The organism is Meiothermus sp. QL-1, assembly GCF_003351145.1.
Classification (GTDB): domain Bacteria; phylum Deinococcota; class Deinococci; order Deinococcales; family Thermaceae; genus Meiothermus.
Map to the genome: position 1 here is coordinate 111068 of NZ_QQSV01000004.1, position 53728 is coordinate 164795.

Consider the following 53728-nt stretch of genomic DNA (forward strand, 5'->3'; position numbering starts at 1 on the left):
CCCTGCCCCCTATAAGGGGGTCCCGCACCAGGCGCTTGAGGGCCTCCAAGGGGGCGTGCTGCCGCAAAAGCTCCCGGATACGCTGGAGCCGCTCGTACAGCTCGGGATAGCGCTGAAGCCCTGCTAAGGGCTCCCGCGCCCTGAGCAGCTCCTCTACCTCGGCCAGGGCCAGCGGCCTCAGGCCCACCTGGCCGAAGGGGCTGCGCAAAAAGGCCGCCAGGGAGACCAGTCCTTCCGGATTCAGGGCCAGCCTGAGCGCGTGGTAGAGGTCGCGGACCTCCAGGCGCTCGTAGTAGCCCCGCCCTTGCAGCAGCACGTAGGGGATCTGGGCTTTTTGAAAGGCGGCCTCGAGGTAGGGCACGCTGGCGTAGGACCGCACCAGCACGGCCATCTGGCTGTAGCCCACCCGGGCGGAGAGCTCCTTCAGCCGCCCGGCCAGGACCCAGGCCTCGTAGACCCGGGCTTCGTCCAGGCTGGGGGCCCCCTCGACCCAGTGAATCTCGAGCCGCCCTTGCTCTTCCCGCACCCCCTCCACCGGAGGGGCCTCCTCAGGGCTGAACCCCTGCCCCCTCTCGGCCAGGTGCTGGGTCAGGCGGTTCAGAAAACGCACCAAAAGCTGGCTGTGCCGGTAGGTCCGGTTCAGAGGGGCCATCCGCTCCCCCTCCCGCAGAGCCCGGCGAAACTCCTCCACGTCGGCGTCACGGAAGGCGTAGATGGACTGCTTGGGGTCGCCCACCGCCTCGACCACAAGCCCAGCCCGCTCCAGCGCCTCGAAGAAAGCCCCCTGCAGGGGGTTTACGTCCTGGTACTCGTCCACCAGAAGCACCTCCAACCGCTCCAGGACCCTCGACAGGGCCTGGGGATGGCGGGTGAGTTCCAGGGCCTTGCGCTCCAGCTCGGCCGGTGGGAGCAGGCCGGCCCCCAGGCGGGCTCGGTAGGCGCTGTAGACCGCCTGGTACACCTGCTGAAGAACCCGGTTGGCCTCCCCCTCCGCCGGCAGGAAGGCCTGGCCCAGGGAACGCCTGGAAAAAAGGTACAGCAGAGGCTCGGCCAGCTCCTCCGAGACCAGGGGGTGCAGGGGGTGGACAGGGTCTTTTGCCAGGTAGACCAGGGTGCGCCACTCCTCCTCGAACATGGCCCTGGCCTCCCACTCCTCCAGCACGGTGAAGTCGGGGTCCAGGCCGAGCAGGGGGGCCGCGAGCCGCAAGCAGTGGTCCATGAGGCCGTGGATGGTGAAGATGGGGGCCCCGGAAAGCTCCCGCCGCGCCTCCTCAAAGGCCGCCAGACTGCCTTCCGGCGCCCTGAAGTCCAGGTAAGCCCCCTGGCGGAGCACCACCTCCAGGGCCTCCTCCACCCGCAGCCTGAGCTCGCCCGCAGCCTTGCGGGTGAAGGTGGCGCCCGCAATGCGGCGCAGGGGGGTGCCCGAGGCGATGAGCTCCAGGTAGCGCAGGACCAGGCTGGCCGTCTTGCCGGTGCCGGCGGAAGCGACGCGGACCTTCACCACGCAAAGCTTACCGGTTCATACCCGCCAGGCACAACGCAGGCCTGGGTGGGGTACTATGGGGTACGGTGAGGTACGTCTACATCAACGGAAACTTCGTCGAGTACAGCCAGGCCACCCTGCACATCTCCGACCTGGGCCTGCGACGCGGCTATGCGGTTTTTGAGTTCTTCCGCGTGCTAAGAGGGGTGGCGGTCTTCCTGGAAGACCACCTCGAGCGCTTCGCCCGCTCGGCAGCGCTGCTCGAGCTGGAGCCTCCCTGCGGGCGCGAGAGGCTCGAGGACCTGATCCGGGAGCTCATCCAGCTCAACGCGCTGGAGCAGGGCGGCATCCAGATGCTCCTCACAGGCGGCTACTCGGAGGACGCCTTCACCCCAGGCAGGCCCAACCTGATCATCACCCCCACCCCTGTCAGCCCCCCGCCGGCCCACCTGTACCAGCAAGGCGGCAAGGTCATCCTGCAGCAGAACCAACGCGAGCTGCCCGAGGCCAAGACCACCGACTACCTGATGGCGGTGCGGCTTGCCCGGCGGGTGCGGGCCGAAGGGGCCACCGAGGTGGTCTACCACGACGGGAAACGGGTCTCGGAGGGGGGGCGCAGCAGCCTGTGCCTCATCAAAGACGGCGTGCTGGTCACCGCCCGGGAAGGGGTGCTGCCCGGCATCACCCGCAAGCACCTGCTGGAGGTGGCCCGCCCCCTTCTGCCCATCGAGGAGCGGCCCATCACCCTGGACGAGCTCTTCGCCGCCGACGAGGTGCTCCTCACCGGGGCCACCCGGCAGGTCATGCCCATCACCCAGATCGAGGACCGCCCCGTGGGCAGCGGCCGGGTAGGGCCGTGGGCGCAAAAGCTGATGGCTGCCTTCCAGGCCCACCTGGAGGCCTATCTGGAGCGGCGAAGCAGGCCCGGCCCTGCATAGGCCGCCTGGCCCTCCCGGCAAATATCCTTGGCCTTGCAGTCGCGGCAGATAAAGCCGGGATTGGGCTCCACCACTCCGGCGGCATAGCGCTGGTGGGTCTCCTGGACGGTGCGGTGGAGGTTTCGCAGGCTTTTGTCCACCCGCTCGATGGAGTCCAGAAGCCAAGCCTCCCCCAGCACCGGCCAGGCCCACAGGTGGGCCTGTTGGATGCGCCCTTTGTACTTCTCAAGGAGATGCCCGGCCATCCAGCGCTCGCTCCAGCGCTCCCGCATCCGCCGCTGGGCCTCCTCCTTGGAGGTATCGGGGGCCAGGAAGCAGTAGATGTGCGCCTCCTTCCCCTGCCGCCGCACCCCATCCAGCCGGACCTCCAGCCCGTCCACCGCCAGGCTGAAGCCCAGCTCCAGGCTCCCCAAAAGCCCGGCGTGCTGCTCCATCCAGTCCCTGGCCTGGGGAAACTGCTGGGAGAGGGCCTCGAGCCGGGCCGGCAGCAGTTTGCCGCGGATGCGACGGAGCTCGCGCCGCAGAATCTGCCACCAGGGAGGCTCTTCGGGCAGGAAGAGGCCGGCCCAGTAGCGCATGGGGCACTCCTGGTAGCGCCGCAGGTCCTCCACCGTGGGGCTGGGCAGGCTAACCGTTCCCCACGCCGCCTGGTAGGGCTGGACCCCGGCGACCTCGAGGGGGCTGGCAGGGGGAAGGGCTGGCAGGGGGGAGGGGGCCGGACCCACCAGGGCAGGCTCGGGGACCAGAGGGCCCTCCTGGCTGGCCTCGGGGTAGGTGACCACCACCTCCTCCGCACGGGTCCTGAGCTCCTCCAGCAAAACCGGGTCGCGCCCCAGCATCCGCCTCGGAAGCCCGCTCGCCTGCAAAGCCTCCTCCAGGCCCACCCGCAGCTCCTCGGGCACGAAGTAGTCCTCCATCTCCCCCGCGCTGTAAGCGCCCTCCACGGCATGGGTCAGGTAGAGCTTCTTCCAGCGCTGGCCCGAGGCCAAAGTCGGCGTGAGCAGGGCCACCCCCCCATTGGGCCGGTGCGGCTCGTAGCTCTCGGAGAGAAGCGCCGCCCACCAGCGGCGGAAGTGCGCCCCCTGGGCAATCCGGTGGGCCTCCTGGGCCCGCTCTAAAAGGCGCGCCCGGCGGGGGCTATTCCGCACCTCGGGCAGCGCGTCCAGAAGCTCCTCGGCCCACTCCAGCTCCGAGCGCCCGCCCCCTCCCTCACCCGGGGAGCGCAGCCGGGCCATCCACGCCGTCCACACCCCCTCCAGGCCCAGCTCCCTGGCCAGCCTGCTCACGGCCTCGAGCCCCACCAGCCCCCGCTCCAAAGCTACCCGCCCCAAAGGGGCCAGCTCCGGCAGGGCCATGAGGCGGCCCGGGGTGGGAAAGTCGGGCAGCTCCAGCATCTCCAGCAGAAGCCGCCCCTCCGGGGTGTCCGCGGCGGTGGGGGCCCGCTGGTCTACAAGCGGCAGCCCGTACTCATCGGCCAGGGTAAGCCAGGCGGGAATCCTGTTCTCCGGGGCCACCACGGCCACCTCCAGCGGCGAGAGGCCCTGGGCCAGGTCGCGCTTAATGGCCCGCAGCACCCACCGGGCCTCGCTCACCGGGTTGGGCGCGCGGTGGGCCTGGAGGCGCACGCTTCCCGCCGACCGCACCTCCTGGGGGGTGAGCCCGGGCGGGGCCTCGCGCAGGCTCAGGTAGACCGGGACGTGGCGGGAGAGGGCCTGGAAGAACCTGAGCTCCAGAACCCCGAGCTCCCGGAAGCCGTCCACGATCACCGCATCGGCCTCGAGGCGGGGGTGGCTGCTTTCCAGAAGCCTGGTCGCCTCCTGGCGAAAGTCGTCGTAGTCAAAGCGGCCCCAGGTGGCCTTGAGCGTTTCGTAGTGGGCGTAGACCTCCCGCAGGCGCCTGGCCTCGGGGCTGGCCCCGGGAATCCCCGAAGGCCCCACCCCGTTGCGCTTGGCCTCGGCGATGGCCCGGGCGAAGAGCCGGGCCTCCCCCGGGCTTGGGGGAGCCCCCCCCACCAGGCCCAAAGCCTCCCCCACCAGAGCCACCCGGCCCGGCCCGGTCAGGATGGGCCGGATGGCCAGGGTGGCGGCCAGGAGGCGGTAGTAGAGCTGCTGCGAGCTCAGGACCTCGAGCCCAAGCACCGCCCCGCCCTTGGTGACCTGGCGGTAGACGTAGGCCTTCTGAAAGGGCAGGCAGACCCACCAGACCCGCTTGCGCTTTCGGAGCCAGTCGTGGGCCACCTCCAGAAGCCGGGTGGTCTTACCCGAGGCTGGAGGGCCCACGATAAGGTGCACAGCCCCAGTCTACGAAAAACCGCCGGGGCGGGGTTCTACCCACCCCTTACTTGGGCTCGTCCGGAACCACCCCCACCACCCCGGGGGCCACCCACTGCATCTCGTTGAGCTCCTTCACCGTCATACGGCGCCCCGCCGGCACCCGCAGTATGCCGTTGCGGTCGCGGATGGGACCGGTGAAGGGGTCCCACTTGGGGTTCGGGCTCTGGATGTCCTTGTAAAGCTCCATCACCCGGTCGTACACGCTCACCCGCCGGCCGTTCACCACCATGGTGGCCTGCTTCAGTGCCGGCTCGAACCTGGGGTTGATGGGCATGCCCACCTGGGCGCCCAGCATCACCGCCCGCTCCCGCGCCAGCCACCAGTAGTCCACGTTTTGCAGGTTCCTGGGGGTGTAGGTGCCGTTCTGGACTTTTTTCAGGATGTCGATGTAGATCACGCTCCAGTCCACCAACTGGCCCGAGACCACGTAGTCGGGGGCATACTTGTACATCGAGTTGTAGTGGCTGAAGCTCGGCACCCGGCGCCGGGCTGCGGTCTGAATCACCGTGGCGGTGTCCTCGGTGAAGGCCAGGATATCGTTGCCCTCGGCCATCAAGGCCTCAGCGGCCTCGCGGGCCTTGACGGGGTCGTACCAGGCGTTAATCCACTTGACATTGACCGTGGCCCTGGGGTTTACCGCCCGCACCCCCAGGGCGAAGGCCGAGATGTGCCGCTTGAGCTCGGGAATGGGGAAGGCAGCCACGTAGCCCACCTTTCCGCTTTTGGTCAGGGCCCCGGCCATCAGGCCGTTGAGATAGTAGATCTGGTAGAAGTCGGCCATGTAGGTGAGCATGTTGGGGGCCCGCTTAAAGCCGGAGGCATGGGCAAAGATGATGTTCGGGTACTTTTTGGCGGCCTCGAGGGTCTGGTCCATGAAGTCGAAGGAGGTGGTGAAGATCACGTTGCAACCCCCTGCCACCAACCGGTCTACGGTGGCCAGGGTGTCGGCGGGCTTGACCGACTCCACGTACTGGGTGGTGAGCCCCGGGATGGCCTTCTCTGCCGCCCGGCGGCCCTCATCGTGGGCATAGGTCCAGCCCACATCGCCGATGGGGCCCACGTAGATGAAGCAGGCCTTGAGGTTCCTCGGCTGGGCCAGGCCAAACCCCAGCACCGCCAAAAGCGCCAACCACCAAACCTTCCGCATGACGCTCCTCCTTCTCCCCATGCCCTTGGGGTGGGGGCCTACCGTTCGCCCCGCCGATAGGGTTTGCCCAACGCTTCAGGGGCATTGCCCTGCTGCCCACGCAGCCCCGACAACGCCAGCACAAGTATAACCAGCAGGTAGGGCAGGCTGGCAAACACCTCGGTGGGAATGCCCATCTGGCCCTGAAGCCGGAACTGTAGATAGTAGAGGAGCCCGAAAAAAACCGCACCAAAGATGGCTCTCAAGGGGCTCCAGCCCACGAAAATCACCAGCGCCACCGCAATCCACCCCAGCCCGGCGGTCATCCCGTCGGTCCAGGAGGGGCGGTAGACCAGCGACAGGTAGGCCCCGGCCAACCCAGCCAGGGCCCCTCCCGCCACCACCGCAGCGTAGCGCAGGGCCCGCACGTTCACCCCGAGCAGGTCGGCCGCCGCGGGGTTCTCCCCCACCGAACGCAGCGCAAGACCCAGCCGGGTAGCCCCCAAAACGAAGGCCAGCCCCAGGGCCAGCCCCAAAGCCCCCAGGGTGAAGGGCCACTCGGGGGGCTGGTTGAAAAGGGGAAGTCCCTCGTAGCGCTTGCCCAGAAGGCCGGCCATCCCTAACCCCAGCATGGCCAGGGCCAGGCCCGAGACGAACTGGTTGGCCCCCAGGGTGATGGTCACAAAGCCGTGCAGAAGGGCCGCCAGGGCCCCGGCCAGCATGGCCGCGGACACCGCCAACCAGAGGTTTCCATCCCCCCCCGAGCCGTAGGCCACGGCAAACCCGGCCAAAGCCCCCAGGGCCATCATCCCCTCCACCCCCAGGTTCACCACCCCAGCCCGCTCGTTCAAAAGGGCCCCCAAGCAGGCGATGAGCAGCGGGGTGCCGAAGGAGAGGGCCCGGGCCAAAGCGCTGAAAAGCTCCTCCAAGGCTACCCTCCCCTCCCCCAGCGCAGGCGGTAGCGCAGGAAAAACTCCGAGCCAATCAAGCAAAGAAGCATAACCCCCCCGAAGACATCCACGATGCGAAAGGGCATGTTAAGGCTCACCTTGAGCACGTCCCCACCCGCCAGAATAAGGCCCAGCAGAGGGGCGGTGAGGAGCACCAGGACCGGGTGGCCCCGGGCCAGCCAGGCCACGATGATGGCGGTAAAGCCGTAGCCGGAGGAGAGCCGGGTGGGCTCGATCAGGCGGTGGTGAATGCCGGCCAGCTCCCCCACCCCGGCCAGCCCGGCCACCCCCCCGGTGATGAGGGCCACGGCGAAGAGCACGCGGCCTTGGGCGAGCCCTAGGTAACGGGCGGCCTCGGGGTTCTCCCCCACCACCCGCATGCGGAAGCCCAGAGTGGTGCGGAAAAGCAGGAGCTGCAGCCCCAAGGCCAGCACCACCCCCAGCAGCAAGGTGGGCCAGTGCACGCTGGAACCCGCCAGCACGGGGAGCTGCTGGTAGTCGGCCAGGCGGTCGGAGTAAATGTAGCCCCGCACATCCTTGCCGCGCCAGGGACCGTTGATGAGAAAAACGACCAGCGACTGGGCCACGTAGTTGAGCATCAGGGTGGTGAGAATCTCATTCACACCAAAACGGAGGCGGAGCCAGGCGGCCACCGCGCACCAAAGCGCACCCCCCAGCGCCCCCGCCAGGGCCATGGCAGGCAGGCTGAGCGGAGCCGGCAAGGGCAGGAAGAGGGCCACCCCCGCGGCCAGCACCGCCCCCAATAGAAGCTGGCCCTCGGCCCCGATGTTGAAGAACTGGGTGCGGAAGGCCAGGGTCAGGCCCACCCCGATGAGGAGCAGGGGGATGGAGCGGCGCAGGACCTCCTGCCAGCCCTTGGCCTCGAGGAGGGTCCCCTGGAGCATGGTGTGGTAGGCCTCGAGCGGGTTCACCCCGTAGGCCAGGAAAACCCCCCCCACCAGGAGGAAGGCCAGGGCCAGCGCCCCCAGGGTCACCCCCAGGACCCGCAGAGGGGAGGGCGCGGGCAGGGGCTCGAGCCTCACCCCTCACCCCCAACCATCCAAAGGCCTAGCTGGGCCCGGGTGACCTGCCCCACCGGAAAAGGGCCAAAAAGCTGGCCCCGGTGCAGCACCCCGATGCGGTCCGAAAGAGCGAGGAGCTCTTCCAGGTCCTCGGAGACCAGCAGCACCGCTGCGCCCGAGCGGGTCTGCGCCAGAAGGGCCTCGTGCACCTGCTCGGTGGCCCCCACGTCCAGGCCGTAGGTAGGGTGCACCGCCAGCACCAGCCGAGCCCGGCCGGAAAGCTCGCGGGCCAGCACCACCTTTTGCAGGTTGCCCCCCGAGAGCAGCCGGGCTGGGGTGTGCACGCTGGGGGTGGCAATGGCGTAGGCCCTCACCCTGGCCTCGGCCCAGGCCGCCTGGGCGGCCCGGTCCAGCCAGAAGCCCCGGGCCAGGGGGGGGCGGTCGAAAGCGCGCAGGGCCAGGTTCTCAGCCACGCTCATGGTGGGCACGCTGCCCATGCGCAGCCGGTCCTCGGGAATGTGGGCTACCCCCAGGGCAAAAAGCCGGGCCGGGTCGGGCTGAAGGGGTTTGCCCTCCAAAAGGACCCGTCCCTCCTCCGCCCGGCGCAGCCCGGCCAGCACCTCCACCAGCTCGCTCTGGCCGTTGCCCGCGATGCCGGCAATGCCCAGCACCTCACCCGCCCGCAACTCGAAGCTCACCCCTTGCAAAGCGGGCAGCCCCCGTTCGGAGCGGGCCTTCAGCCCCTCCACCCGCAAGCACACCGCCCCCAGCTCCTGCGGCTCCCGCCGCCTTTCAAAGGACACAGGGCGCCCCACCATCAGCTCGGCCAGCCGGGCCTTGCTGGCCTCGGCGGCGGGCAGGCTGCCCACCACCCGGCCCTTGCGCAAAACCACGCAGCGGTCGGCCACCGAGAGCACCTCCTCGAGCTTGTGCGAGATGAAGATGAGGGACTTCCCCGCTGCTTTGAGCTCGCGCATCACCCGGAACAGGGCCTCGGCCTCCTGTGGGGTAAGGACGCTGGTGGGCTCATCCAGGATGAGCACCCTGGCCCCCCGGAGCAGGGCCCGCACGATCTCCACCCGTTGCTTCTCCCCCGGGGAGAGCTGGTAGACGTAGGCCCTGGGGTCCACCGGCAGCCCGTAGCCCTGGGCAATCCGCTCGATGAGGGGCAGGATGCGCCGGGCCGGAAAGAAGGGGGCCCCGATGCCCAGGGCCAGGTTCTCGGCCACGGTGTGCCGCCCCACCAGCACGGGGTGCTGCGGCACCAGGCCAATGCCGTGGCGCAGGGCGTCCACCGGCGAGGCGATGCGCACCGGGCGCCCTTCGAGGAAAATCTCCCCCTCATCGGGGCGGTAAAGGCCGTAGAGGATGGAGACCAGGGTGGACTTCCCCGCCCCGTTCTCCCCCAGCAAGGCCAGTATCTCTCCAGGGTGAAGCTCCAGGCTCACCCGGTCGTTGGCCAGTACTCCGGGGAAGCGCTTGGTGATGTTGTGGAGTCGAAGAAGGGGCTCGCCCATTGGGGCAATCATAGCGGGAAGGGGCCTTGGGGGTGTAGAGTAAGGGCGGTCCGCGGTCACAGGTTTGCTTCGAACCTCTGACCCCCGACCAAGGGGGGATTATGGAACGGCTTGTTTGGATAGGCCTGCTGGGCCTGCTGGGCCTGGTGCTGGCCCAGGCGGTAGAACGGCGGCTCAACCTGGTGGTAAACGGACAGGCCCAGAACAGCAGGGCCATTGTGGTGGGCGGGCAGACCTACGTGCCTTTGAGCGCTTTGCGGGCCTTGGGGGTTAGCGCCGCGGTCTCGGGCAATACCCTGAGCCTGGGCTCGCCGGCGGGCGGGACCGAGCAGCGGGCCAGCCTCGAGGGCTGCCTGAACGAGTGGCTCTTCAACGGCATCTGGCGGGCGCGGGCCACCAAGGTCGAGCCAACCGAGGTGAACGGCCTCAGGGTGTGGGCGGTGGCCCTGGAGGTCCGCAACGCCACCACCAGGACGCTGGAAGCCTGGAACGCTGGCTTCAAAGACCCCTCGAGCCTCGCCCTGGCCTTTGCCGACGGCACCACCGTGCGCAGCGAATCGGGCGCACTGGGGCGCGATTACAACGAAAGAATCTACAACGCCGTCGTTCCCCAGGGCGCTGCCGTCGCGGCCCGGCTCAGTTTCCCCTACGGCCGCACCGATGCCCCCACCAAGCTCCTCATCGAGATGGATACCACCCGCATCGGCCCCAAGTACGGCCTGGCCTTTGCCACCCCCAACCCCAGCTTCCGCTTCAAGCTGGACTGCTCGAGGTGAGGCCCGGTTCCCGTCCATCAACCACTAGCCAAACGGGCCTCCGCAGCCCCCACCAGCAAAGGCAACAACTGGGCCGCGGTGGCGATGGCGATGGCCTCTGGGGCCTTGCTTTGGGTGATGGGCAGGCCGATGGGGCAGGTGACGCGGAGCAGGTCGGCCTGGGATAGGCCCTGCTGCAGGAGCTTCTGCTGGAAGTTGCGCCACTTGACCGCCGAGCCAATCAGGCCCACGAAGCCCAGGTCGCCCCGGCGCAAAGCGGCTTCGAGCACGAACAAATCCTCGGCGTGGTCGTGGGTCATGATGACCAGGTGCGCCCCCGCCGGCAGGTCGCCCACCACGGCATCCAGAATGGGGGCCTCGAACACCCGAAGACGGGCCTGGTCCTGGTAAAGAACCCCCAGCCGCTCTTCCGCCAGCATGCCGGGCCTCGAGTCCACCAGCCACAACTCGATGGGCAGCAGCGCGAGCACCCTGGCCAAGGCCAGCCCCACGTGCCCCACCCCGAAGATGGCCACGGTGGGGCGGACAGGAACGACCAGCTCGAGCAGAATCTGCACCTCGCCCCCGCAGCACTGCACCCCGTACCCGGCGGGGGCCTGTTCGGTGAGGCGCAGGGTGTGGACCTGCGGGGCCCGGCCCTGGCTCTCCAGCATCCTCCGGGCCAGCGCGACGGCGGTGGCCTCGAGGTTCCCCCCGCCGATGCTGCCAAAAGCCTCTTCCGCCGTGACGAGCATCTTGGCCCCAGCCTCGCGCGGGGCGTGCCCCCGCACCGAGAGCAGCGTGACCAGCACCAGGGGCACCTTCTGCTCGGTCAGGCGGGCCAGGTGCTCAAACCACTGCATCAACCCCCCGCAAAGCCCGCTCCCGCACCTTCTCGATGGCCCAGTAGACCGCCTCGGGCGTGGCGGGCGAGGCCAGCTCCACCACGCCCCCCTTTCCAAAAGCCGCCACCGCATCGCGCAAAGCCTCGCGCACCGAGATGGCCAGCATCAGGGGGGGCTCCCCCACCGCTTTAGAGCCGTAGACCACCCCTGTCTCGGTGGCCCGGGGCAGAAGCCGCACGTGGAAGACCTCGGGCAGCTCGGAAAAGCTGGGCAGCTTGTAGGTGCTGGCCGAGCGGGTGGCCACCTGGCCCCTGGCGTCCCAGCGCAAATCCTCCAGGGTGAGCCAGCCCAGGCCCTGGATAAAGCCCCCCTCCACCTGGCCCAGATCCACCAAAGGCGATATGGAATCGCCCACGTCGTGCAGGATGTCCACCCGTCTAAGGCGGTACTGCCCGGTAAAACCGTCCACCTCCACCTCGCTCACCGCCGCCCCAAAGGCGAAGTAGTGGAAGGGCTGGCCCTGCATCCGGGTCTTGTCCCAGTGAAGCCCGGGGGTGCGGTAGAAGCCATCGGCGAAAAGCTGCACCCGCTGGCTGTAGGCCGCGCGCACCACCTCCTCGAAAGGCAGGCGCACCTCGGGCTTCCAGGGGGTAAAAACCCAGCCATCTTCGAAGAGCACGTCGGCGGGGTGAACCCCAAGCCGCTGTGCGGCCACCCCCGCCAGGCGGGCCTTGATCTTCTCGCAGGCCTCCTTGACCGCGGCCCCGTTGAGGTCGGCGCCGGTGGAGGCCGCGGTGGCCGAGGTGTTGGGCACCTTGTCGGTGCGGGTGGGCATGACCCGCACGGCCTCCAGGGGCACCCCCAGGGCCTGGGCGGCAATCTGCTGGATCTTGGTGAAAAGCCCCTGGCCCATCTCGGTGCCGCCGTGGTTGACCTGCACCGTGCCGTCCTGGTAGACCAGCACCAGCGCCCCGGCCTGGTTGTAGGGGGTGAAGTTGAAGGAGATGCCGAACTTGACCGGGGTGATGGCCAGCCCCCGCTTGCGGTAGGGGTTCCGGGCGTTGAAGGCGGCCACCTCCTCCCGGCGACGGGTGAACTCCGCGCTCGTCTTGAGCTCCTCCCAGATGAGCCGGATGCGCTCCACATCCTTCACCGCCTGGCCGTAGGGGGTGGTGCGGTTGTCGTCGGGGGACCCTTCCGACGGCCTCACCCCGTAGAAGTTCCGCTCCCGCACCAGTTCCGGCGGCAGCCCCAGGCTGCGGGCCACCCGGTCCATGACCTCCTCGATGAAGACCATGCCCTGCGGCCCCCCAAAGCCCCGGAAGGCGGTCTGGGAGGTCTTGTGGGTCTTGCAAACCCGGCCTATGGCCTCCAGGTGCGGGATGTAGTAGGCGTTGTCCAGGTGGCACAGGGCTCGAGCCAGCACCGCCTCCGAAAGGTCGAGCGACCAGCCGCCATCGGAGTAAAGCTCCATGTAGAGCGCCTGGATCAGCCCCTCCTCGCTGAAGCCCACCCTGAAGCGGGCGTAGAAGGGGTGGCGCTTGCCGGTGAGGGTGAAGTCCTGCAGCCGGTTCAGGCGCACGCGCACCGGGCGGCCGGTCAGGTAGGCCCCCAAAGCGGCCACCGCCGCGTAGGGGTTGGCCTGGACCTCTTTGCCGCCGAAGCCCCCTCCCATGCGCAGGCACTGCACCGTCACCCGGTTGCGCGGCAGGCCCAGCACCTGGGCCACGATCTCCTGGGTCTCGGAGGGGTGCTGGGTGGAGGCGTGCACGAAGACCTGGCCGGACTCATCCAGCAAAGCCAGCGAGGCCTGGGTCTCGAGGTAGAAGTGCTCCTGCCCGCCGAGCTCGAGCTGGCCCTCGAGCACCCGCGCCGAGGCCCGGAACCCCGCGGCCACATCCCCCCGCCGAAGGTGCAGGGTGGCCCCCTGGAAGCTCTGCTGCCGGATGGCCTCCTCCAGGCTCAGGATGGCCGGGAGGGGCTCGTACTCCACCTCCACCCGCTCCGCCCCCCGCCGGGCCGCCTCCTCGCTCTCGGCCAGCACCCAGGCCACCGCCTGGCCGTAGAACATCACCTCGCTTGGGAACAGCGGTTCATCGCCCTTCACCCCCGAGTCGTTCAACCCCGGCACGTCCGAGGCCACGAGCACCCGCACCACCCCCGGCAGCGCAAGCGCGGGCGCGGGGTCTAGCCGTAGGATGCGGGCGTGGGCATGGGGAGCCTGCACCGGCCAGGCGTGCAGGACCCCGGGGTAGCGGGGCCAGAGGTCATCGGTGTAAAGGGCCCGGCCCGTCACGTGCAGGTGGGCCGACTCGTGGGGAATCGCTTTGCCCACTACCTTCATGCGAGCACCCCCTGGGCTTCAGCATAGAACTTCCAAAGCAGATTCCCGGCAACAGCCCGCCGGTAAGCGGCGCTGCCCCGGTGGTCGTCGATGGGGCTGAACTCGCCCCGAAGCACCTCGGCAGCAGCCCGCACGGTGCTCTCGTCCCAGGGCCTGCCCACAAGGAAGGCCTCGGTCCGGTAAGCCCGCACGGGGGTGGCCGCCATACCGCCCAGGGCCACCCGCACCCCCTGCACCCGCCCGCCCTCCAGCCACAGGGCAAAGGCCGCCGCCACCGTGGAGATATCGTCCAGGGGCCGCTTGGCCACCTTGTAAAACCGGGCCAGGGGGGGCAGGGGCAGGGGAATCCGCACCGCCCGGATGAGCTCGCCCGGTTCCAAAGCCGTTCGCCGGTACCCCGTAAAGAACTCTTCCAAAGGCAGCGTCCGCTCGCCCCCAGCCCCCACCAGCACCACCTGGGCCCCCAGGGCCAGGAGCACCGGGGCGGCATCGCCGATGGGGGAGGCGGTGGCCAGGTTGCCCCCCAGGGTGGCCCGGTTGCGGATGAGGCGCGAGGCAAAGAGGGGGAACCATTCCGAAAGCAAGGGCACCCGCCCCCCAAGGCCCCGCTCGAGCTCGGAGAGGCTGAGGCCGGCGCCCAGCTCGAGGAAGTCCGCCTCCCACTGCAACCCCCTAAGCTCTGGCAGCGCGCTGATGTCTACAATCAGCTCCGCCCTGGCAAAGCGCTGGTTGACCTCCACCCCAAAGTCGGTGCCCCCGGCTAGGGGCCTGGCCTGGGGGTGGTCCTTCAGCACCTGGAGGGCCTCGGCCAGCGAGGCAGGGCGCAGGTAGCCGGGGCAGCGGAGGGGTGCCGGGGCCGGGGCAGGCTCCATGAGGCGGCGGGCCAGGGGGTCGTCCGGCGAGGGCTTTGGCAGGCCCAAGGCCGCATCCCTGATGGGCCGGTAGCCGGTGCAGCGGCAGAGGTTGCCGGAAAGCGCCTCCAGGTCAAAGCCCTCTCGCCCTTTGCGGTAGTACTCGGCCGCCATGCTCACTACGAAGCCGGGGGTGCAGTAACCGCACTGCGAGCCCCCCTGGAGCATGGCCGCCTGCACCGGGTGGAGGGCTTCCGGACGGCCAAGCCCCTCCACCGTCCAGACCTCCTGGCCGGCCAGGGTGGGCAGCAGCAGCAAGCAGCCGTTCGCCGCCTCGTAGCGGGCACCCTGGCCATCGGGGCGGACCAGCAAGACCGCGCAGGCCCCGCACTCCCCCTCGGCGCAGCCCTCCTTGCTGCCGGTCAGGCCTGAGGCCCGCAGCCAGGAGAGCAGGGTGGTGTGGGGGTCCAGCCCTTCTATCTCTACCCGCTGCCCGTTGAGCCAAAAGCCGAAAGCGCCCATACCCCATATTACGCCTGCGCAGGGGGGGTTGTGCCTTCCAGCTGGACCCCGATTCCGCGGCTGGGGTTGGCCACCTCCAGCACCTCCTTACCCGAGGGGGAGGTGATGCGCTGGATGAAGATGTCCACCAGTTTGGGGTCGAGCTTCTTTCCCTTTAGCCGCTTGAGCTCCTCTATTATCTCGGCCGGCTTCCAGGCCCTTTTGTAGGGGCGGGGGCTGTAGAGGGCATCGAAGGTATCCACCACCGCGAATATCCGGGCCAGAATGGGGATGTCCTGGCCTCTGAGCCCATCGGGGTAGCCGGTGCCGTCCCAGTTCTCGTGGTGGTGCCGCACCACCTCCAGGGTCTCCTGCGGCAAAAAGGGCACCCGCGAGAGCATCTCCCAGCCCTTGGTGACGTGGCTCTTCATGATGGCCCACTCCTCCTCGGTCAGCTTGCCCGGCTTCCGCAGGATGTGGTCGGCGATGGAGAGCTTGCCAATATCGTGCAAATAAGCCCCCCAGCGCAAGAACTTGCGCATGGAAGCGTCCAGCCCTACATCCTGGGCGAGCTGGTCGGCCCAGGCCACCACCCGCTTGGTATGGCCCTGGGTCTCGTGGTCGCGAAACTCCAAGGCCAGCCCCAAGGCCCGCAGCGTGCCGTCGTAGGCATCCTCGAGCTGCTTCAGGGCCTCCATCTGCCCGAGCTGAGCCCCCATGATCCGGGCCAGGGAGTTGGCAGCGGCCTTCTCCTTGGGCTGGAAAGGCTTGCTGCCCTCGCGGGCCAGAATCACCACCCCCAAGGGCCGCTTCTGCCGGGCCGAAATCGGCACCGCAGCGGTGGACCAGCCCACGCTCTCGGGGATGCCCTCCAGGTAGTTGCCCACGACGAAGGTATCGGTCAGGGAGGCCAGGCTGCTGAGCTTCTGCTGGGGCAGATGCCGCCCCCGGTAGCGCTCCAAAGCCCCCCGGGCGCTCACCACCACCGGACGGCCCTCGCGAAAGCGCACAAAGGCCAGATGGGGGGCTATCCCGAGGTTGTGCAGGGCGGTCATGGCGTTCTCGGTGAGCTCCAGAGGGTCAGCGGCCATGCTGATGCTCAGGCTCCCCTCCTCGAGCAGGTTCATGTAGCGCAGGGACTCCTCGAGCTCCCGCTTGTTGCGCCAGTCCCGCTCACGCAACCAGGCGATAAACCCTATGGCCGCATAGCCGGGCAACAGGGTGACGAGTAGGTTTTCCGGCTCTAGGCTGACCCTTGCGTAAAGATGCTGGGCCAGCACGAGCAAACCCATAAACGGCACCGCCCAGCGCAGACTGCGCCAGCCATCCTGCCAAACCCAGGGAATCATGAAGAGAAAGGTGAAGACCTGGTAGCCACCTGGCAGGTAGAAAACCGAAACCACCCCCCAAAGCAGGGCCAGCAGGACGAACCCCAGTCGATTCGGCAGCTTCGCACGTTTTTTAGCTCCCATAAGCCCACACGTGGCCTCAATCTAGCACCGCCCCAGACCCCCTCCGGTTCATTTGCCCACTCCGGCCCCAAAACGCAAAACCGCCCGGCGCGTGGGCCGGGCGGTCCGCTGGTGGGCTGTGCAGGACTCGAACCTGCAACCTACTGATTAAGAGTCAGCAGCTCTACCGGTTGAGCTAACAGCCCCAGCAGTGCTTCAGTTTAGAAGACGGTCCCCCTCTTGTCAACGCATTCTTAATCCAAAACTGACAAAGCCGGTGCTAGAGGTTTATACTGTTGGGCAAGGCTTCGGGGCCTAATTAGCAGCCCGCTTGGAGGATTTTCAGCGTGAATGCCCGTGCGATCGTGGTTACCTCAGGGAAAGGCGGCGTGGGTAAGACCACCACCACCGCCAACGTGGGCGCTGCTCTGGCCCGCCTGGGCGAGAAGGTGGCGGTGGTGGACGTGGACGTGGGGCTGCGCAACCTGGACGTGGTGATGGGCCTCGAGGGTCGGGTGGTCTACGACCTGATCGATGTGATTGAGGGAAAGTGCAGGCTGCGCCAAGCCCTCATTCGCGACAAGCGCGTCGAGGGGCTGGCCCTGCTCCCAGCTTCCCAGACCAAGGACAAGGAGTCCCTGGACCCTGAAAGGTTCCGTCAAATTGTGCGCGCCCTGCTGGAGGAGGAAGGCTTCGACCGGGTGCTCATCGACTCGCCTGCGGGGATTGAAAAGGGCTTCCAGACCGCGGTCACCCCGGCCGAGGGAGCCTTGGTGGTGGTGAACCCAGAAGTCTCCAGCGTGCGCGACGCCGACCGGATCATCGGCCTTCTGGAGGCCCGCGAAATCCGGGAAAACTACCTGGTCATCAACCGCATCCGCCCCAAGATGGTGCAGCGGGGCGACATGCTCTCGGTGGAGGATGTGGTGGAAATTCTGGGCATCAAGCCCATCGGCATCGTCCCGGAGGACGAAAGCGTGCTAATCGCCTCAAACCAGGGGGAGCCCCTGGTCCTCAAAAACGGCTCCCCGGCCGGCCGGGCCTTCAGCGAAATCGCCCAGCGGGTACGGGGCGAGGAGGTGCCCTTCACCTCCCTCAGCGACTCACCCGGCTTCCTCGGTACCCTGCGCCGCCTGTTTGGGGGTAGATGATGGGTTTCTGGCCTTTCGGCGGCAAAAGCAGCAAAGAACAGCTCAAGGAGAGGCTGAAGCTGGTGCTGGCCTACGACCGGCTCCACCTTTCGCCCGGGCTGGTGGAGCAGCTCAAGGAAGACCTGCTGGCGGTGCTCAGGCGCTACTTCCCGGAGGAGGAGGGGATCTCCATCCAGGTCGAGACCCTCAACGACAAGATGAAGCTCCAGGCCGATGTGCCGATTCCTAAGTAGCCTGTCGAAGCTCGGCGAGCTGGACCTCCTCCGTCAAAAGCTCCACCCCAATTGGCCCGAAGTTCTCTTCCTGCCACATCTCCACCCAACCCAGCCGCTTGGCCTCTAGAAGGGCGAGAAAGGCAACCACCCGCTCGCTCCACCCCCGAAAGGGAAGCTGGTGGAAAAACCCCCGGCGCCCCCCTCGCAAAAAGCCCAGCAGGCGCCCCCAGGCCTCCTTGAGACTGAAGCGCTCCGGTGGGAGCAAAAGTTCTGCCCGGCGGGCAAGGGGCTCCGCTGCCCGAACCAGAAGCTCCAAGGAGAGGGAACGCACCCGCCGGTCCTTAGGCAGGGGGGGTGGGGCTACCGGCAGCACCCGGGCCCGCTCGCGCGAACGCTGTTCTAAAAAAGCGATGGCCTCTTCCAAGGCCACCAGGGTATCGAGCACCACCGGTGCTTCGGCCTCGAGGTCCTCCTCCACCGGCACGGGGTCGTCCCCCTGGGCCAGGGCCCGCAGTTTGTGCAGCAGAAGTTCGGCCAGCAAGGGCAAAAGCGCACTGCGTTCGCTCAGATCGAGGGCCTCCACCTGGGCCATGGCCTGCTCGGTAAGCAGGAGCAGGGGAAGGTCGCGCGCCGCCACCTGGCCCCGGCGCACCCGCTCGGCCAGCTCCCTGGGGCTGCCGCTAAAGCCCTCGAAGGAAAGCCGTATCATGGGCTGAGCACCAAGCGGCGGCCTTTGGGATGCAGCAGGCCGAACTTTTCCCGCACCTCCTCCATGGTGGCCTGGGCGATGCGGCGGGCCCGGGCTGCTCCGCTCTCCAAAGCGTCCAGTACCACCTGGGGTCTGGCCCTGAGCTCCTCGGCTCGCTCCCGGATGGGCCGCAGGGTTTTCATCATCTCCTGCATCAGGAGCTGTTTGACCACCAGCGTGCCGATGCCCCGGCGGCGGTACTCCTCCTTGAGCACCTGCACCAGCTCGGGCGGAGCGAAATACTGCAGGAACCTGAACGCCACGCTTCGCTCTGGGTCGCCGGGGTCGGAAAGCCGGATGCGGGCCGGGTCATCGGGCATGGCGCGGATTTTCTCCCAGATGCTCTTTTCATCCTCTAAAAGCCCGATGGTGTTGCCCACGCTTTTGGACATCTTGGCCTTGCCGTCGATGCCGGGCACGCGGGGGGCGTTGGGGTTCAGGTAAATTTGCGGCTCCGGGAAGGTTTCGCCGTACTCCAGGTTCCAGCGCCGGGCGATCTCGCGGGTAAGCTCCAGATGCTGGGTCTGGTCGTCCCCCACCGGCACGGTATCGGCCTTGTAGAGGAGGATATCCGCAGCCATCAGCACCGGGTACATGAGAAGGCCAGCGGGCACCGACTCGAGCCGGGCCGCCTTGTCCTTGAACTGGGTCATGCGGGTCAGGTCGCCGTAGGGGGTCTGGGTGGTGAAGATCCAGGCCAGCTCGGTATGCTCGGGCACGTGGGACTGCACGAACAGAATGACCTTGTTGGGGTCCAGGCCCGCGGCGATGTTCACCAAAGCGGCCTCGAAGGTGCGCTGGGCCAGGAGGTCCTTGTCGTAGGCCGCGGGGTTGGTGGGGGCGTGGTAGTCCACAATGCAGTAGATGGCGTCCTGCCCCAGCTTCTCCCCCAGGGCGATGTAGTTGACCATGGCGCCCAGGTAGTTGCCGATGTGCAGGTCGCCGGTGGGCTGAAAGCCGGAAAAAACACGCTTCACGCCGGATAGGATAGCACCGCCTTCCCCCAAAACCAAAACCGGGGGCCGGGCCGTATGCTAGCATAGGCCGAGCATGAGCCTGGAGGCCTTCTCCGACGAAGCCCTGCTGGCCCTGGCGGCCCGGGGGGAGGAGGCCGCGCTAAAGGAGCTCTTTCGGCGCTACGCGGGGGCCTTTTTGGGCCTAGCCCGCCGCATGGGGCTGGACGCGGCCAGCCGGGAGGATGTGGTGCAGGAGGCTTTCAGCAAAATCTGGCAAAAGGCCCGGGAGTTCGACCCGCGGCGGGCCTCGGCCCGGGCCTGGCTCCTGGCCATCGCCCACCACACCACGGTGGACCACCTCCGCCGCCTGGAGGCCCGCCCCAAGCCGCTGGAGCCCGAGGAGGAGGCCGAGGCCTTCGACCTGCCGGGGGTGGGGCTGGACGAGGAGGGCCACCTCAACCGCATCCGGCTGGCGCAGGCCCTCAAGCGGCTCAGCCCCGAGGAGCGCGAGGTGATTGAGGTGCTCTTCTACCAGGGGTACGCCCACCAGGAGGCCGCTTTGCGCCTGGGGCTGCCTCTGGGCACCCTGAAGACCCGGGCCCGCCGGGCCTTGGCCCGGCTGAAGGAGGAGCTGCGTGAAGCCTGAGGAGGTGCGCGAGCTGCTGCCGCTGTATGCCCTGGGGGCGCTGGAGCCAGCCGAGCGGGAGCGCCTCGAGGCCGCCCTGGAGCGCTACCCCGAGCTCTGGGCCGAGGCCAGGGCCCTCCTGGAGACCGCCGCCGACCTGGCCCAGCTTCCCCCGCCGGCCCCCGTTCCGCCGGGCCTGGAAGCGCGGGTGCTGGCCCAGGTGCGCCCCTCCCGCCGGCCCTGGCCCCTCTGGCTGGCCCGGGCTGCGGCAGCGCTTTTGTTGCTGGGCCTGGGGTATGGGGGTGGCTGGGGGGCCTTCTGGCTCCTCTCCTTGCGCGACCCCCAGACCCAGGTGCTCACCCTGGCCAACCCCCAGGGCCAGGGCGTGGGCCGGGCCATCCTGCGCCCCGACCGGCGGGTTCTCATCCTGCTCGACCGGTGGCCCCCCCAGGGTCAGGTCTTCCAGGCCTGGGGCCTGGCCCGGGGCAGCCCGGTACCGCTGCCCACCTTCCGCACCCCCCTCAAGAGCCTGCGCCTGCCCCCAGAGGCCCAGGCGGTGGCGGTCTCGCTCGAGCCCCCCGGCGGCAGCCCCCAGCCCACCACCCTGCTGGGCCTGCCGCAGTAGTTAATCCAAAATGCCCTCCTCCTGCGAACGGCAGGGTGGAGGTGCAAAATGGAAACGCAACCCCAAAACCTGGCTCGTCGGCAGTTCGTTAAGGTCATGACCCTGGCCGGTCTCTCCACCGCCCTGGCCCACAGCCTGGTGGGGCAGGCCCTGGCCCAGTCGCAGGGGGTGAGCGACCTGGACGTGCTCAACCTGGCCCTCACCGCCGAGTACCTGGCCACCGACGCCTACACCCGGGCCCTCACGGTGGGCTTCCCCGGCGAGATTCGGGACTACCTGGCCGAGGCCCTCAAGCACGAGGAGGCCCACGTCAAGGCCCTCACCGACACCATCCGGGGCCCCTTCAACGCCACCCCGGTAGCCCGCCCGCAGTTCACCTACGGCGAGCTGCAGTTCAACGCCGCCAACCGGCTCAAGGTGCTGGAGACCCTGGTGGCCCTCGAGACCGCCTTCACCGGGGCTTATTTGGGGGCCATCCCCCTTATCCAGAACAAGGCCGTGCTCTCGGCGGCGGCCAGCATCGCCATGAACGAGGAGGCCCACCTGGCCATCCTGCGCGACGCGGTGCTGAGCCTGGGCGGGCGGGTGGAAGGCCCGCAGACCCCGGTGGGCCGGGCCTTCGCAGCGGCCATCACCCCCCAGCAGGCCACCCAGGCGGTGCAGGGCTTCATTCGGCGCTAGGCGGGAGGCCAGATGAAGCGGCGGCTGTTCCTTACTGGCCTGGGCGCCGGCCTGCTTGGGCTGGGCCTGGTTCGGGCCCAGATGGGCGGCGTGGTGCGGGCGGTGGTGCTGAGCGGGGCCGAGGTGGTGCCCACCCCGGTCAGCACCCCGGCTTTGGCGGTGGTGCGGCTCGAGCTGGTGGGCTCCACCCTCACCCTGCAAGGGGCGGTGGCCAACCTGGCCGGGGCCTTTCGCGACTACACCCGCGACCCGGTGGACGACCCGGCCCTGAACGCCCGCCTGACCAGCGCGGTGCACCTGCACCGCGGCCCCAGAGGGCAAAACGGCCCCTTGCTGCAGGCCCTCAAGGTCTCGAGCGCCCCCGATGGCAGGAGTGCCACCTTCATGGACCGGATAGAGCTTAGCCTGGACGACCTGAACCGGCTCTACAGGGGCGAGCTCTACTTCGACATCCACACCTCGGCTTTCCGGGCCGGGGAGCTGCGGGGGCAGATTCAAATCTAGGAGAACGAAATGAACCGCAGGGAGATGCTGAAGCAAACCGGCTTGATGGGAACCGGGCTGGTGTTGGGTGGGGTGATGGGCGCCTGTGCCACCACCCCGGGCATGAGCCAAAGCCCCAACCAGGATGTGGCCATTCTCAACTTTGCGCTGAACCTGGAGTACCTGGAGGCCGCCTTTTACCTGGCCGCTGTGGGGCGGATCGCCGAGCTTAGAAGCATCGGTGGCAACGCCGAGATCCGTCTGCCCATGGGCTTCGATGGCACCAGCCCGGTGCCTGGGATGAGCCAGGAGGTGCTCGAGTACGCCCAGGAAATTGCTGAAGATGAGCTCGCCCACGTGCGCTTTTTGCGTCAGGCTTTGGGTTCGGCTGCGGTAGATCGGCCGGTCATCGACCTTGACCAAGCCTTCCGAGCTGCCGGGAGCGCCGCCAGCAACGGAGCCATCAGCAACTTCAACCCCTTTGCCAATGAGCTTTTCTTCATCCATGGGGCCTTCATTTTCGAAGATGTAGGGGTCACCGCCTACAAGGGAGCAGCCCGGCTCATCACCGACAAAAACAATGTGCTGGACCCTGCCGCAGGTATCCTAGCTGTGGAAGCCTACCATGCAGGGATCATCCGGCTGCTTCTCCACGAGCGCAAGGATATGACGGTCACCCCCAGCCTGACCGTAGAGCAGGTGGTGCAGGCCATCAGCAACCTGCGCGCCGGTGTGGGTGGGGGCAAGGACGAGGGGATTACCAAGATGGGGCAGGCCAACCTGGTGGCCGCCGATGCCAACGCCATAGCCTACGGGCGCACCACCAGCGAGGTGCTCAAGATCGTTTACCTTACCGGCAACGCCGGCGTGAGCGCCGGAGGGTTCTTCCCCAACGGCCTAAACGGCAGCATCAAGACCACCTGATACTGTTGGTTTCCCACGGGAAGCGCTTCTCGCTGACCAGCTTGCGCTCCCGTGGGAAACCTGCACCCACAGCATTATCCACACCCTCAAGCGGCCCGCTGATTCAGGCTCTGGTCGTCAACGCAAAGCGATCCTACACAGAAAAATGCAGGTGTGTAGGTGACTGCGTTTGGCACGAATCCGCCATAGTTGTATCGCGCCCTTCACAAACCTTACCGCCCATCCGAACGGCATGCCTCCAAGTCGGACGGCTCAAAAAAAGAGCACCCTATGGTAGTCGGTGACGACTCCCCGTTCTGGAGAACGGGGCTTCTCGGTTCTCACGGGACGGCCCTTGCCGTGCCCATCCCCGAAGGCTCCGTCCGAGCCCTGGCCAGGATGTTCAGCGCTGCGGCCACGTCCCGGTGCTGGTGGGCGCCGCACCGGGGACAGGTGTACTCCCGCACCCAGAGAGGGCGTTTTTCTCTGTAGCCGCACACCGGACAATCCTGGCTGGTGTATTTTGGGTCTACCTTGACTAAGGCGGTTGTTGCCGCAGCGAATATGCGCGGGAAGCGCTTACTTGCCACTCCCCTTCGATCTTGAAAACCCAAGCTACTCTGCACCCTACACAGCGCTCGCACCTTCGGTCTCGAGCGCCTCTTTTCGCACCTCTTCCTCGGGCTGGCCTGCCGGGTACTGGCCGTTGAAGCAGGCCAGGCAGACCGGCCCTCCAATGGCCTCGCGCACCCCGGCCTCGCTCAGAAAGGCCAGCGAGTCGGCCCCAATGAGGGTGCGAATCTCCTCCACCGTGTGGGTGGCAGCCACCAGCTCTTTGCGGGCGGCGGTGTCAATGCCGTAGTAGCAGGGGAACCTGATGGGGGGCGAGGAGATGCGCACGTGCACCTCGGTGGCCCCGGCCTCGCGCAAGAGCTGCACGATGCGCCCCGAGGTGGTGCCCCGCACGATGGAGTCGTCCACCAGCACCACCCGCTTGCCCGCTACCGCAGGCGTGGCGGCGAGCTTCAGCTTGACCTTCAGGTCGCGCATCTCCTGGGTGGGCTGGATGAAGGTGCGGCCAGCATAGGGGTTCTTGTGCAGCCCGTAGTCGAAGGGAATCCCCGAAACCCGGCTGTAGCCGATGGCCGCCCCGATGCCCGAGTCCGGCACCGGCACCACCAGATCGGCCTGGGCTGGGGCCTCCTGGGCCAGCACCTCGCCCATGCGTACCCGGGCCGGATGGGTGGGGATGCCGTCCAGGGTGGCATCGGCCCGGGCAAAGTAAATCCACTCAAAGGCGCAGGGGGTGGGGCGGGGCTCGAGCACCTGCCAGGAGGAAAGCCCCCCCGCCTCGTCCACCCAGACCAGCTCACCGGGCCGCACATCGCGCACGAACTCCGCCCCCATCAGGGCCAGCGCCGGGGGTTCGGAAGCAAAAACCCAGCCGCCGTTGGACAAGCGCCCAATCACCAAAGGCCGCACCCCGTTGCCATCCCGCAGGGCCAGCACGGTGCGCCGATCGGTGATGACCACGCTGAAGCCGCCCTTTAGCTCGCGCATCGCCCGGGCGGTGGCCTCCACCAGGTTGAGCTTGGCGTAGCGGGCAATCAGGTTGATCATCACCTCGGTGTCGTTGGTGGTCTGGAAGACCGCGCCATGCTCCAGGAGTTCCTGGCGAATCTTCATGGCGTTCACGAAGTTCCCGTTGTGGGCGATGGCCAGAATCCCCTTGGAGCTGCGGACACTTAGGGGCTGGGCGTTGAAGCGCAGGTTAGAACCGGTGGTGGAGTAGCGGGTGTGCCCGATGCCCAGGTTGGCCCCAGAGATACGCAAGCGCTGCATCCGGGCCTCGTCGAAGACCTGCGTAACCAGGCCCAGGTCTTTTTCAATCACCAGGTCTTTGCCGTTCGAAACGCAAATCCCAGCCGCCTCCTGGCCCCGGTGCTGCAGCGCGAAAAGCCCGAGCTGCAAAAGGTCGGCCACCGGCAGGGGCTCGGGCGACCACAAGCCCAGCACACCGCATTCCTCCTGGGGTTTGTCCACAGGGCTCACGGCAACACCTCCCGCAAAGGGGATTCCCAGGCCTCCCGGAGCTCCTCCAGGCTCCACTCCAGCCGTTCCCTGGGCAAAAGCAGGGTTAGGCACTCCCCCCCCACCTGGCCCAGCACCTGGTAGGGCAGCCCCATCTCCTCCAGCAGCCCCACGGCTTCCTGGAGCCGGTCTGGGGCCACGGTGAAGAGCACGCGGCCCGCAGCCTCACCGAACAAAAGGGCATCGGGGCGCTGGCGGCTGCGCAGCTCGAGGACCGCCCCTAGACCCCTGGGGAAACACATCTCGGCCAGGGCCACCGCCAGCCCCCCCTCGGCCACGTCGTGGGCGGTGCGGGTTAGGCCCCGGGCAATCAAGGCGCGAATGGCGGCCTGGACCCTCCGCTCATGCTCCAGGTCGAGAGGCGGGGGGCTTCCCGCCTCCAGTCCGTGCACCACCCACAGGTACTCCGAGGCCCCCAGGTGGCCCTCTAGATGCCCGATGAGCACGACCACCTCCCCCTCCTTGCGGAAGCCCAGCTCGGCCCGCCGCTCCACCTCCTCCAGAAGTCCCACCACCCCCACCATGGGGGTAGGGGGAATACGGTGGTTGGGGCCCTCGTTGTAAAGCGAAACGTTTCCCGAAACCACCGGTATGCCCAGGGCCCGGGAGGCCTCAGCCAGGCCCCGTATGGTTTCAGAGAGCTCGAAGTAGCCCTCCGGGGTCTCAGGATTGCCACAGTTGAGGCCATCGGTGTAGGCGAGCGGCCTACCGCCCACCACACTCACGTTGCGGGCCGCCTCGGCCAGGGCGTGCATGGCCCCCAGGCGGGGAGAGAGCTTGCTGTAGCGGGGGTTGGCGTCCACCTTGACCGCAATACCCCGCCGGGTGCCCTTGATGCGCAAAATGGCCGCATCGCCCCTGCCGGGCACCAGCACGGTGTTGGTGCCCACCTGGTGGTCGTAGCGCTCGAAGACGGGGGCCCGGCTGCACAGGTTGGGGGAAGACAAAAGCCTGGGCAAAAGGTCGTGCAGGCCAGCAGGCAAGGGCAGTTGGTCCAGCTCAACCGCGCGCAGCTCCCGTATGGCGGGGTCTTCCCGGCCCTCGCGGGTGTAGGTGGGGCAGTCGGCCAGGGCGTGGGTGGGCACCTCGGCCAGCACCTGCCCCCCAGCCTTGACCCGGAAAACCGGCTCGGCAACCACCCACCCTATTCGCACCGCGTCCAAACCGAATCGCTGCGCCAAAGCCTCCAGCGCTTTTTCCTTGCCTGGCCGGGGCACCAGCACCATCCGCTCCTGCGACTCCGAAAGCATGAGCTCGAGGGGCGTCATCCCCTCCTCCCGCCGGGGCACCCGGTCCAGGTTCAGCTCAATGCCCAGCCCCGACTTGTGGGCCATCTCCGAAAGGGAGGAGGTGAGACCGGCAGCCCCCATGTCCTGCACGCCCTCCACCAGGTCCTGCTGGATGGCGGCCAGGGTGAGCTCCATGGTCAGCTTGCCCAGAAAAGGGTCGCCCACCTGCACGCTTGGGCGCTTGGACTCGTTCTCCTCGGAAAGCTCCTCCGAAGCAAAGGCCGCCCCCCCAATGCCGTCGCGCCCGGTCTTGGCCCCCACGTAGTAGACCGGGCGCCCCAAGGAGGCCCGGCTCCGCTTGAGCGCCCCTACCGGCAGAAGCCCCACGCACATGGCGTTGACCAGGGGGTTTTCCTGGTAGTCCGGGTGGAAGTAAACCTCCCCCCCCACCGTGGGCACCCCGATGGCGTTGCCGTAGTGGGCAATCCCCTCCACCACCCCCCGCACCAGATAGCGGGTGCGGGCGTCCTCCGGCCTGCCGAAGCGCAGCGAGTTCAAAAGGGCAATGGGCCGGGCCCCCATGGCCATGATATCGCGGATGATGCCCCCTACCCCGGTGGCCGCCCCCTGGACGGGCTCGACCGCCGAGGGGTGGTTGTGGCTCTCAATCTTGAAGGCCACCGCCCAGCCCTCGCCGATATCCACCACCCCGGCGTTCTCCCCGGGGCCCTGCAGCACCGCCGGCCCTTCCTTGGGCAAGAGCTTGAGCAGGGGGCGGGAGTTCTTGTAGGAGCAGTGCTCGCTCCACATCACCTTGAAGAGGTAGAGTTCCAGCCGGTTGGGCTCGCGTCCTAAAAGGCGCACTATCTCCCGGTACTCCTGGGGGGGGATACCGGTTTCCTGGAGCAAAAGCGTTTCTTCCATCACAAAGCCTGGGGGGTGTGCACTCCACCCAAAAGAGGGATGAGTTCCAGATGGTTGGCGATGCGGGCAGTGGGCTCAGGGTTGCCGTTGCGGTGGGTGTGGCCGGTGTAGAGCACCGCCCAGGGGTAGCCCGTGGCAAAGGCCCCGGCGATATCGGTGCGGGGAATGTCCCCAACATGCAGGGCCTCCTCGGGTCGGGCTCCCATCTCGTCCAAAGCGGCCAGGAAGGCCTCCGGCTTGGGCTTCACCACCCCGGTCTGGTCGGAGAAAGAGAAGCCGCTGAAGAGGTGGTGGAGCTTGTGGCGCTTCAGGTGCTCTTCCAGGATGCGGCCGGTGGCAATGCTGGTGTCGGAGACGATGCCCAGCTTGTAGCGCTGGGCCAGGTTGGGCAGCGCCTCCAGCACCCCCGGCAAGGGCACCAGGTCTCCTTTCAGGCTGGCCTCCACGATGCGCTGGGCGGTGAGGGCAATATGCCCCTCGTCGTAGGGCAGGCCCAGGTAACCGAAGATGCGGGCCACCCGGTCGAAGGGGGTCATCACCTGCTCGGCCAGCCAGGCAGCCTCAAAGTCAAGAGCAGCCTGGCGCCAGGCCTCCATCACCGCATCAATTTCCACCGAGACCCCAGCCTCAGAGGCTGCATCCAGAAGAATCTCGTTGCGCAGGTGCTTGATGGCCCCGGCGTACTCCGGCCCCTCGATGAACAGGGTGCCCCAAAAGTCGAAGGTAATGGCCCTGGGTGTCATACCTACCTCCTACACCATAACCTCGAGCGCTGCCCTCAGGCTCTGAAAAAGACCGAGCCCATCCGTGCTCCCCAGCAGCTCTTCGACCGCCCGCTCCGGGTGGGGCATCATTCCCAGCACATTGCCCCGCTCGTTCACGATACCTGCGATGTCGTTCAGAGAACCATTGGGGTTGTAGTCCCTCCTATCCAAGGGCCGGTCGGCGGGCACGTAGCGGAAGACCACCTGGCGGTTTTGCTCCAGGCGCTCCAAGGTGGCCCCATCGGCATAGTAGCGCCCCTCGCCATGGGCTATGGGCAGCCTTAGGACCTGGTGCGGCTGGTAGGCCCGCGTGAAGGGCAGATCGGTGCGCTCGACCCGCAAGAAAACTTCCTTGCAGGTGAAGTGCAGGTTGGTGTTGGCCAGCAAGGCCCCCGGCAGAAGCCCGGCCTCGGTGAGCACCTGGAAGCCGTTGCAGATGCCGATGACCGGATAGCCCTGAAGGGCCAGCCGGCGCACCTCCTGCATCACCGGCGAGAACTTGGCCAAAGCCCCGGCCCGCAGATAGTCGCCGTAGGAGAACCCCCCCGGCAGCAGCACGGCCTGGAAGCCCTCCAGGTTTCTCTCGGTGTGCCAGACCAGCTCGGCCCTGAGCCCCACCTGCCCCAGGGCCCAGACCGCGTCCTGGTCGCAGTTGGAACCGGGAAACTGGACCACCGCCACCCTCATACCAGCGCCCGCACCCCCTCCACCACATAGACCTCCATCACCGGGTTGGCCAGGGCCTTCCCAATGGCCTCGGCCGCAGCCCGGGCCTCGGCCTCGTTCGGGGCCTCCAGCTCCATCTCCAGCACCCGGCCCACCCGTACGTTCCCCACCGGGTACCCAAGGCCCTGCAGCACCCCCTCCACCGCCCGGCCCTGGGGGTCGAGGATGCCTTCTTTGAGCTCAATCAGGAGGGTCAGGTGGTATCTCATACCGGCTTGGGCTCCTCCAGCACGCGCCGCAAAACCTCCTGGTAGGCCTCCTCCACCCCCCCCAGGTCGCGGCGGAAGCGGTCCTTGTCCATCCGCTCCCCCGTCCCCACCTCCCAAAGCCGCATGGTGTCGGGGGAAATCTCATCGGCCAGCACCAGGCGGCCTTCTGGGAGGCGGCCGAACTCGAGCTTGAAGTCCACAAGCTCGAGCCCCCGCCGGGCAAAATAATCCCCCAAAAGCGTATTCACCCGGAGCGCCAGCGCCCTGATATCCGCCAGCCCCTCCCTGTCTGCAAGCCCCAGGGCCAGCGCGGCCTCCTCACAGATTAGGGGGTCGCCCAGGGCGTCGTTCTTGTAGGAAAACTCCACCAGCGGAAAAGGCAAAACCCGCCCCTCCTCCACCCCGTAGCGCCGGGCAAAGCTGCCCGCCGCGCGGTTGCGCACAATCACCTCCAGCGGCACGATCTCCACCCGCCGCACCAACATCTCCCGCTCGGAGAGCTCCCGGACAAAGTGGGTGGGCACCCCGTGGGCCTCCAGATGGCGGAAGAGGGCGGCAGACACCTGGTTGTTGACCGCGCCCTTTCCCGCAATCTCCCCTCGCTTCTGGCCGTTGAAGGCGGTGGCCTCGTCCTTGAAGTAGACCCGCACGGTGCCCGCCTCGGCCCCGGGGTAGAGGATCTTGGCTTTTCCCTCGTAAAGCTTCTCCATTTTTACCAGTCTATCGCTAAAGCCCGAACCGGGCGTAGATGGCGTCCACATGGCGCAGGAAGTAGCCGGGGTCAAAGGCCCGGGCCAAGGCCTCACCCTTGAGGGGGCAGTGGGGGTCGGCCTCGAGCAGGGCCCGGAAGTCCAGCCCCTCGGCCCAGCTTTTGAGGGCGTTGCGCTGCACCACCTCATAGGCCTGGGCGCGTTCCAGGCCGCTCTCGATGAGCAGGTTCAGCACCCGCTGGGAGTAAACGAGGCCACGGGTGAGCTCGAGGTTCCTCCGAACGTTCTCCTCATAGACCGTAAGCCCCTCCAAAACCCGCCCCAAGCGGCGCAGCAGGTAGTGGGCCAGGGTGGTGGAGTCGGGCAGGACCACCCGCTCCACCGAGCTGTGCGAGATGTCCCGCTCGTGCCAGAGGGCCACGTTCTCCAACCCGGCTTGCAAGTTGCTCCTCAAAAGCCGGGCCAGCCCCGAGATGTTCTCCAGAGCCACCGGGTTCTTCTTGTGGGGCATGGAGGAGGAGCCGGTCTGCTTGTAGGCAAAGGGTTCCTGGGCCTCCAGGACCTCGGTGCGCTGCAGGTGGCGCAGCTCCACCGCGATGCGCTCGAGGTTGGCCCCCAGGATCGCCAGGGCGCTCAAAAGCTCGGCGTGCCGGTCCCGCGGCACCACCTGGGTAGAGACCTGTTCAACGGCAAAGCCCAGCCGCTCGGCCACGTACTGCTCCACCCCGGGCTCCACATGGGCGTAGTTGCCCACCGAGCCCGACAGCATGACCACCCGCAGCCCCCTCCGCGCCCGCTCCAACCGCTCAGCATCCCGCAGAAGCGCGGCGTAGAAGGAAAGAAAACGCAGGCCAAAGCTGGTGGGCTCGGCATGGACCCCATGGGTGCGCCCCACCGCGGGCAGGTGCTTGTAGCGCAGGGCCAAGCCCTTGAGGAGGTCCTGCACCTGCGCCAGCTCCCCTAGCACCAAGGCCAGCGCCTGGTCCAGCAAAAGGTTTTGCGCGGTATCCACCACGTCGCTGCTGGTGAGGCCCAAGTGCAGCCAGCGGGCCACCTCGGCCTGGCCCGTCCACTCCGTAAGGGCCCGGGTGAAGGCCACGATGTCGTGCCGGGTCTCGGCCTCGATGGCCTCCACCCGCGCCGCGAAGGCTTCGTCCAGGGGCTTCTCTTCCAAGGCGCGCCGCAGCTTTAGGGCCGTGCCCACCGGCACCTGGCCCAGCCGCTCCCAGGCCTCCAGGGCCAGCAGCTCTACCTGGGCCCAGGCCTGGTAGCGACGAACCTCGCTCCACAACGCCTGCATCTCTGGGGTTTGGTAGCGTGCAATCACCGGTTGGCACTCCTTGAAGCTAGCCCTGTTTTCCTTCCTGCCATACCGTCCCTCACACCAAACAACGCCCCAAGCCTACCACAGGCTGCTCCCAGGCGGGACCTTGAGCCACAGAAGCGGATAGTATGGGGCCATGATCCGCGCCGTCCTCTTCGATGTGGGCGATACCCTGATCCTGGGGCATCCCAAACTTTGGCTGTGGCCCCTTCTGGAGGCCCGGGGCCTGGCGGCGAAGGCCGACCCCACGCGCCTGCCCCAGGCCACCCGCGAGGCCTATGCCCACTACGCCCTGCACCACATGCAGGCCACCGATGAGGCCACCGCCTTGGCCTTCTGGCGCTCCTTTCACCGCAGAATCATGGAGGGGATAGGTCTGGGGGAGCACGCCGAAGCGGTGGCCGACTACCTGGCCCAGAACTGGCAGAACCCCCAGGTCTGGCCCGTGACCCCGGGGGCCAGGGAGGCGCTGGCCGAGCTCCGGGGGCTGGGCTTCAAACTCGGGGTGGTCTCCAACTGGGACTGGACCCTGCCGGGGGTTTTGCGCGCCACCGGTCTGGCAGAGTTTTTCGATTACATCGGGGTCTCGGCCCTGGAAGGGGTGGCCAAGCCGGACCCGAGGTTCTTCGCCATCGTGCTAGAAGCGCTGGGGGTAAGGCCTGCAGAGGCCGTTCACGTGGGCGACTCAAAGGATGACATCCAGGGCGCACGGGCCGCTGGGGTACACCCCCTGCTCTTTGACCCCTACCGGCGGAACCCCCACGCCATGGGCGAGCTGGCCCAGGTGGTGGCCTACGTTGCCAGGCGGGCCGGAATTGACGTCCCTACTCAAAACCCGAAAGACTGAGCCTATGAGCGTGCGCAAGGCCATCTGGGGCGAGAATTTCGAGGCCATCGAGGCCGCCCTCAGCGAAGCCGACCCCGACCTCTACGGCTACATCCGCGACTTCGTCTACGAAGAGGTGCTGGCCCGACCCGGGCTGGACCTCAAGACCCGCGAGCTTCTAGCCATCACCAGCCTGATCGCCCTGGGGGCCCCAAAGGAGATCGCCACCCACCTCGAAGGAGCCCTGCGCAACGGGGCCAGCGAGCAGGAGGTGCGGGAGACCATCATCCAGTCGGCCATCTTCGTGGGCTTTCCCCGCGCCCTGGCAGCCATGAAAACCTTCCAGGCCCTCCTGCGCAAGCGAAAGGAACCGAGGAGGGGTTAGACCCCCTCTGCCCTGTAGCCCTTCTCCCCCACGGCCAGGCGGGCCAGCGGGTTTTGGGGCTCGTGGGCAAAGCAGAGCAGGTAGCCCTCTGCAAGCCAGCGCTCGTAGAGGCGCCTGCGGGTCTCCAGCGTGGTCATGGGGTAGAGGTCGAAGGCGGGGATGTAGGGCAGGGGAACCTGGGCCCTGAGGGCCACCAGGTCGCCGGTGTAGGCCAGCCGCTGCCCTTCGGACTCGAGCTCCACCACCTGCATGCCCAGGGTGTGGCCAGGGGCCGGCAGCACCCGCAGCCCGGGCAGCAGCTCGGCCTGGCCCTCTACCAACTCGAGCCGCCCGGCCTCCAGCAGGGGCTCCACGTTCTCCGGGCGGTAGCTGGCCTGGCTGCGCTCGTGGGGGTGCAGGGCATCCTCGAGCTCCTGTTTTTGCACCACGTGGCGAGCTTTTGGGAAGGTAGGCACCAGCCGGCCCTCCTCCCAGCGGGTGTTGAGCCCGGCATGGTCGAAGTGGAGGTGGGTGTGAACCACCAGCGAGATGTCCCGGGGCTCCAGCCCCAAGAGGGCGAGCTGGTCCAGCAGGGGATGGCCCTCACCCAAACCGTAAAGGCGGCGGAACTTCTCGCCGGGTTTGCGGTCTATGCCGGTCTCAACCAGGATAAACTGTTTTCCTGCCCGCACCAGCAGGGGGTTGAGGCCCAGGCGGATGCGGTTCTGCTCGTCGGGCGGGGCCAGCTTCGCCCACAGGACCCTGGGCACAACCCCAAACATGGAACCGCCATCCAGCCACAGCTCGCCGTCGGAGAGGACCCAAATTTCAAAGGCCCCGAGCCTGCGGTAGAGAATCGGTCTCATCCAGGCGGATTATCTCAGGGGCATAGGGGGCCAGTCTACGCCGCATGACCTCAAGGGCCTCTGGGCTCTCGTCTACCAGCACAAAACCCCGGCCATGCCTGGCAGCCGCTTCGCCGGTGGTGCCTGAGCCGGCAAAAAAATCGAGCACCACCTCCCCGGGGTTGGAGTGCACCCGCACGATGCGTTCCAGGAGCTTGAGGGGCTTTTGCGTGGGGTAGCCGGTCTTCTCCCTGGAGGAGGTGGGCACGATGGTCATCCACCACACATCGGTGGGGGTCTTGCCCCGGGCCGCCTTTTCGGGCCCCGCCACCTTAGGGGTCAGGTAGGGGATGCGGTCGATGGCTTCGTAGTTGAAGGTGTACTCGCGGGGGTTTTTGGCGTACCAGAGGAGGGTATCGTGCTTGGCGGGCCAGCGCCTTTTGGAGCGCCCTCCGTAGTCGTAGGCCCAGATGATCTCGTTCATGAAGCTTCTGCGGCCAAAAATTTCGTCCAGCATCACCTTCACGTAGTGCACCTCGCGGTAGTCCAGATGCACGAAAAGCGAGCCTGTGGGGCTCAGAAGGCGGTAGGCCTCCAGAAGTCTGGGCCGCAGGAAGGCCAAAAAGTCCTCGAAACGGTCGGGAAAGGCGGGGGAAGCCAGCGGGGTGGTGGCGTAGCGCCTACCCCCAAAACCCACCCGCTCCCCTCGCTCGTCCAGGACCGCACGAATCCGATGGCGATGCTGGGTCTTTCCGGTGTTGAAGGGAGGGTCCAGGTAGATGAGGGGAAAGGAGGCCTCGGGCAGCGTGCGGAGGTAGTGCAGGCACTCGGCCAGGACAATCCGCCTCATCCCCATCCTCAGAGCGCAGCCTCGGGCCGCTCGAGCCACAGGCCTGCCCGCACCTCATCGAGCACCACCCCAAGCCTCCTCCCCTCCTCGTGGGCCCGGATCAGGGCGCTGGCCACCACCGCCCCATCGGCGGCCCGGGCGGCCTGCTGGGCGGTGGCTTGGTTGGAGATGCCAAAGCCGATGGCCACCGGGGCATCGGTCACCCGGCGGATGCGCTGCACCAGCTCGGGCAGCCCCTCGGGCAGCCGGTCGCGCGCCCCGGTCACCCCGGTCACCGAGACCGTGTACACAAAGCCGGTGCAGTAGGGGGCCACGGTCCGGATGCGGGCCTCGGTGGAGGTAGGGGCCAGCAGAAAGGTGGTCTCGAGGCCCATCCCCTGCGCCAGGGCCACCAGCTCGGGGTCCTGGTCAGGGGGCAGGTCGGGCAGAATCAACCCGTTGGCCCCGGCCTCCTTGAACATGCGGAAAAACCGCTCGGGGCCCACGGCCAGCACCGGGTTGATGTAGGTCATGAGGAAGAGGGGCATATCGGTGAGGGCCCGAATTTCCTGCACGAACCGGGCCACATCCGCTACACGAAGGCCCTGCTGCAGAGCCTGCTCGGAAGCCCGCTGAATAACTGGCCCGTCGCCCAGGGGGTCGGAGTAGGGCAGCCCGACCTCGAGCAAGTCCGCGTAGGGCAAGACCTGTTTGACCAGCTCGAGGTCGGCCCCCCGGCGCGGGTAGCCGGCCATCACATAGGGAATGAGGGCCGCGCGCCCCTCGGCTTTGGCCCTGGCAAAAGCTTCGCGGGTGGTCATGAGCGCCCTCCCAGCACGAGCCCCTCGGCCCTTGACCCCTGGCCCTCGTCCATGAGGCGCATCACCTCCGCCACGTCCTTGTCGCCCCGGCCCGAGAGGTTGATCACAATCACCTGCTCGGGCTCCATCTCCGGGGCCAGCTTGGCCGCGTAGGCGATGGCATGGGCCGACTCCAGGGCCGGGATAATCCCCTCCAAACGACACAGAAGCTGAAAGCCCTCCAGGGCCTCCTCGTCGGTGATGCCCACGTACTCGGCTATTCCCTGCTCGGCGAAGTAGCTGTGCTCGGGGCCCACCCCAGGGTAGTCCAGGCCCGCCGAGACCGAGTGCGCGGGCTGAATCTGGCCGTCGTCGTCGTAGAGCAAAAACATCTTGGCCCCGTGCAGCACCCCCTTGCGCCCGGCCCCGATGGACAGGGCGTGCAGCCCCGAAGCCGCCCCGTGGCCCGCAGCTTCTACCCCAATCAGGCGGGGACGGGGCTCTTGGTAGGCAAAGGGCGCAAACACCCCGATGGCGTTGGAGCCCCCGCCCACACAGGCAATCACCACATCGGGGCTCTCGCGCCCCTCCTTTTCCCGGAGCTGGGCCTTGATTTCCTCCCCCACGATGCTCTGGAAGTCGCGGGCCATCATGGGATAGGGGTGCGGCCCCACCACCGAGCCGATGATGTAGAAGCTATCCCGCACGTTGGTCACCCAGTCGCGGATGGCCTCGTTGGTAGCATCCTTTAGGGTCTTGGTGCCGCTTTCCACCGGGCGCACCTCGGCCCCCAGCAGCTTCATGCGAAACACGTTCAAAGCCTGCCGCCGCACGTCCTCGGCCCCCTGGTAGACCACGCACTCCAGGCCCATCAGGGCGGCCACGGTGGCCACCGAGACCCCATGCTGGCCGGCCCCGGTCTCGGCAATCACCCGCTTCTTGCCCATGCGCTTGCACAAAAGGGCCTGGCCCAGGGTGTTGTTGATCTTGTGGGCCCCGGTGTGGTTCAGGTCCTCGCGCTTCAGGTAGATCTTGGCCCCGCCCAGGTGCCGGGTGAGGTTCTCGGCCAGGTACAAGGGCGAGGGGCGGCCCACGTACTCGCGCAGGTAGTACTCATACTCGGCCAGAAAATCGGGGTCGTTCTTGAAGTGCAAGTAGGCCTCGGTGAGCTCCTCCAGGGCCGGCATCAGGGTCTCGGGCACATAGCGCCCGCCAAATTCGCCATAGCGGCCCTTTGCGTCGGGCAGGGGGTAGCTGGGTAGCTGCATGGGCACCTCCAAAAGAAAAACTCGAGGTCCAGACCTCGAGAAAAGCCCGGCTGCACGACACCGGGCCTAGCCGCGCCACCAACGCTGGTGGCGCCTTTTGTAGCTCCGCGGGGTGCGGGGCCGCATGGCTGGAGCGTAGCAAGTCCGCCGGCAGTTCGTCAAGCCTTAGTCGGGCCGGTGCAGGTGCGCGGCCAGCCGCTGGGCGATGGCGGGAGGAATCCGCGTAGCCCTGCCCTGGCGGTCCTGGCAGAGGTGGCGGGTGAACCCCTCGGCCAAAAGCACCTCCCCCCGCCATACCCTGTACTGGTAGCGCAGGGCCCGCGAGGAAAGCTCGGCCAGCCAGACCTCCACCTCGACCACCTCGCCGAAGCGGGCCGGCTGGCGGTAGGTGAGGCCCAGCTCCACCACCGCGAAGGCCAGGCCCTGGGCCTCCACCTCGGGGTAGGGCAGGCCGATGCGCACAAGCCACTCCACCCGTGCAGCCTCGAGCCAAACCACGTAGCTGCTGTGGTGCACCACGCCCATAGCATCGGTCTCGGCGTAGCGCACCGCGAGTGAAAGCCGGGCGGTCATGGGCTGCGGTCGAGCCGCTCCACCAGGCCCACCAGGCGGCTTGAGACGGCCTCGATGACCCCTTCTGGTCCTTCCACCATCACCCGCACCAGGGGCTCGGTGCCCGAGGGCCGCACGTTCACCCGGCCCTGGCCCTCCAGCGCCTGCTCGGCCTCCTTTATGGCCTGGTGCAGCTCGGGGTGCTGCATAATCCGTTCCTTGTCCTTTACCCGCACGTTCTTGAGCTGCTGGGGGTACATGGGCAGGGCCTCGTACCACTCCGAGAGATCGCGGCCAGAGGCCCGCATGGCCGAGAGGGTGAGGATGGCGGTGAGCAGGCCATCGCCGGTGGGGGCATGGTCCAGGAAGATGATGTGCCCGCTCTGTTCCCCGCCTAGGGTAAGGCCGGAAGCCTTCAGCTTTTCGTAGACGTAGCGGTCGCCCACCGCGGTGCGGTAGAAGTTGATGCCTGCTTCACGCAGCTTGACCTCGAGGCCCATATTGCTCATCAGGGTGCCCACCACCCCAGGCTCGCGCCGGGTGAGGGCGTTCAGGTAGAGCACGTGGTCGCCGTGGAACTCCCGGCCCTTGCGGTCCACCAGAATCGCCCGGTCGCCATCCCCGTCGAAGGCCACCCCCAGGTCGAAGCCCATCTCCACCACCTGGTTGCGCAGGAAAGCGGTGTGGGTGGAGCCGCAATTCTTGTTGATGTTCCGCCCATCAGGGGTGTTGAACATGACGAAGACCTCGGCCCCAAGCCGCTGGAACAGCCGGGGGGCCAGGCGGTAGGTGGCCCCGTTGGCGGTATCCAACACGATGCGCAGGCCCTCGAGGCTGCTGCCCTTGGCCAGGAGGAAGTCCAGGTACATCCGCTCGGCCTCGCGAAAGTCGCTCACCGAGCCGATGCCGTCGGTGGGGAAGTCTCGCTCCAAAAGGGCCTCTATCTCGGCCTCGGCCTCGTCGGGCAGCTTGTGGCCCTGGTGGCTGAAGAACTTGATGCCGTTGTCCTGATAGGGGTTGTGGCTGGCCGAGATCATCACCCCCGCCGTGGCCCCTAGGCGCTGGGTCAGGTAGGCCACCCCCGGGGTGGGCAGCACCCCCAGGTGCTCTACCCGCACCCCCTGCGACATCAGGCCGGCGGCCAAAGCCGCCTCCAATAGGTCGCAGGAAAGACGGGTGTCCTTGCCCAAGAGCACCACCGGGCGGGGGGTCTGGGCCCTGAAGTAGGCCCCCGCGGCCTGGCCCAGCCTAAGCACAAAGGCCGGGGTCAGCGGAGGCTCCCCGGCCACCCCCCGCACCCCATCGGTTCCGAAGTAGCGGCGTCCCATCCGCCACAGTTTATACCAGGTGAAGGCTCGCCCTGGCCTGGGGAAAAGGTGGGGCGCCTCCTTGTGGGAAAGGTTCTAAGTTTGGCAGGCTTGTGGTATGAAAAAAGCCTTGATTTTCGCCCTTCTGGGAGGCATAGCCTTCGCCCAACCCGGCACCTCGCCCTTTGTGGACGTCCCCCCCTGCCACTGGGCCCGGGAAGCCATCGAGGCCATCGCCCGGCCCGACCCCAACGCCCGGCCCCAGCCCTCGGCCCTTCTAGCCGAAAACGCCCTGCGCCAGGTCTTCGAGGGGCTGAGGTGCAACGACCCCCTCTGGAGCCAGCGCTTCCTGCAGGACCCCAGCCCGGCTTTTGGCCGCGCCGAGGCCCGGCTGCGCGGGTTCGAGCTCAACGTGCGGGAAACCCGCATCGCCGGCGAGCGGGCCACCCTGCGCTTTGACCTGACCGCGGTACTGGCCGAGGGCAGCCTGCGCCGCAGCGGCACGGCCCAGCTTGTCTTCACCCCTGCTGGCTGGAGGGTGGTCTATTCGAGCCTGGTGGACCTGGGGCTGCCCCTTTTCCCCCAGTAGCCCAGCTACTGCGCCGGCTTGAAGAAATCGGCCTCGCCGAGAACGGGGTTGATCTCCACCTCCAGCACCTCGCCCCGGGCGGCCAGCACCCCCCCCACGTAGTTCTCCCAGCGCTGCGGCAGGCGGACGCCCTGGACCACCTGGTAGTTGGAGAAAAAGGTGATGCTCTCCCCCACCCCCGGTATCTGCAAACGCTCACCCACCAGCAGCCCCTCAGGGTTGAGCAGGTAGGTGCTCTCCCAGCCCTGGGTGCTGACCACGAGCAGCCGCCCCCGCCGGTCGCGCAGCGCCCCCTCGGCCAGCCGGGCCCGCTCCCGCCCCTCCTTGCCGTACTTGAGCCCGAGCCAGCCGGTATAGAGGCTCGAGCGCAGAATCTCCCGCTCCCTTGGGGGCAAAGGCCTGAGCGAGGTCTCGCGGCTCCAGAAGAAGCTCTCGCGCGGGCTGTACTGCTGGAGGGCCAGGGGGATGGGACGGGGCTGGCTCAGGCTTTCCGGGTCGTAGATCTCAAGCCGCACCCGGTTGTTGACAAAATCCACCAGCAGAAGGGTCACGATGCGGCTTTCCTCCTTGCCGTCGGGGGTGTAGTAGATGTGGGTGGTAACCTCCCGGTAGGTCTTGAGGTTGGCCAGGGCCGCCCCACCCAAGGCCCCCCGGGCTCGCTCGAGCCACTGCGCTGCCTCGGAGGAGACCTGGGCCAGGGCCATCCCCAGCCCCAGCGCGAACAGAAAGACACCCACCCTCATACCCTGCACCATAGCATACCCGGGTGAAGCCGCGGTGTAGGGAGGATTGCTCTGGCCGCTCGTGCAGAGCAGGCGGTATTGGGGTAGATTCTTGCCGTGGACTTCGCCGGACTGCTAGAACGCCTGGGGCTCGAGGCCCTCTTCGTCTCCAACCCCCACAACGTCCGCTACCTCTCGGGCTTCGTGGAGGGCAAGGACGCCAAGCTGGTCATCACCCGGGAAGGCCCCACCCTCATCACCGACGGGCGCTACCTGGTGGAGGCCCAGCAGCAGCCCTTCCCCTACCGCATCCTCCAGCGCCGCAACGAGCTGAACCGGATTTTGGCCGAGTTCTTCCAAGGGCGGGTGGGCTTCGAGGCCGAGCACCTGAGCGTGGCCCAGCTCGAGGCCTTCCAGAAAGACTTCCCCCAGGTCACCTTCGTACCCACCCGGGGGGTCTTCGAGGGGCTGCGCCAACAGAAGAGCCCCGAGGAAATCGCCCGCATCCGCCGGGCCGCGGCCCTGGCCGACCAGGGCTTCCGGCACATCCTCCCCTACCTGAAGCCCGGCGTGCGGGAGCTGGACATTGCCTTGGAGCTGGAATTCTTCCTGCGCAAGGCGGGCTCCGAGGGCATGGCCTTCAGCCCCACCGTGGCCTCGGGCGAGCGCGGGGCCCAGCCCCACGGGGGGGCCAGCGCGAAGACAATCTGCCCGGGGGAGCTGGTCACGCTGGACTTCGGCTGCGTGGTGGAGGGGTACTGCTCCGACATGACCCGCACAGTGGCTGTAGGCCGGGTCTCCGAGGAGCTTCGCTCGCTCTACCAGGCGGTGCTGGAGGCCCAGACCCTGGCTTTGGAGGCGGTGGCGCCGGGCCGGCGGGGGGCCGAGCTCGACGCGCTGGCCCGCCAGCACCTGGAACAGAAGGGGTACGGCCCCTACTTTACCCACAGCCTGGGCCACGGGGTGGGCCTTTACGTGCACGAAGGCCCCAGCCTGAGCCAGGTCTCCGAGGACGTGCTGGCCCCCCACCAGGTCGTCACCATCGAGCCGGGGGTCTACATCCAGGGCCTGGGCGGCTGCCGCATCGAGGACCTGGTGCTGGTCACCGCCACGGGGCACGAGGTGCTTTCGCAAAGCCCCAAGGAGCTCATCGAGCTATGAGGCGAAGCCTGGCGCTTCTGGTCCTGGGGGGGCTGGCGCTGGCCCAGGGCTATGTGGTACAGCCCGGGGACACCCTGGAGCGCATCGCCCGGCTCTTTCAGGTGCCCGTAGCCGAGCTGATGCTGGCCAACGGTCTCATCGAGGACCCGCTGCCGGTGGGGCTCGAGCTCAACATCCCCCCCTCGGACTGGAACCCCATGCACATAGAGGCCCTCCCCCTGCTCGAACCGCTGCCCTGGGTATTCCTGCCCCTCCCCCCAGCCCCCCAGGAGGCCCGGGTACGGGCAGTCCAGGAGGGGCTGGCCTCGTGGTACGGGGCCCGCTTCCACGGACGGCGCACCGCCAGCGGGGAGCGCTTCAACAAGTTCCACCTTACCGCCGCCCACCGCAGCCTGCCCTTCGGCACCCGGGTGCGGGTGGTCAACCCCCGCAACGGCCAGAGCGTGGTGGTGCGCATCAACGACCGGGGGCCCCACATCCAGGGCCGAATCATCGACCTTTCCTACGCCGCTGCGTTGCAGCTCGGCCTGGTGCGCCAGGGGGTCTTCCGGGTGCGGCTTGAGATTTTGCCCTGACCATGCGCTACGGACTGCACCTCTCCATCGCTGGCAAGCAGGGCGTGGCCGGAGCGGCCCGGGAAGCTGCTCTCCTGGGCCTCACCGCCCTGCAAATCTTCGCCAAAAGCCCCAGGAGCTGGAAGACCCGCCCCCTCCGCCCCGGCGAGGTGGAGGGCTTCCGCGCCTGGAAGGAGAACCTGGGCGGCCTGCCCACGGTCGTCCATGCTTCGTACCTGGTCAACCTGGCCGCCAAGGGCGAGCTGGGGGAGAAAAGCGTCTTCAGCCTGGCCGACGACCTGGTCAAGGCCCAGGCCCTGGGGGCCGAGTACGTGGTGGTGCACCCCGGCTCGGGCGAGCCGGCCCAGGCCCGCGAGAACGCCCTGAAGGCGCTGGCCCTAGCAGGAGCAAAAGGCCCCCAGCTGCTTCTTGAGAATACCGCCGGGGGAGGCGAGAAGCTGGGGGCCCGGCCGGGCGAGCTGGCTGAGCTCATCGAGGGCACCCCCATGGGGGTCTGCTTCGACACCTGCCACGCCTTCGCCGCCGGCTACGACCCGCTGGAGGCCCTGGACGAGCTGGAACGCCGGGTGGGGCTGGAGCGGGTGCCGGTGGTGCACCTCAACGACTCCGTGGGGGCCAAGGGGGCGCAGGTGGACCACCACGCCAACCTGCTTCAGGGCCAGATGGGACCCCGCTTGAAGGCGGTCTTCCTCGAGCCCCGCCTGCGGGAAAAGGTCTTCATCCTGGAGACCCCCCGCAGCCCCCAGGAGGATGCCCACAACCTGCGGGTGCTGCGGGAGTGGCTCGGCTAGCGCGACTTCACCTCGGCCCAGACCCGGTTGAAGATCTCGCCCTCCTCACCCAAATCGGCCAGGAACTCCAGCCGCTGCCGCGTCTCCTCTGGGGGGTAGATGAGGGGGTTGTCCTTCTCCTCGATCTGGTCCATGGCCGCCGCCACCGGGGTGGCGTAACCGATGGCATTGGAGATTTTGGCGGCGATATCAGGCTCCAGCAGGAAATTGATGAACTTATAGGCCAGCTCGTGCTGGGGACTCTTCCTGAGCACCACCAAAGCATCGGCCCACAGGGTAGCCCCCTCTTTGGGAATCACGTACTTGAGCCTGGGGTTCTCCGCCTGGGCGGCCAGGATGTCCCCCGAGTAGGCGATGCCCACCGCGATGTCCCCGGCAATCAGCCGGTCGCGGATGCTGGTTCCCCCCGCAAAGCCCTGCGAGCGCCGTTTGGTCTCGAGCAAAAGCGCCTGAACCTCGGCCAGCCTGGCCGGGTCGGTGGTGTTGACCGAAAGCCCCTTGTACTTCAAGGCCGCCCCTATCGTCTCCCGCATCTCGTCCAGCAGCAAGAAACTCCCCACCTGCTGGGCAGGGTCGAAGATCACCGCCCAGCTCTCCACCGGCCCCCGCACCAGGTCCTCCCGGTAGGCCAGGCCGGTGGTGCCCCACTGGTAGGCCACGCTGTAGCGGCCGCCGGGGTCGTAGGCCGGGTCGGCGAACTGGGGGGCCAGGTTCTTCAGGTTGGGCAGCTTGGCCTTGTCCAGCTCCTGCAGGATGCCCGCCCTGGCCAGGGTACCCACCGTGTAGTCTGGGGTGATAAGCACATCGTACTCCCGGTCACCCCCAGCCTGGAGCTTGGACTGCATGGCCTCGGGGGAGTCGTAGGTGTCCTCCACCACCCGCACCCCCTCCCGCTTCTCGAACTCCTGCAGCACCTCCTTGGGCATGTAGTCCGACCAGTTGAGGAGGCGCAGCTCCTTCCTCTCCTGCCCACAGCCAGCTAAAAAAACCAAGACAAACGGCAACCACCAGAGCTTTCTCACCCTAACCTCCTAGCGTTTCTTCCAGAAGAGCACCCCAAGCAGAATGACCAGAATAGTAGCCCCCACCATCAGGGTGGACAGGGCGTGGATCTCAGGGCGTATGCCGAGCTTGACCGAGGAGTAGATGTACAAAGGCAGCGTGGTCGAACCCGGCCCGGCGGTAAAGAAGGTGATCACGAAGTCGTCGAGGGAGAGGCTGAAGGCCAGGAGGGCCCCCGCCACCACCCCAGGTAGGATAAGCGGAAGGGTCACCTCGCGGAAGGTCTGCCAGGGGGTGGCCCCCAGGTCCTTGGCGGCCTCCTCCAAAGCAGGGTCCAGGAGCATCAACCGGGCCCGCACCACCAGGGTCACGTAGGCAATCTGAAAGCTGATGTGGCCCAAGATAATGGTAAACAGCGAGAGCCTGGGCCAGCCCACCAGGTCCCGCACCACGTCGAAAAGCAGCAAAAGCGAGATGCCCATCACCACGTCCGGCACCACCACCGGCACGTATAGAAGGTAGCGCAGCGCGGTTTTGAGCCGGAACTCATAGCGCACCAGCCCAATGGCCAGCAAGGTGCCCAGCACGGTGGAGACCAGGGTGGAGACCACGGCCACGATGAGGGTGTTGGTCAGGTACTCCAGGATGCGCTCGTTGGCGAAAAGCCGCGCGTACCAGTCCAGGGTAAAACCGGTAAAGCGCACCCCAAAGCGGCTTTGGTTGAAGGAAAGGGCCACGATGACCAGGATGGGCAGGTACAAAAACAAAAAGACCAGCCCCGCGTAAAGCCCGAGCAGCCGCCTCATACCAGCCTATCCAAACCCCGCTCACCCTGGGTGCGGGCGTAGAGCCAAAGCCCCAGCAGAACCAGGGCCATCAGGACCATGCTCACCGCGCTGCCAAAGGCCCAGTTTTGGGCCGAGCCGAACTGGAGCTGAATCAGATTGCCCACCAGCGTCACCTTGCCCCCCCCTAGCAGGTCGGCAATCACGAAGGTGCCCACAGCCGGAATGAAGACCAGGAGGAATCCGGCAAAAAGCCCGGGGACGGTCTGGGGAAAGATGGCCTCGAGGAAAGCCCGCACCGGACGGGCCCCCAGGTCATAAGCGGCCTCCCGCAGGCTCCAGTCAATCCGCTCCACCGCCGCATATAGCGGCAGCACGAAAAAGGGCAGGTAGGTGTAAACCGTGGCCACGTACACCGCCAGCATCGAGGGCAAAAGCTCGGCAGGGGGCAGGCCAAAGGCGGTAATGAAGGCGTTCAGCAGACCCTCTTTCTGAAAAATCACAATCCAGGCATAGACCCGGATGAGGAAGTTGGTGAAAAAGGGAATCACCACCAGGAGTAGAAGCACCTCTTTGTAGCGGCTTTGGGCGATGTAGAAGGCCAGGGGATACCCCAGGACCATCACGAAGAGGGTGGACCAAAAACCAATCCACAGGCTCCGCCCGATAATCTCGGCGAAAAGCGGGTCAGAGAAGAAGCGCACGTAGTTGTGGAGCCCCAACGGCGGCACCGGCTGGCCCAGGCTGCCCCGGCTCATCAGCGAGACCCCCAGCACGATGAGGGTGGGCACCAGCACGAAAACCACCAGCCAGAAGGCCCCAGGCCCCACCGTGAGCAAGACCTGGCGCAGGCGCTGAGCGGGCGTCGCGGCCTCACGCATCGAGGCCCTCCTCTATGACCACCAGCTTTTCTGGGGTCAGGGCCACCCAGACCTCCTCGTCGTAATCGAACTCCTCGTGGCCCGGCTCCTGGATATCGTGGTTCAGGGTCTCGCACATGATCCGCTGGCCGTCGGCCAGAAGGATGTAGAGGTTCTCCGAACCGGTGTAGATGATGTCGTCCACCTTGGCCCTGAACACGTTGGGCAGGTTGGGGCGTTCGCGGAAGAGGCGGACTTTTTCCGGGCGGATGGAAAGCAGCACCTCCTGGCCCGGGGTTAGGGCATCCTCATCGTCCAACACAAACTCCCCTAAAGAGGTCTGCACCCGCCGAGGCTCTATGGCTTTGGCCGGGATCAGGTTGGAATCGCCGATAAAACGGGCCACAAAGGCCGTCCGGGGGAGCTCGTAAATCTCCTCGGTGGGGCCAAGCTGCTCGATGCGGCCCTTGTTCATCACCGCGATGCGGTCGGACATGACCAGCGCTTCCTCCTGGTCGTGGGTCACGAAAATGAAGGTGATGCCCAGCTCTTCCTGCAGGTTCATCAGCTCCACCCGCAGCTCCTGGCGCAGCTTTAGGTCGAGGGCCGATAGGGGTTCGTCCAGAAGCAGCACCTCCGGCTCGTTGACCAGGGCTCGAGCCAGGGCCACCCGCTGGCGCTGGCCCCCGGACATCTGGTCGGGGCGGCGCTTTTCGTAACCGGTGAGGTTGACCAGCTCCAAGGCCCACCCCACCCGCCGGGCGATTTCGTCCCTGGGCAGCCTCTTCATGCGCAGCCCGAAGGCGATGTTCTGTTCCACGGTCATGTGGGGAAAAAGGGCGTAGTTCTGGAAGACTGTGTTGACCGGACGAAGATAGGGGGGCACCCTGGTCATGTCCTCCCCGCCGATGATGATCTGCCCCGCATCCGGGGTGTCGAAGCCCGCAATCATGCGCAAAAGCGTGGTCTTGCCGCAACCAGAAGGCCCTAAAAGGCTGAAAAACTCCCCATCGCGCACCTCTAGGCTGACGTTGTCCACCGCCTTGACCTCGCCAAAGCGCTTGGTCACGCCCACAAGCCGCAACGCAAAGCTATCCCCCAGCTTGCGCTCCCGCCTCCGGCGAAACAGCGTCTCCACAGGGCCAAGTCTACGGGCTACCCCCGCGGGGGGCAACCTTAGCCCCCCCCTTGACGAAGTTCTTAGGGCTCGCTAGTATCTTTTTTGCCTGGTTTGGCCCTGAGCCGGGATGGCGGAATTGGTAGACGCGCATGATTCAGGGTCATGTGCCCGCAAGGGTGTGCAGGTTCAAGTCCTGTTCCCGGCACCAACCCCCCTTTAGGGGGGTTTTCTGTTTGGCCTGCCCCGCTTTACCCTTCCACCTAAGGGTGCTATTCTTAAGGGGATAGCTCCCAAGACACCTGGGGGGTGGGTCGCAAGCCCACCCCCCTCGCTTGGGGGAGGAGGTGAAGTGTGGAGCCGGAAAACCCCCAAAGGGGGCCAAGCTTGCCGCAAGGGCTCGAAGAGATGGCCCAGAAAGCCCTGGCCCCGCTCGGCTACGACGTGCTGGAAGCGGGGCTTCGGACAGCAGGGCGCTCCAAAGTCTTCCTCGTGCGCATTGAGCGCCGGGACGAAGCACCCGTGAGCGTAGGGGACCTCGAGCGGGCCAGCCAGGCCCTTTCGAGCCTCCTCGACCAGCACGACCCCATCCAGGGGCGATACCTGCTCCAGGTGGAGTCCCCCGGCCCCGAGCGGCCCCTTTTGACCGCCCGCCACTTTGAGCGCTTCATGGGCCTGAGGGTCCGGGTGCGAACCCCTGAGGGGCCCTTCACCGCCCGGATTAAGGGGGTAGCAGGGGATGAAGTGGAGCTCGAGCTGGAAAACCGGGAGATCCGCAAGCTGCGGCTCAACAGCTTCAAAGCCAACCTAGCTGAATGGCCGGAGCGGCCCAGATAAAAGGAGGAAGCCCGTGAAAAAGGAATTCATAGACGCCCTAGCCCAGGTCGCCCACGAGCGCGGGGTCACCGCCGAAGAGCTCATCGCCAACTTCGAGGAGGCCCTGAGGCTGGCCTACCTGCGGCAGAAGGGGTTCCGCACCAAGGACGTGGAGGAGGAGGGCAAGGGACCTCTGGTAGAGGTCCACCTAGACCCGCAGCAGGGCAGCCTGGAGGTGCTCGAAATCAAGCGGGTGGTGGAGAAGGTCCAGGACCCCGACAAGGAGATCGACCTGGCCACGGCCCGGCAGTACGACCCCGAGGTCGCGGTGGGCGAGGAGATGGAGTTCCCCATAGACCCGAAGGAGTTCAGCCTCATCGCCCTGCAAATCGCCAAACAGGTGCTCACCCAGCGCCTCAAGGAGGCCGAGCGCACCCGGGTCTACAACGAGTACAAGGACAAGGAAGGCGAGGTGCTCACCGGCACCGTGGCCCGGGTGGACAACCGCGGCAACGTCTACGTGGAGCTCGGGCGGGGCGAGGCCCTGATGCCCCCCAAGGAGCAGATCCCCACCGAGCGCTACCACCCTGGCCAGCGCATCAAGGTCTACCTCAAGCAGGTCCAGCGCTCCTCCAAAGGCCCCAGCCTGGTGGTCTCCCGCGCCCACGAGGAACTCCTGCGCTACCTGCTGCGACAGGAGGTGCCCGAGATTGCCGAGGGCATCGTGGAGGTCAAGGCCATCGCGCGCGAACCGGGCAGCCGCAGCAAGGTAGCGGTGATGAGCCACAACCCCAACGTGGACCCCATCGGGGCCTGCATCGGCCACAAGGGTCAGCGCATCCAGTCGGTCTCGGCAGAGCTGGGACGCGAGCGGGTGGACATCATCCAGTGGAGCTCCAGCCCCAAAGAGTTCATCCGCAACGCCCTCTCGCCGGCCACGGTGGGCGAGATTACCCTGGAGACCGGGGAGGACGGCAAGGCCCGGGCCCGGGTGGTGGTGGCCAAGGACCAGCACTCCTTGGCCATCGGCAAGGCGGGGCAGAACGTCCGCCTAGCCTCCAGGCTCACCGGCTACGAGATTGACTTTGAGGAGGCCGAGGAAATCACCGACCTCGATGCGGCCTTCCTCAAAGCAGCCGAGAAGGAGGAGGCCCTCAGGGTCTCGCAGGACGCCAAGAACCGCTTCGAGAGCCTGTTCAAGGACAGCGAGTAAAGCAGCCCGATGCCTGCCTCCAAGCACATCCCCTTCCGCCAGTGCGTGGCCTGCCGTGCGCGCAGGCCCAAACGCGAGCTGCTGCGAATCGTGCTGACCCAGGCAGGCCCGGTGATAGACCCCACGGGACGCAGGCCGGGCCGGGGGGCCTATGTCTGTCCCGACAGACCCGAGTGCTGGGCAGAAAAGAAGCTGCGCCGACTGGCTGGGGCCAGGGCTGCCGAGCTTTCCCTGGCCTTACAGGCCCTGCTCAAAGACCTGGCCAACCCAGACCACTCCAAAGGAGGTGCACATGGCCAAGATCCGAATCTATCAGCTCGCCAAAGAGCTGGGGATGAACAACGAGGAGCTACTTAAGCTCCTGGACGAGATGGGCGTGACCTACAAGTCGCACGCCAGCACGCTAGAGGAAGACACCGCCCAAGCCGTCAAGGAACTCATCGGCGAACAGCGTGTGGCCGAGGCGGCCCGCCGGGCTGAGGAGGCCCGCAAAGCCATCCCCCGCCGCCCACCGGTGGTGGTGATTATGGGCCACGTGGACCACGGTAAGACCAGCCTGCTGGACTACCTGCGCAAAAGCCGCATCGCCGAGAAGGAGGCTGGCGGCATCACCCAGCACGTGGGGGCCTTTGAGGTCAAAACCGAAGGCGGCACGGTGGTCTTCATCGACACCCCGGGCCACGAGGCCTTCACCACCATCCGCCAGCGCGGGGCCAAGGTGGCCGATATTGCGGTAATTGTGATTGCCGCGACGGAAGGGGTTATGCCCCAGACCAAAGAGGCCATCGCCCACGCCAAAGCCGCAGGGGCCAAGATCATCTACGCTGCCAACAAGATGGACCTGCCCGGGGCCGACCTCAACCGGGTTTATCAGGACCTGATGCAGCTGGGTATCGTCCCGGTGGCCTATGGGGGGGACGCCGAGGTGCTGCCGATATCGGCCAAAACCGGCCAGGGCGTCCCCGAGCTTTTGGAGACCATCTTGCTCATGGCCGAGCTGGAGGACCTGCGGGCCGACCCCAAGGCCGAGGCCCAGGGGGTGATCCTGGAGTCGCGCATGGACAAGCAGGCTGGGGTACTGGTGAGCCTGCTGGTGCAGCAGGGCACCCTGCGGGTGGGTGACTATGTGGTGGCGGGGGAGCACTGGGGCAAGATCCGGGCCATGTCGGATGCCGACGGCAAGCGGCGGAACGAGGCCGGCCCCGGCAGCGCGGTGCAGGTGCTGGGCTTTTCCGAGCTGCCCACCGCTGGGGAGACCTTTACCTGGGTACCCGACCAGGTAGCGGCCAAGGAGATCACCGAGGAGCGGGTAGAGGAGCGCCAGGCCAGACGCCAGGCTGAGACCAGCCGGGTGCGCAACCTAGCCGACCTGATGCGGCGAATGCGCGAGGATGAACGGGAAATCAACCTGATTCTCCGGGCCGACACCCAAGGCTCCCTGGAGGCCATCCAGAACATCCTGGCCAAGGAGTCAAACGAGAAGGTGCGCATAAACATCCTGCTGGCCGCGGTGGGGGCCCCCAGCGAATCGGACGTGCTGCTGGCCTCTACTGCGGAGGGGGCCATCCTCTCTTTCAACGTGAATCCCAGCGGCTCGGTGCGGAAGATGGCCGAGCAAAAGGGGGTACCCCTGCAAAGCTTCCGCATCATCTACGAGCTCATCGACGAGATTCGCCGGATGGTCAAGGGGCAACAGGAGCCGGTCTTCAAGGAAGAGGTTCTGGGTACGGCCGAGGTGCGGGCCATCTTCCGGCTCTCCCGGGGAACCGTGGCGGGGTGCATGGTAACTTCGGGGAAGATCACCCGCAGCGCGGACATCCGGGTGCTGCGCAAGGGCAAGGAAATCTGGCGCGGCAAGATCGAGAGCCTGAAGCGCCTCAAGGACGATGTGCGCGAGGTGAGCCAGGGGTTCGAGTGCGGGGTGATGCTCGAGGGCTTCGCCGACTTCCAGGAAGGGGATATCCTGGAGGCGAGCCAGCAGGTTGAGGTCACGGCGGGGTAGGGGATGTCTTTGCGCGGGCTGGCCCTGGCTGCCCTGGCCCTTTTAGCCTTGGGCCCGGGGCTTTGGGGGTTTGCGCGAAAAGCCAGCCCCGGCGAAGCGGGCCTGAGCCCGGTCTCCCTGCCCCAGCCGGTGCTCGAGGCCAAACCCAAGCCAGCCCAGCAGGGCGCCCCCGCCCCGCTGGGCGGCCTCCTCGCCCCACCGCCGGCCCAACGGCCCTCCCCAAAGCTCCAAAGCAGCCCGCCCACCCTGCCTGCCCGGCCCCTGTACCTCCTATACCGGCGATTGCAAACCGACGGGGGCTAGGGGCAAGGCCTTCCCAAGCCGGCCTTTAGACCCAAGCCCTCCTTGCTGAATCAGGTACGCATATGAACCGCCGTTGGAAAGCCATCTTCCTCATCGCCCTTTTTCTAGCCGCCCTGGTGGGCCTCTTCCGCCCCTGGGAGCCGCGCAACCCCCAAAACGCCCTTCTGCCCCGGGATGGGCTGATCCGCCTGGGGCTCGACCTGCAGGGGGGGCTGCGCATTACCCTGCAGGCCGTGGGCCAGAGCGCCGATGCCCAGACCGCCCGCAGCGAGATAGAGGTAGCCCGCACGGTCATCGAGAACCGGGTCAACGCCATCGGGGTGGCCGAGCCTTTGGTGCAGATCCAGGGCAGCGACCGCATCATCGTAGAGCTGCCCGGCCTGAGGCAGGACCAGCAACAACGGGCCCTGGACCTGATCGGACAAACTGCGCGGCTCGAGTTCCGCATCGTGAACCCCGGGGCCAGCGGCCTCACCGTGGCCCAGATTAACGAACAACTGCGCAACTCGGGGCTTACAGGCTCAGCCCTGGCCGAGCGCCGGGCCGAACTGGAGAAGAACCTCTACAAGCTGGAAGACCTGGGCCCCCCCCTTCTTACCGGCACCGACCTGCGCACCGCCAGCGCCACCTTTGACCAGTTTGGCCGTCCGCAGGTCTCCATGGAGTTCACCCCCGAAGGGGCCAAGAAGTTCGAGGAGGTCACCCGGGCCAACGTAAACCGCCAGCTTGCGGTGGTGCTGGACGGCAAGGTCTACACCGCCCCGGTCATCCGCACCGCCATCGCCGGAGGCCAGGCGGTCATCGAGGGCCTGGGCAGCGTGCAGGAGGCCTCGGATATCGCGCTGGTGCTCCGCTCGGGCTCGCTGCCGGTGAAGCTCGAGGTCGCCGAAACCCGCGCCATCGGCCCCACCCTGGGCCAGGACGCCATCAGCGCCGGCATCCGGGCGGGGGCCATCGGGGCTGTGCTGCTCTTTGTGCTCCTCTTCGCTTACTACGGCTTCTGGATGGGGCTGGTGGCCGCCCTCGGCCTGCTCTACACCGCCGTGCTCCTCCTGGCGGCCATCTCCCTTTTGCAAGCCACCCTCACCCTGCCGGGCATCGCCGGGCTGATTCTCACCCTGGGGGCCGCCGTGGACGGCAACGTGCTCTCCTTTGAGCGCATCAAGGAAGAGCTGAAGCTGGGCAAGAAGTTCCGCCAGGCCATTCCGGGAGGCTTCTCCCACTCCATCGTCACCATCCTGGACGTGAACATGTGCCACCTCCTGGCTGCCGCCGCCCTCTACCAGTACAGCACCGGGCCGGTACGGGGCTTTGCGGTGATGCTGGCTTTGGGGGTGGTGACCTCGGTATTTTCCAACCTGGTCTTCAGCCGCTGGTTGCTGGAGACCATCGCCGAGCGGCGCGAGGTCCGCCCCCCCTACTGGCTCTGGGGCACCCGAATCGACTTCCTCAAGGCCAGCCGCTACGTGACCGCAGCCTCCCTGGGCCTGGCGGTGGTGGCGGCCGGGGTGGTCTTCGTGAAGGGCTTCAACTACGGCATCGACTTCACCGGGGGCACCGCCTTCACCATCCGGGTGCCCGAGAACGTGCGCGCCGAGCAGATTCGAAGCTTCCTGGACGGGGTAGGAATTGCTGAGATCCGGGGGGCTGAGTCGGTCATCACCTCGCTTTCCAGCGTCTCGGGCAACGAGTACTCGGTGCGGGTGCGCCAGGTGAGCGAGACCGAGCGGATTGAGCTGGAGAAAAAGTTCCAGGAAAGCCTCGGGGCCACGGTGCTCCAGTCCGAAACAGTGGGGCCGGCCATCGGGGCTGAGCTCAGGCGCAACACCATCTACGCGGTGCTGATAGGCCTGGCGCTCATCCTCATCTACGTGGCCTTCCGCTTCGACTGGGTCTTCGGGGTGGCGAGCGTAATCGCGGTAGGGCACGACGTGGCCATCGTGGCCGGGATGTACAGCCTGCTAGGCCTCGAGTTCTCCATCCCCACCGTGGCGGTACTCCTGACCATTGTGGGCTTCTCCATCAACGACTCGGTGATTATCTCCGACCGCATCCGGGAAAACCTGAGGCTCATGCGGGGTAAGACCTACTACGAGGTGGTGAACACCTCCATCAACCAAACCCTCTCCCGCACCCTCATGACCTCGCTCTCCACCATGCTGCCCATCCTGGCCCTCTTGTTCCTGGGAGGCCCGGTGCTGCGCGATTTCTCTCTGGCCATCTTCGTGGGCTTCATCGTGGGTACCTACTCGTCCATCTACGTGGTCTCGGCCCTGGTGGTCTGGTACAAGACCCGGGAGGCCCGCAGGGCCAAGCCCAAGGCCGCCTAATAGCCCTCCCCCCAGCCTGGGGGGAGGAGCTTTATTCCCACTCGATGGTGGCGGGCGGCTTGCTGGTGATGTCGTAGACCACCCGGCCTATCTCGGGCACCTGGCGGGTGATCCTGCGGGCCACCTGGTCCAGGAACTCCAAGGGCAGCCGGGCCCAGTCGGCGGTCATGAAGTCCACCGTGGTCACCGCCCTCAGGGCCAGCACGTACCCGTAGCTCCGCTCATCCCCTACCACCCCTACGCTTTGCAGGGGGGTGAGGATGGCCGCGGCCTGGGCCACCTGGTCGTACAGGTTCCACTCCCGCAGGGCCGAGATGAAGATATCGTCGGCGCGGCGCAGGATATCTAGCCGCTCGGGCGTCACCTCGCCCAGGATGCGGATGGCCAGGCCGGGCCCCGGGAAGGGGTGGCGCAGCCGTATGGGCTCTGGCAGGCCCAGAAGCAAGGCCAGCTCCCGCACCTCGTCCTTGAAGAGGTAGCGGAAGGGCTCGAGCAGCTCGAACTCTAGGTCGGGAGGCAGCCCCCCCACGTTGTGGTGGCTTTTGATGTTGGCGCTGCCCTCGCCGCTGCCCGCCGACTCGATGACGTCGGGGTACAAAGTGCCCTGGGCCAGCCAGCGGTAGCCCTGGCCGGAAAGAGCCCGGGCCTCCCGCTCGAAGACCCGGATGAACTCCCGCCCCACCACCCGGCGCTTTTCCTCGGGGTCGGTGACCCCCTTGAGGGCTGAGAGGAACTGGGCCTGGGCCTCCACCACGCGCAAGGCCGGGCCCAAAGGCCGTAGGGCCTGCTCCACCTCCTGCCGCTCTCCAAGGCGCAGGAGGCCGTGGTCCACGAAGACCGCAGTCATCTGGTGGCCAAGGGCACGGTGGAGCAACAGCGCCAGGGTGGAGGAGTCTACCCCCCCCGAGACCGCCAGCAAAACCCGCTCCGTGCCCACCCGGGCCCGCACCTCAGAGATGAGGCCCTCCAGGGTGTGCTCGGGGGTCCAGTCTCGCCTCACGCCGGCCAGCTCCAAAAAGTTCTCCAGCACCTGCATGCCCTTGGGGCTGTGCACCACCTCGGGGTGAAACTGGACGCCAAAGGTGCGCCCGTCGGGGGCGGCGATGGCCGCTATGGGGTTCTCCTCGGTGCTGGCCACCACCTGCCAGCCCGGAGGCAGCTCGGTCACCGCATCGGAGTGGGACATCCACATCTGCACCTCGCCCGAGAGCCCCGCGAAGAGGGGCCCCTCATGCCGGGTGAGCAGGGCCTTGCCGTACTCCCGCCGCCCCGCCCGCTCCACCCGGCCGCCAAAGTGCTGGGCCAGGTACTGCATGCCGTAGCAGATGCCCAGCACCGGCCACCCCTGCTCCAGCACCCCCGGGGCGGGCCTGGGGCTTCGGGGGTCGAAGACCGAGGCCGGCCCACCGGAGAGGATGATGGCCTCGGGGTTTTCGGCCTGGATACGCTCCAGGCTGGCGGTGCCCGGCAGGATGACCGAGTAGGCCCGCAGCTCCCGGATGCGGCGGGCGATAAGGCGGGTGTACTGCGAGCCAAAGTCGAGGATGACCACGCTCATGCCGGTAGCATACGGTGGGCGCTGCGGTTCTCCAAGGCCGCCTAGCGCAGGGCAATGGTCACACCGCCCGGGTGGGGCACCTCGATCAGGGACTCCACCGGTGGGCGTCCAGCCACCAGGACGCGAATCCGGTAAACCCCTGGCTTGTCGAAGACCACGGCGCCAGGCACCTCGGCCAGCTCGCTGCCCAGCGGCATCCTGGAGCCCTCGGGGGCCTCCAGCACCACGATGCGGGCCCGAGCGCCGGGGGGCTCGAGGCGAAACTCCACCGGGTACTGGGTGGGCTGGGCGGACGGCGCAGTCTGCCCTCGCCACCAAAGCCCCAGGCCCAGAAGCAGGGGCAGAGGAAGCAGCCAAAGCCAGCGCCGGCGGGCGGGGCGGGGTGGGGGGGGCTCGAGCCGCTCTTCCTCTTCCACGCGGATCCGCTTGGGCGGAGGAACATCCGGCAACCTCTCCAGGGGTTCGGCGACCTCTACCACCGGCAAAGCCGCCGAGACAGGAGGCAGTTCGGCCGTTGCCGCCTCGAGCGCCGCCCGCAAAGCCCCCGCCTCGAGCTGCCCTGTGGCATACCCTTCCAGCGCCTCCCGCCAAGGTAGGGCGGGGTAAAGCTCCCCTGCCATCGCTCGCACCGTC

Annotated in this window: 54 protein-coding genes and 2 tRNA genes (2 of these 56 cut by a window edge); 22 read left to right on the forward strand and 34 right to left on the reverse strand. The window is 67.2% G+C overall.

Annotated features, from left to right (window positions below):
- Positions 1 to 1501 carry the 5' portion of an exodeoxyribonuclease V subunit beta gene (locus tag DV704_RS06525; protein WP_114798776.1) on the reverse strand. 1229 nt of this gene lie to the left of the window's left edge, so the window shows 1501 of its 2730 coding nt (coding positions 1–1501); the start codon lies at positions 1499 to 1501; the stop codon falls past the left edge of the window.
- Positions 1502 to 1569: 68 nt separating this feature from the next.
- Between DV704_RS06525 and DV704_RS06530 the strand changes: the two genes are divergently transcribed.
- Positions 1570 to 2421 carry an aminotransferase class IV gene (locus DV704_RS06530; protein WP_114798777.1) on the forward strand — a complete coding sequence of 284 codons (852 nt, stop codon included), beginning with the start codon at positions 1570 to 1572 and terminating at the stop codon, positions 2419 to 2421.
- Here the strand turns inward: DV704_RS06530 and DV704_RS12450 are convergent.
- Genes DV704_RS12450 through DV704_RS06555 form a run of 5 tightly spaced genes read right to left on the reverse strand, consistent with a single transcriptional unit; the run spans position 2385 to position 9369 of the window.
- The gene (locus DV704_RS12450) at positions 2385 to 4712 is read right to left on the reverse strand and encodes an ATP-dependent nuclease subunit B (RefSeq protein ID WP_114798778.1); all 2328 of its coding nucleotides are present in this window, start codon (positions 4710 to 4712) and stop codon (positions 2385 to 2387) included. The two genes, DV704_RS06530 and DV704_RS12450, sit on opposite strands and share 37 nt — an antisense overlap.
- A gap of 46 nt (positions 4713 to 4758) precedes the next feature.
- On the reverse strand, positions 4759 to 5901 hold the full coding sequence (locus tag DV704_RS06540; RefSeq protein WP_114798779.1) for a BMP family ABC transporter substrate-binding protein: 1143 nt from the start codon (positions 5899 to 5901) through the stop codon (positions 4759 to 4761).
- Between the two features lie 38 nt (positions 5902 to 5939).
- Positions 5940 to 6809, reverse strand: coding sequence for an ABC transporter permease (locus DV704_RS06545; RefSeq protein ID WP_114798780.1), 870 nt, complete (start codon positions 6807 to 6809; stop codon positions 5940 to 5942).
- Between the two features lie 2 nt (positions 6810 to 6811).
- Positions 6812 to 7873 carry an ABC transporter permease gene (locus DV704_RS06550; RefSeq protein ID WP_114798781.1) on the reverse strand — a complete coding sequence of 354 codons (1062 nt, stop codon included), beginning with the start codon at positions 7871 to 7873 and terminating at the stop codon, positions 6812 to 6814.
- Positions 7870 to 9369: an ABC transporter ATP-binding protein gene (locus DV704_RS06555; RefSeq protein ID WP_114798782.1), complete on the reverse strand. Its 1500-nt coding sequence runs from the start codon at positions 9367 to 9369 to the stop codon at positions 7870 to 7872. Before DV704_RS06555 ends, DV704_RS06550 begins: the two co-directional genes overlap by 4 nt.
- 101 nt (positions 9370 to 9470) lie before the next feature.
- Between DV704_RS06555 and DV704_RS06560 the strand changes: the two genes are divergently transcribed.
- On the forward strand, positions 9471 to 10145 hold the full coding sequence (locus DV704_RS06560; protein ID WP_114798783.1) for a hypothetical protein: 675 nt from the start codon (positions 9471 to 9473) through the stop codon (positions 10143 to 10145).
- A gap of 17 nt (positions 10146 to 10162) precedes the next feature.
- Here the strand turns inward: DV704_RS06560 and xdhC are convergent, their stop codons facing one another.
- The 5 genes from xdhC to DV704_RS06585 form a co-directional block, all read right to left on the reverse strand.
- Positions 10163 to 10987, reverse strand: a complete 825-nt coding sequence (xdhC, locus tag DV704_RS06565) for a xanthine dehydrogenase accessory protein XdhC (RefSeq protein ID WP_114798784.1) — start codon at positions 10985 to 10987, stop codon at positions 10163 to 10165.
- On the reverse strand, positions 10974 to 13313 hold the full coding sequence (gene xdhB / locus DV704_RS06570) for a xanthine dehydrogenase molybdopterin binding subunit (RefSeq protein ID WP_114798785.1): 2340 nt from the start codon (positions 13311 to 13313) through the stop codon (positions 10974 to 10976). The genes xdhC and xdhB overlap by 14 nt, the downstream gene beginning before the upstream one ends.
- Positions 13310 to 14686 carry a xanthine dehydrogenase small subunit gene (locus DV704_RS06575; protein ID WP_114798786.1) on the reverse strand — a complete coding sequence of 459 codons (1377 nt, stop codon included), beginning with the start codon at positions 14684 to 14686 and terminating at the stop codon, positions 13310 to 13312. Before DV704_RS06575 ends, xdhB begins: the two co-directional genes overlap by 4 nt.
- An 8-nt stretch (positions 14687 to 14694) precedes the next feature.
- On the reverse strand, positions 14695 to 16068 hold the full coding sequence (locus DV704_RS06580) for an HD-GYP domain-containing protein (protein ID WP_233498270.1): 1374 nt from the start codon (positions 16066 to 16068) through the stop codon (positions 14695 to 14697).
- Positions 16069 to 16246: 178 nt separating this feature from the next.
- A tRNA-Lys gene (locus DV704_RS06585) sits at positions 16247 to 16322 on the reverse strand.
- Positions 16323 to 16463: 141 nt separating this feature from the next.
- On the opposite strand from DV704_RS06585, the gene minD reads away from it, so the two are divergent.
- Both minD and minE read left to right on the forward strand, forming a co-directional pair.
- Positions 16464 to 17267, forward strand: a complete 804-nt coding sequence (minD, locus tag DV704_RS06590; RefSeq protein ID WP_114798788.1) for a septum site-determining protein MinD — start codon at positions 16464 to 16466, stop codon at positions 17265 to 17267.
- Positions 17267 to 17500: a cell division topological specificity factor MinE gene (gene minE / locus DV704_RS06595; protein ID WP_369911021.1), complete on the forward strand. Its 234-nt coding sequence runs from the start codon at positions 17267 to 17269 to the stop codon at positions 17498 to 17500. Before minD ends, minE begins: the two co-directional genes overlap by 1 nt.
- Here the strand turns inward: minE and DV704_RS06600 are convergent.
- Together DV704_RS06600 and trpS are read right to left on the reverse strand one after the other, a co-directional pair.
- Positions 17493 to 18191, reverse strand: a complete 699-nt coding sequence (locus DV704_RS06600; protein WP_114798790.1) for a chromosome segregation protein ScpA — start codon at positions 18189 to 18191, stop codon at positions 17493 to 17495. The two genes, minE and DV704_RS06600, sit on opposite strands and share 8 nt — an antisense overlap.
- Positions 18188 to 19207, reverse strand: a complete 1020-nt coding sequence (trpS, locus tag DV704_RS06605) for a tryptophan--tRNA ligase (RefSeq protein ID WP_114798791.1) — start codon at positions 19205 to 19207, stop codon at positions 18188 to 18190. The genes DV704_RS06600 and trpS overlap by 4 nt, the downstream gene beginning before the upstream one ends.
- A 73-nt stretch (positions 19208 to 19280) precedes the next feature.
- On the opposite strand from trpS, the gene DV704_RS06610 reads away from it, so the two are divergent.
- From DV704_RS06610 to DV704_RS06630, 5 genes are read left to right on the forward strand one after another with little or no spacing between them, the layout of a single operon-like run.
- Complete coding sequence (locus tag DV704_RS06610; protein WP_114798792.1) at positions 19281 to 19832, forward strand: sigma-70 family RNA polymerase sigma factor; 552 nt, start codon at positions 19281 to 19283, stop codon at positions 19830 to 19832.
- Positions 19822 to 20436 carry an anti-sigma factor domain-containing protein gene (locus DV704_RS06615; RefSeq protein ID WP_114798793.1) on the forward strand — a complete coding sequence of 205 codons (615 nt, stop codon included), beginning with the start codon at positions 19822 to 19824 and terminating at the stop codon, positions 20434 to 20436. Before DV704_RS06610 ends, DV704_RS06615 begins: the two co-directional genes overlap by 11 nt.
- 48 nt (positions 20437 to 20484) lie before the next feature.
- Positions 20485 to 21117, forward strand: coding sequence for a ferritin-like domain-containing protein (locus DV704_RS06620; RefSeq protein ID WP_114798794.1), 633 nt, complete (start codon positions 20485 to 20487; stop codon positions 21115 to 21117).
- Between the two features lie 12 nt (positions 21118 to 21129).
- Positions 21130 to 21621 (forward strand): CHRD domain-containing protein, encoded by a 492-nt coding sequence (locus tag DV704_RS06625; protein WP_114798795.1) that lies wholly within the window; start codon positions 21130 to 21132, stop codon positions 21619 to 21621.
- A 9-nt stretch (positions 21622 to 21630) separates the two neighbouring features.
- A complete protein-coding gene (locus tag DV704_RS06630; RefSeq protein ID WP_114798796.1) occupies positions 21631 to 22524 on the forward strand; it encodes a ferritin-like domain-containing protein in 894 nt (297 codons plus the stop codon).
- 320 nt (positions 22525 to 22844) lie between these two features.
- Here DV704_RS06630 and DV704_RS12405 read toward each other — a convergent pair whose 3' ends face one another.
- Genes DV704_RS12405 through purB form a run of 8 tightly spaced genes read right to left on the reverse strand, consistent with a single transcriptional unit; the run spans position 22845 to position 30483 of the window.
- On the reverse strand, positions 22845 to 23147 hold the full coding sequence (locus DV704_RS12405) for a zinc ribbon domain-containing protein (protein ID WP_369911023.1): 303 nt from the start codon (positions 23145 to 23147) through the stop codon (positions 22845 to 22847).
- On the reverse strand, positions 23131 to 24546 hold the full coding sequence (purF, locus tag DV704_RS06640; RefSeq protein WP_114798841.1) for an amidophosphoribosyltransferase: 1416 nt from the start codon (positions 24544 to 24546) through the stop codon (positions 23131 to 23133). Before purF ends, DV704_RS12405 begins: the two co-directional genes overlap by 17 nt.
- 5 nt (positions 24547 to 24551) lie before the next feature.
- Positions 24552 to 26747 carry a phosphoribosylformylglycinamidine synthase subunit PurL gene (gene purL, locus DV704_RS06645; protein WP_114798797.1) on the reverse strand — a complete coding sequence of 732 codons (2196 nt, stop codon included), beginning with the start codon at positions 26745 to 26747 and terminating at the stop codon, positions 24552 to 24554.
- On the reverse strand, positions 26747 to 27490 hold the full coding sequence (locus DV704_RS06650; protein ID WP_114798798.1) for an HAD family hydrolase: 744 nt from the start codon (positions 27488 to 27490) through the stop codon (positions 26747 to 26749). The genes purL and DV704_RS06650 overlap by 1 nt, the downstream gene beginning before the upstream one ends.
- A 9-nt stretch (positions 27491 to 27499) precedes the next feature.
- Complete coding sequence (gene purQ, locus DV704_RS06655) at positions 27500 to 28198, reverse strand: phosphoribosylformylglycinamidine synthase subunit PurQ (protein WP_114798799.1); 699 nt, start codon at positions 28196 to 28198, stop codon at positions 27500 to 27502.
- Positions 28195 to 28446, reverse strand: coding sequence for a phosphoribosylformylglycinamidine synthase subunit PurS (purS, locus tag DV704_RS06660; protein WP_114798800.1), 252 nt, complete (start codon positions 28444 to 28446; stop codon positions 28195 to 28197). The genes purQ and purS overlap by 4 nt, the downstream gene beginning before the upstream one ends.
- On the reverse strand, positions 28443 to 29156 hold the full coding sequence (gene purC, locus DV704_RS06665) for a phosphoribosylaminoimidazolesuccinocarboxamide synthase (protein WP_114798801.1): 714 nt from the start codon (positions 29154 to 29156) through the stop codon (positions 28443 to 28445). Before purC ends, purS begins: the two co-directional genes overlap by 4 nt.
- A gap of 16 nt (positions 29157 to 29172) precedes the next feature.
- Entirely contained in the window at positions 29173 to 30483 is a 1311-nt protein-coding gene (gene purB, locus DV704_RS06670) for an adenylosuccinate lyase (protein WP_114798802.1), read from the reverse strand.
- A 133-nt stretch (positions 30484 to 30616) separates the two neighbouring features.
- Between purB and DV704_RS06675 the strand changes: the two genes are divergently transcribed.
- Positions 30617 to 31327 (forward strand): HAD family hydrolase, encoded by a 711-nt coding sequence (locus DV704_RS06675; RefSeq protein WP_114798803.1) that lies wholly within the window; start codon positions 30617 to 30619, stop codon positions 31325 to 31327.
- Between the two features lie 4 nt (positions 31328 to 31331).
- Positions 31332 to 31691 carry a carboxymuconolactone decarboxylase family protein gene (locus tag DV704_RS06680; RefSeq protein ID WP_114798804.1) on the forward strand — a complete coding sequence of 120 codons (360 nt, stop codon included), beginning with the start codon at positions 31332 to 31334 and terminating at the stop codon, positions 31689 to 31691.
- Here the strand turns inward: DV704_RS06680 and DV704_RS06685 are convergent.
- The 6 genes from DV704_RS06685 to glmM all read right to left on the reverse strand — a co-directional run bounded on the left by DV704_RS06685 (position 31688) and on the right by glmM (position 37292).
- Complete coding sequence (locus tag DV704_RS06685; RefSeq protein WP_114798805.1) at positions 31688 to 32536, reverse strand: MBL fold metallo-hydrolase; 849 nt, start codon at positions 32534 to 32536, stop codon at positions 31688 to 31690. The genes DV704_RS06680 and DV704_RS06685 overlap by 4 nt on opposite strands.
- Positions 32499 to 33365, reverse strand: a complete 867-nt coding sequence (locus DV704_RS06690) for a site-specific DNA-methyltransferase (RefSeq protein ID WP_114798842.1) — start codon at positions 33363 to 33365, stop codon at positions 32499 to 32501. The genes DV704_RS06685 and DV704_RS06690 overlap by 38 nt, the downstream gene beginning before the upstream one ends.
- Positions 33366 to 33373: 8 nt before the next feature.
- Positions 33374 to 34165 carry a tryptophan synthase subunit alpha gene (gene trpA / locus DV704_RS06695; RefSeq protein ID WP_114798806.1) on the reverse strand — a complete coding sequence of 264 codons (792 nt, stop codon included), beginning with the start codon at positions 34163 to 34165 and terminating at the stop codon, positions 33374 to 33376.
- The gene (gene trpB / locus DV704_RS06700; RefSeq protein WP_114798843.1) at positions 34162 to 35412 is read right to left on the reverse strand and encodes a tryptophan synthase subunit beta; all 1251 of its coding nucleotides are present in this window, start codon (positions 35410 to 35412) and stop codon (positions 34162 to 34164) included. Before trpB ends, trpA begins: the two co-directional genes overlap by 4 nt.
- A 165-nt stretch (positions 35413 to 35577) precedes the next feature.
- Positions 35578 to 35985 (reverse strand): thioesterase family protein, encoded by a 408-nt coding sequence (locus tag DV704_RS06705; RefSeq protein ID WP_114798807.1) that lies wholly within the window; start codon positions 35983 to 35985, stop codon positions 35578 to 35580.
- Complete coding sequence (gene glmM / locus DV704_RS06710; protein WP_114798808.1) at positions 35982 to 37292, reverse strand: phosphoglucosamine mutase; 1311 nt, start codon at positions 37290 to 37292, stop codon at positions 35982 to 35984. The genes DV704_RS06705 and glmM overlap by 4 nt, the downstream gene beginning before the upstream one ends.
- A gap of 97 nt (positions 37293 to 37389) precedes the next feature.
- On the opposite strand from glmM, the gene DV704_RS06715 reads away from it, so the two are divergent.
- Positions 37390 to 37860 (forward strand): hypothetical protein, encoded by a 471-nt coding sequence (locus DV704_RS06715; protein ID WP_114798809.1) that lies wholly within the window; start codon positions 37390 to 37392, stop codon positions 37858 to 37860.
- Between the two features lie 5 nt (positions 37861 to 37865).
- Here the strand turns inward: DV704_RS06715 and DV704_RS06720 are convergent, their stop codons facing one another.
- The gene (locus tag DV704_RS06720) at positions 37866 to 38603 is read right to left on the reverse strand and encodes a hypothetical protein (protein WP_233498272.1); all 738 of its coding nucleotides are present in this window, start codon (positions 38601 to 38603) and stop codon (positions 37866 to 37868) included.
- Positions 38604 to 38699: 96 nt separating this feature from the next.
- Between DV704_RS06720 and DV704_RS06725 the strand changes: the two genes are divergently transcribed.
- Genes DV704_RS06725 through DV704_RS06735 form a run of 3 tightly spaced genes read left to right on the forward strand, consistent with a single transcriptional unit; the run spans position 38700 to position 41109 of the window.
- The gene (locus DV704_RS06725) at positions 38700 to 39743 is read left to right on the forward strand and encodes a Xaa-Pro peptidase family protein (protein ID WP_114798811.1); all 1044 of its coding nucleotides are present in this window, start codon (positions 38700 to 38702) and stop codon (positions 39741 to 39743) included.
- On the forward strand, positions 39740 to 40318 hold the full coding sequence (locus DV704_RS06730) for a septal ring lytic transglycosylase RlpA family protein (RefSeq protein WP_114798812.1): 579 nt from the start codon (positions 39740 to 39742) through the stop codon (positions 40316 to 40318). The genes DV704_RS06725 and DV704_RS06730 overlap by 4 nt, the downstream gene beginning before the upstream one ends.
- A gap of 2 nt (positions 40319 to 40320) precedes the next feature.
- Complete coding sequence (locus DV704_RS06735) at positions 40321 to 41109, forward strand: deoxyribonuclease IV (protein WP_114798813.1); 789 nt, start codon at positions 40321 to 40323, stop codon at positions 41107 to 41109.
- Here the strand turns inward: DV704_RS06735 and DV704_RS06740 are convergent.
- Genes DV704_RS06740 through DV704_RS06755 form a run of 4 tightly spaced genes read right to left on the reverse strand, consistent with a single transcriptional unit; the run spans position 41106 to position 44894 of the window.
- Positions 41106 to 42131 (reverse strand): spermidine/putrescine ABC transporter substrate-binding protein, encoded by a 1026-nt coding sequence (locus tag DV704_RS06740; RefSeq protein ID WP_233498273.1) that lies wholly within the window; start codon positions 42129 to 42131, stop codon positions 41106 to 41108. The two genes, DV704_RS06735 and DV704_RS06740, sit on opposite strands and share 4 nt — an antisense overlap.
- 9 nt (positions 42132 to 42140) lie before the next feature.
- On the reverse strand, positions 42141 to 42917 hold the full coding sequence (locus DV704_RS06745; RefSeq protein ID WP_114798814.1) for an ABC transporter permease: 777 nt from the start codon (positions 42915 to 42917) through the stop codon (positions 42141 to 42143).
- The gene (locus tag DV704_RS06750) at positions 42914 to 43777 is read right to left on the reverse strand and encodes an ABC transporter permease (RefSeq protein ID WP_114798815.1); all 864 of its coding nucleotides are present in this window, start codon (positions 43775 to 43777) and stop codon (positions 42914 to 42916) included. The genes DV704_RS06745 and DV704_RS06750 overlap by 4 nt, the downstream gene beginning before the upstream one ends.
- The gene (locus DV704_RS06755) at positions 43770 to 44894 is read right to left on the reverse strand and encodes an ABC transporter ATP-binding protein (protein WP_114798816.1); all 1125 of its coding nucleotides are present in this window, start codon (positions 44892 to 44894) and stop codon (positions 43770 to 43772) included. Before DV704_RS06755 ends, DV704_RS06750 begins: the two co-directional genes overlap by 8 nt.
- Positions 44895 to 44997: 103 nt before the next feature.
- Between DV704_RS06755 and DV704_RS06760 the strand changes: the two genes are divergently transcribed.
- The 7 genes from DV704_RS06760 (at position 44998) to secD (ending at position 51537) form a co-directional block, all read left to right on the forward strand.
- A tRNA-Leu gene (locus DV704_RS06760) sits at positions 44998 to 45084 on the forward strand.
- A 197-nt stretch (positions 45085 to 45281) separates the two neighbouring features.
- Positions 45282 to 45710, forward strand: coding sequence for a ribosome maturation factor RimP (rimP, locus tag DV704_RS06765; protein WP_114798817.1), 429 nt, complete (start codon positions 45282 to 45284; stop codon positions 45708 to 45710).
- Positions 45711 to 45723: 13 nt separating this feature from the next.
- Positions 45724 to 46902 carry a transcription termination factor NusA gene (gene nusA, locus DV704_RS06770; protein ID WP_114798818.1) on the forward strand — a complete coding sequence of 393 codons (1179 nt, stop codon included), beginning with the start codon at positions 45724 to 45726 and terminating at the stop codon, positions 46900 to 46902.
- 9 nt (positions 46903 to 46911) lie between these two features.
- Positions 46912 to 47259: a YlxR family protein gene (locus tag DV704_RS06775; protein ID WP_114798819.1), complete on the forward strand. Its 348-nt coding sequence runs from the start codon at positions 46912 to 46914 to the stop codon at positions 47257 to 47259.
- A complete protein-coding gene (infB, locus tag DV704_RS06780) occupies positions 47195 to 48904 on the forward strand; it encodes a translation initiation factor IF-2 (protein WP_114798845.1) in 1710 nt (569 codons plus the stop codon). Before DV704_RS06775 ends, infB begins: the two co-directional genes overlap by 65 nt.
- Positions 48905 to 48907: 3 nt before the next feature.
- Positions 48908 to 49207 (forward strand): hypothetical protein, encoded by a 300-nt coding sequence (locus DV704_RS06785; protein ID WP_114798820.1) that lies wholly within the window; start codon positions 48908 to 48910, stop codon positions 49205 to 49207.
- Positions 49208 to 49269: 62 nt separating this feature from the next.
- On the forward strand, positions 49270 to 51537 hold the full coding sequence (secD, locus tag DV704_RS06790; protein WP_114798821.1) for a protein translocase subunit SecD: 2268 nt from the start codon (positions 49270 to 49272) through the stop codon (positions 51535 to 51537).
- A 31-nt stretch (positions 51538 to 51568) separates the two neighbouring features.
- Here the strand turns inward: secD and guaA are convergent, their stop codons facing one another.
- Complete coding sequence (gene guaA, locus DV704_RS06795) at positions 51569 to 53095, reverse strand: glutamine-hydrolyzing GMP synthase (protein ID WP_114798822.1); 1527 nt, start codon at positions 53093 to 53095, stop codon at positions 51569 to 51571.
- A 41-nt stretch (positions 53096 to 53136) separates the two neighbouring features.
- Positions 53137 to 53728, reverse strand: the 3' portion of a protein-coding gene (locus DV704_RS06800) for a hypothetical protein (protein ID WP_114798823.1). The gene runs 431 nt beyond the window's last position; the window shows 592 of its 1023 coding nt (coding positions 432–1023); the start codon falls outside the window, past its right edge; it ends in the stop codon at positions 53137 to 53139.

What these genes read in the sequence shown, in the direction of transcription:
- DV704_RS06715 (WP_114798809.1), top strand. Translation starts at nt 37,390, where the DNA reads ATGAAAAAAGCCTTGATTTTCGCCCTTCTGGGAGGCATAGCCTTCGCC.
- DV704_RS06680 (WP_114798804.1), top strand. Translation starts at nt 31,332, where the DNA reads ATGAGCGTGCGCAAGGCCATCTGGGGCGAGAATTTCGAGGCCATCGAG.
- trpA (WP_114798806.1), bottom strand. Translation starts at nt 34,165, where the DNA reads ATGACCACCCGCGAAGCTTTTGCCAGGGCCAAAGCCGAGGGGCGCGCG.
- DV704_RS06705 (WP_114798807.1), bottom strand. Translation starts at nt 35,985, where the DNA reads ATGACCGCCCGGCTTTCACTCGCGGTGCGCTACGCCGAGACCGATGCT.
- trpB (WP_114798843.1), bottom strand. Translation starts at nt 35,412, where the DNA reads ATGCAGCTACCCAGCTACCCCCTGCCCGACGCAAAGGGCCGCTATGGC.
- DV704_RS06785 (WP_114798820.1), top strand. Translation starts at nt 48,908, where the DNA reads ATGTCTTTGCGCGGGCTGGCCCTGGCTGCCCTGGCCCTTTTAGCCTTG.
- DV704_RS06745 (WP_114798814.1), bottom strand. Translation starts at nt 42,917, where the DNA reads ATGAGGCGGCTGCTCGGGCTTTACGCGGGGCTGGTCTTTTTGTTTTTG.
- DV704_RS06690 (WP_114798842.1), bottom strand. Translation starts at nt 33,365, where the DNA reads ATGAGGCGGATTGTCCTGGCCGAGTGCCTGCACTACCTCCGCACGCTG.
- DV704_RS06575 (WP_114798786.1), bottom strand. Translation starts at nt 14,686, where the DNA reads ATGGGCGCTTTCGGCTTTTGGCTCAACGGGCAGCGGGTAGAGATAGAA.
- DV704_RS06625 (WP_114798795.1), top strand. Translation starts at nt 21,130, where the DNA reads ATGAAGCGGCGGCTGTTCCTTACTGGCCTGGGCGCCGGCCTGCTTGGG.
- DV704_RS06540 (WP_114798779.1), bottom strand. Translation starts at nt 5,901, where the DNA reads ATGCGGAAGGTTTGGTGGTTGGCGCTTTTGGCGGTGCTGGGGTTTGGC.
- purC (WP_114798801.1), bottom strand. Translation starts at nt 29,156, where the DNA reads ATGGAGAAGCTTTACGAGGGAAAAGCCAAGATCCTCTACCCCGGGGCC.
- DV704_RS06610 (WP_114798792.1), top strand. Translation starts at nt 19,281, where the DNA reads ATGAGCCTGGAGGCCTTCTCCGACGAAGCCCTGCTGGCCCTGGCGGCC.
- xdhC (WP_114798784.1), bottom strand. Translation starts at nt 10,987, where the DNA reads ATGCAGTGGTTTGAGCACCTGGCCCGCCTGACCGAGCAGAAGGTGCCC.
- DV704_RS06730 (WP_114798812.1), top strand. Translation starts at nt 39,740, where the DNA reads ATGAGGCGAAGCCTGGCGCTTCTGGTCCTGGGGGGGCTGGCGCTGGCC.
- minE (WP_369911021.1), top strand. Translation starts at nt 17,267, where the DNA reads ATGGGTTTCTGGCCTTTCGGCGGCAAAAGCAGCAAAGAACAGCTCAAG.
- purL (WP_114798797.1), bottom strand. Translation starts at nt 26,747, where the DNA reads ATGGAAGAAACGCTTTTGCTCCAGGAAACCGGTATCCCCCCCCAGGAG.
- DV704_RS06650 (WP_114798798.1), bottom strand. Translation starts at nt 27,490, where the DNA reads ATGACACCCAGGGCCATTACCTTCGACTTTTGGGGCACCCTGTTCATC.
- glmM (WP_114798808.1), bottom strand. Translation starts at nt 37,292, where the DNA reads ATGGGACGCCGCTACTTCGGAACCGATGGGGTGCGGGGGGTGGCCGGG.
- DV704_RS06720 (WP_233498272.1), bottom strand. Translation starts at nt 38,603, where the DNA reads ATGAGGGTGGGTGTCTTTCTGTTCGCGCTGGGGCTGGGGATGGCCCTG.
- DV704_RS06685 (WP_114798805.1), bottom strand. Translation starts at nt 32,536, where the DNA reads ATGAGACCGATTCTCTACCGCAGGCTCGGGGCCTTTGAAATTTGGGTC.
- DV704_RS06555 (WP_114798782.1), bottom strand. Translation starts at nt 9,369, where the DNA reads ATGGGCGAGCCCCTTCTTCGACTCCACAACATCACCAAGCGCTTCCCC.
- DV704_RS06620 (WP_114798794.1), top strand. Translation starts at nt 20,485, where the DNA reads ATGGAAACGCAACCCCAAAACCTGGCTCGTCGGCAGTTCGTTAAGGTC.
- infB (WP_114798845.1), top strand. Translation starts at nt 47,195, where the DNA reads ATGGCCAAGATCCGAATCTATCAGCTCGCCAAAGAGCTGGGGATGAAC.
- purS (WP_114798800.1), bottom strand. Translation starts at nt 28,446, where the DNA reads ATGAGATACCACCTGACCCTCCTGATTGAGCTCAAAGAAGGCATCCTC.
- DV704_RS06750 (WP_114798815.1), bottom strand. Translation starts at nt 43,777, where the DNA reads ATGCGTGAGGCCGCGACGCCCGCTCAGCGCCTGCGCCAGGTCTTGCTC.
- guaA (WP_114798822.1), bottom strand. Translation starts at nt 53,095, where the DNA reads ATGAGCGTGGTCATCCTCGACTTTGGCTCGCAGTACACCCGCCTTATC.
- xdhB (WP_114798785.1), bottom strand. Translation starts at nt 13,313, where the DNA reads ATGAAGGTAGTGGGCAAAGCGATTCCCCACGAGTCGGCCCACCTGCAC.
- DV704_RS06735 (WP_114798813.1), top strand. Translation starts at nt 40,321, where the DNA reads ATGCGCTACGGACTGCACCTCTCCATCGCTGGCAAGCAGGGCGTGGCC.
- DV704_RS06675 (WP_114798803.1), top strand. Translation starts at nt 30,617, where the DNA reads ATGATCCGCGCCGTCCTCTTCGATGTGGGCGATACCCTGATCCTGGGG.
- DV704_RS06630 (WP_114798796.1), top strand. Translation starts at nt 21,631, where the DNA reads ATGAACCGCAGGGAGATGCTGAAGCAAACCGGCTTGATGGGAACCGGG.
- rimP (WP_114798817.1), top strand. Translation starts at nt 45,282, where the DNA reads ATGGCCCAGAAAGCCCTGGCCCCGCTCGGCTACGACGTGCTGGAAGCG.
- DV704_RS06600 (WP_114798790.1), bottom strand. Translation starts at nt 18,191, where the DNA reads ATGATACGGCTTTCCTTCGAGGGCTTTAGCGGCAGCCCCAGGGAGCTG.
- DV704_RS06560 (WP_114798783.1), top strand. Translation starts at nt 9,471, where the DNA reads ATGGAACGGCTTGTTTGGATAGGCCTGCTGGGCCTGCTGGGCCTGGTG.
- purQ (WP_114798799.1), bottom strand. Translation starts at nt 28,198, where the DNA reads ATGAGGGTGGCGGTGGTCCAGTTTCCCGGTTCCAACTGCGACCAGGAC.
- secD (WP_114798821.1), top strand. Translation starts at nt 49,270, where the DNA reads ATGAACCGCCGTTGGAAAGCCATCTTCCTCATCGCCCTTTTTCTAGCC.
- DV704_RS06775 (WP_114798819.1), top strand. Translation starts at nt 46,912, where the DNA reads ATGCCTGCCTCCAAGCACATCCCCTTCCGCCAGTGCGTGGCCTGCCGT.